This window comes from Janthinobacterium sp. CG_23.3, from assembly GCF_046115965.1.
In the GTDB taxonomy this organism is placed as follows: Bacteria; Pseudomonadota; Gammaproteobacteria; order Burkholderiales; family Burkholderiaceae_D; genus Janthinobacterium.
This window is the reverse complement of the sequence record NZ_JBJXIB010000043.1, coordinates 1-40978: the sequence shown is the minus strand read 5'-3', so window position 1 is coordinate 40978 and position 40978 is coordinate 1. Positions and strand designations below refer to the sequence as shown.

The following is a 40978-nucleotide window of genomic DNA, read 5'->3' as shown; positions in this document are numbered from 1 at the left end:
GCTACGCAAGCAAGGCCATGGCATGCTTGAGGTTCTGCTCCGGGCCTTCAACGGTAATCCTATCCCGCTTGCCGCATAGCGGCTGAACAGTCACCAAAAACAATGGATGGCGGATTAATTTTTCTCTATTTAACTATTTTAGTTTCCATTGTGGGTTTTTCCTATGTCGCCTTCAAATTTGGCCGCGACGAGTTTTTTTCCCTCAAACGCCGGCCCATCCGTTTCCACCGGAAAGAGCAAAAAATCCACACGATACGGCGCCGGCGCTTCTTCGCCAAGCCCGGCGAAGGTGACGCGACGTGGGAAGTGCCATGGAACGCGCAATCGATTTTTTGCATGCACCGGAGCGACAAGGCAACCGACGACTCGTATCACATCCGGCACTACTCGGTTGACGAGCAGGGCAACGTGGTGCGCGCCTTCGCCCTCGGCCGCCAGTGGGAGGCCAAGCGAAACCTGGAGGGGCTGCTGTCGCAATGGAATTACTGGTGCGAATACATGAACAAGGGGCCGGCCGACCTGCCGTCACCGCCACTGTTTTTCAGCGAGCGCGAGAACATGCGCGAGAGCCTCTTGTTCTGCATGTACGAGATGGGTTTTACCGCCGGCACCGTGTTTCGGCTGATCATGATGCCGCTGATCCTGTTTTCCACGAGCCACCGCTTGATGGCGTTGTGGACTTGCCGCGATCCGCTGTGGCCAAAGTCGGTAGGGGCGGTCAGCGCCATCGCGCCCGACGACGCCTACGACCAGCCGCGCGGCGACACGCCGGTTGGTTGGGCCGAGACGGCGATCGCGCGAGCTCGGCATGACTGGCCGTTCGACCCGAAACGGAAAGTGGAGAACTGGCGCGGCGAACCGGACGGCGCGAAAAACGCGCTGCTTTGGGCGCAGCACACGCCACCGCCAGTTTGAACTGACGGCGGGAGGGATGCCTCGCGTCGTGCCGGCGCATGCCAGGCAAGGCATGTTGCTTTGCCTGCCTTCTTGTAGACGGGGACGCGGCCGTTCCTGACTTGGAACAGTTGGTCGCCGCGCGCCGCCATGGCGCGGGCGCCGTTAAAAATGCATCGGCTCGCCGCGGAAGCTGCGGATGGCGGCGTCGACCATGCCCTCGGCGCTGCCCTGGCGGTCGTACTGGGTGCGCAGGTATTGCGCGTCGCTCCATAGCTTGGTGACGTCGGACAGGTGCTTCAGCGCCGCCGTGCTGCCCAGCGCCTCACCGTGCGGCTCCATCTTGCGCAGCGTCGTCATGATGTCTTCCCGCAGCGACATCGTTTCATAGGTTTTCGGGTGCGTGATGGCGCCGTCCAGGCCGAAGCGGCAAGCCTGGAAGCGGTTGTAGTTGTAGACCAGATAGTCGTCCTCGGCCGGCGCCGCCTCGCGCCGCTCCAGTAGGTGCCGGCATAGCGCCTGCAGGTAGGCCGCCAGCGCGGCGGCGCGCTCCACCGTCAGCGGCGTGTCGCACACGCGCAGTTCGATGGTGCCGAACTCCGGCTTGGGCCGGATGTCCCAGTAGAAATCCTTCATGCTTTTGATGATGCCGGTCTTTTCCATCTTGGCGAAGTACTGGTTGGCGAACTCGTCCCAGCTCAGCGTGAACGGCGCCCGTCCGCTCATCGGGAAGGCGAACACCGAGTTCAGGCGCGCCGAGTCGAACAGCGTGTCGCGCCCCTGCACGAACGGCGACGAGGCCGACAGCGCGATGAAGTGCGGAATGTAGCGGTTCAGCGAGTGCAGCAGGAACATCGCGTCGTCGCCCGAGGCGCAGCCGATGTGCACATGCTGGCCGAAGATGGTGAATTGCTTGGCTAGGTAGCCGTACAGTTCGGAAATCTCCTTGAAGCGCGGCTTGGAAAAAATCTTTTGCGCGGCCCACTGCTGGAACGGGTGGGTGCCGCCGCCGCTGATGCCGATGTTGAGCTTGTCGCCGGCGGCCACCAGCGTGTCGCGGATTTCCTGCAACTGCGCCAGCAGCGGCGCGTGCTCGGTATGCACGCTCGAATTGATCTCGATCATCGATTCGGTGATTTCCGGCGTGACGTTGCCGGGGAAGGGGTTCTTGCCCAGCAGATGCAGCAAGTCCGGGCTGGCGGCGGTCAGGTCGAAGTCCGACAGGTTCACCAGTTGCAATTCCAGTTCGACGCCGAAGGTCAGCGCGGCCGATTGGCTAAACGGTTCTAGCGACATGTTAGCGCTCCTGTTCGTTATGGGTTTCCTTGGCCCAGATCAGGGCGCGCTGGATGAGGATGGGGCCGAGCAGTTCGAGGATCAGGACGAAGGCGGCCAGCGAACTGAGTTCCTCGGCGAAACCGACGCCGCGGTGGCGCGCGTGTTCGACCAGCAGCACCACGGATACCGACACCGGCGTCAGCGCCATGCCGGTGAGCACGCCCTTGCGCCAGGAAATGCCGCTGACGTGCGAGAACGCGCCCACGCCGATGATCTTGGTGAACAGGCGCCCGGCGATCATCGCCAGCGCCAGGCCGGCGCCGGCCACCACCTTCGGCCATTCCAGCGTCGAGGCGGCGAACACGAACAGCAGCACCGTCAGCAGTTCGCCGAGGGCGCCGAAGTTGCGTTGGGCTTGGCTGAAGGCGACGCGGCGGTGGCGCGCCACCAGGCCGAACACCAGCGTCGCCAGCAGCGGCGACAGGCGGGTGCTGTAGGTGATGGCGACGAGCAGGATCACCGATAGCGCGAAGGCGACGGTGGCGTCCTGCGCCATGTTGCCGAGGCGGCGCAGCATGGCCGGCACGACGATGCCGAAGACGGCGCCGGCGCCGGCCGAGGCCAGTAGCATGGTGAAGCTGCTCATGCTGGCGTCGAGCAAGTCGCCGGAGTTGTGGAACATGCGGTAGCCAACGATGACGTTGAAGGTGAACACGGCCAGCACGCAGTTCAGCGCCGACATGTGCATGACGCGTTCGCTGACCTGGCCGGAACTGCGCTCCTCGTTGATGACGCGCATGATCGTCGCCGGCGAGGTCGACATCGACAGCGCCGCCAGCAGCAGCGCCGACACGGTTGCGACGTTGAATTCGACGGCGATCAGGTAGACCACGGCGAAGGTGCCGATCGACTCGACCAGGCCGGCCACGGCGATCCACGGGTTGTTCGACAGCCAGCGCAGGTTGATGCGGTAGCCCAGCTCGAACAGGATCAGGCCGAAGGCGACGTCGGCCAGCACCAGCATCGGGCCACTGCCGACGTGCGGCAACACGCCCAGCTGGGTTTGCGCCAGCGCGAAGCCGACCACGCCGTAAAAACTGATGCGCGGCAGACCGGTCCAGCGGTGGCCGAACTCGCCGGCGACCCAGGCCAGGGCGATGGCGAACGGCCAGGACAGATCGGATGCAATGGATAAGATGCTTTGCATAGACACTCCTCAATGATGAATTCTGTGCAGTCGGCGCGCGGCCCGCAGGGGCCGCCGCGGCTTGTTGCCGAGAGTGCATTGCCGATTCTACTTGATGGTAGGCGGCGCACGATACGATGGCCGTGTTGCCTATCGGGTAAGAAATTGCGGTCTTGCGAGGCGCCGTGGGCGCATGCAAACCAAGGGCTTCACCCCGGGGGACAGACCCCGAGGGCCCGGTCCCGGCACTTTGCCGTTGCTTTCAACCGCGCTTACTTGCTGAGCAGGCGCATGCCGCGCTCCAGCCCTTCTATCGACAGTGGGAACATGCGGTTGTTCATCAACTGCCTGACCACGGCAATCGACTGGCGGTATTGCCACAGCCCCTCCGGTTCCGGATTGAGCCAGATGAATTTCGGGAAGGCGCTGGTGAAGCGCGCCAGCCAGCTGGCGCCGGCCTCCTCGTTGTTGTACTCGACCGAGCCGCCGGGTTGCAGGATTTCGTAGGGACTCATGGTGGCGTCGCCGACGAAGATGAGCTTGGTGTCGGCCGGGTACTTGCGCAGGATGTCCCAGGTCGGGAAGCGCTCGGCGTTGCGGCGGCGGTTGTTCTTCCACAAGTAATCGTAGACGCAGTTGTGGAAGTAAAAGAACTCCATGTTCTTGAACTCGGTCTTGGCCGCCGAGAACAGTTCCTCGGTGCGCTCGATGTGGTCGTCCATGGTGCCGCCTACGTCGAGCAGCATCAGCACCTTGATGCGGTTCTTGCGCTCGGGCCGCATCTTGATGTCGAGGAAGCCGGCGTTGCTGGCGGTGGCGTGGATGGTCGCGTCCAGCGCCAACTCGTCCTCGGCGCCCTCGCGGGCGAACTTGCGCAGGCGCCGCAGCGCCACCTTGATGTTGCGCGTGCCCAGTTCGCGCTCGGTGTCGTAGTCCTTGTAGGCGCGCGCCTCCCACACCTTGACGGCGGTGCGGCTGCCGCCCTTGCCGCCGATGCGGATGCCTTCCGGGTTGGTGCCGCCGTTGCCGAACGGCGAGGTGCCGCCGCTGCCGATCCATTTGCTGCCGCCCTCGTGGCGCTCCTTCTGCTCCTTCAGCAGCTCGTTCAAGCGGTCCATCAGCTTGTCGTAGCCGAATTTTTCCAGCTGCGCCTTTTGCTCGTCGGACAGCTCGCGCTGCATGCGCTTGACCAGCCAGTCGAGCGGAATCGCGGCGTTGCTCTCGAAGGCCGCGTTGACGCCCTTGAAGTACTGGGCGAAGGCGCGGTCGAACTTGTCGTAATGGGCCTCGTCCTTGACCAGGGTCAGGCGCGACAGGTAATAGAAGTCGTCCATCGAGGCCTCGATGACGTTCTGTTGCAGCGCCTCCAGCAGCGTCAGGAACTCCTTGATTGACACCGGGATCTTGGCGTCTTTGAGCGTGAAGAAAAAATCGATCAACATGGTAATTAGTCCCGCTTCAGCTTGTATTCCAGGTGCGCCTTGATTTCCGGCCACTCGCCGCGCGTGATGCTGTAGAGGTGGGTGTCGCGCACGGTGTTGTCGCGGCGCAGCGCGTGGTGGCGCAGCACGCCGTCGAGCTTGGCGCCAAGGCGGGAGATCGCCGCCTGCGAGGCGAAATTGAAGTTGTCGGTGCGGAAACCGACCAGCGCGCAGCCGAGCGTCTCGAAGGCGTGCGTCAGCAGCATCAGCTTGCAGCTGGTGTTGACGTGGGTGCGCTGGTGGCGTTTGCCGTACCAGGTGTAGCCGATTTCGACCCGGTCCAGCTCGGGCACGATGTCGTGGTAGCTGGTGCTGCCGAGCACGACGCCGCTGGCCTGGTCGACGACGGCGAAGGCCAGGCGGGCAGGGCGCATTTCGGCGGCCTTGAAAATGTACTGGTCGACGTGCTCGGGTTCGGGCACCGAGGTGATGCGCAGCTTCCACAGCTCGCCGTCGCTGGCGGCCGCGCGCAGGCCGTCGGCGTGGTGCGGCGCCAGCGGCTCGAGCCGCACCCCGTTCAAGGCCAGCGTCAGTGGTGCGGGCGCGCGCATCAGCGGTTGGTCCGCGACATGAACACCAGGCGCTCGAACAGGTGCACGTCCTGCTCGTTTTTCAGCAGCGCGCCGTGCAGCGGCGGCACCACCGCCTTGGCGTCCTGGCTGCGCAGCGCCTCGGCCGGGATGTCTTCGGCCAGCAACAGTTTCAGCCAGTCGAGGAATTCCGACGTCGACGGTTTCTTCTTCAGGCCGGCGACGTCGCGCACCGCGTAAAAGGTTTGCAGCGCCTGCGCCAGCAAATCCTTCTTCAGGGTCGGGAAGTGCACGGCGACGATCTGCTCCATCGTGTCCTTGTCGGGGAACTTGATGTAGTGGAAGAAGCAGCGGCGCAGGAAGGCGTCCGGCAACTCTTTTTCATTGTTGGAGGTGATGATCACCAGCGGCCGGTGCCTGGCCACCACCATCTCGCGCGTTTCGTAGACGTAGAACTCCATGCGGTCTAGTTCGCGCAGCAAGTCGTTCGGGAACTCGATGTCGGCCTTGTCGATCTCGTCGATCAACAGCACCACCGGCTCGGGCGCCGTGAAGGCTTGCCACAGCACGCCCTTGACGATGTAGTTGTGGATGTCGCGCACGCGCTCGTCGCCCAGTTGCGAGTCGCGCAGGCGCGAGACGGCGTCGTACTCGTACAGGCCCTGCTGGGCCTTGGTGGTCGACTTGATGTGCCATTGCATCAGCGGCATGTTCAGCGCCGCCGCCACCTCCTCGGCCAGCATGGTCTTGCCGGTGCCCGGCTCGCCCTTGATCAGCAGCGGGCGCTGCAAGGTCAGCGCGGCGTTGACCGCCAGTTTCAGGTCGGCGGTGGCGACGTAGTTGTCGGAACCCTGGAAGCGGTGGCCTTGGCCTTGAGGTGCGTGCATGGACGTGTCGATCACAGTGTAAAGTGGAAGAATGTTGCGGTTACGCCGAGTATAAGACAGAACCGCGCAAAACGGCCATGGTGGCCCGCCCGGTCACCCCGCGGCGCCGGCGCGCGAGGGGGGAAGCGGCGGCGAGGTTGCGCTTCCACACGGCGCGCATTCAAAGTGGACTTGCGGGAACGTCTTGGGTTAGAATCGCAGGTTGTTAGTGTAAAGCTCAACGTTTGCACCCGCCTTATCCCCGATTACCACTGATTACCTTTGCCACCATGAAAAAAATCATCGCACTTCTCGTGCTCGCCGGCATGGCCACTGTCGCCGCAGCGGCGGACATCGTTGGAAACGCCAAGGCCGCCACCGCCAAGGTTGAAATGTGTATCGGTTGCCACGGCATCCCAGGATACAAAGCGACCTTCCCGGAAGTTTTCCAGGTGCCGATGATCGGTGGCCAGTCGGCCAAGTATATCGAAAGCGCGTTGAAAGCCTATCAAAAGGGCGATCGCAAGCACCCGAGCATGAAGGGCATTGCCGCCAGCCTGTCGGACCAGGACATCGCTGACGTTGCCGCATACTACTCGCAGCAAACCAAGACGAAATGAGGAACAAGAACATGAAAAAAATACTCACCGCCCTGATCTGCTCCGCCATCTCGTTGAGCGCCTTCGCTGGCGGCAACATCGACGCCGGCAAGGCGCTGGCCGAAAAATACAGCTGCGCCGCCTGCCACGGCAAGGACCTCGGATCGCCGATCGACCCTTCATACCCGAAACTGGCCGGCCAGCACAAGGACTACCTGGAACACGCGCTGACCGCCTACAAGCGCGGCGACGCCCCGAACGGGCGCAACAACGCCATCATGACCGGCCAAGTCAAACCGTTGACCAACCAGGACATCAAGGATTTGGCAGCTTACATGCACAGCCTGCCTACCGGCCTGGTGCTGCACCGCTAAGACGCGCGGCCCGGTTGGACAAGAAAAAAGCCACGTTCGTTTCGTGGCTTTTTTCTTTTCTAAGCAGAACTTGCCGTAAAAAATAGCCATGGACAAACGCATTAATGTGGCCGAACCGGTGGCGGCGATTGGCACTGTTCGATCGCTGCGGGTCCGATCGGCCCGGTCGGCGCCGCCCGGCGTCGTGTCCGCCGCCGTGGCGATCGCGGGCGTGGGGCTGGACGGCGATGTCCACGCGGACGCGCTCTCGCCCCGGCAGGTGTTGCTCGCCGGCGTACACGCCTACGATCAATACCGGCTTGAGGCCAACGCGCTGCGTGAAAACCTGTTATTGGATCTGGATAGTTCGGTCTTGCGGTCGGGCGCGTTGTTAAGGATAGGTCCGCAGGCGGTGCTTTGGCTGACGTTCCGATGCGAACCATGTGGCCACCTCGATGCCCACCAGCCAGGTCTGTCCAAACGGATCGGCGCCCACAGAGGTATGTTGGCGCGGGTGGTGCGCGGCGGCGAGGTCAGGCCCGGCGATGCCGTCGCCTGCCTGGAGCGTTCGCTGCCCGGTTGGTCGGACGACTGGCGTGAGCGCGTCGTGCGCATTTTGCAGTCCGTCCCCGACGATATGGTGCTGGAATACAAGCAGCTCGCGCGCCTTGCGGGCGTGTCGACCAGCTACTGCCGGGTTTTTCCGAGAATGGCGCGGGATCTGGGCCTATCGGAAAAGCTGGTGCCGATGCGCAGCCAGTCTGACAAAGCGCGCTGGGAAGGAAGCGAGTTGTTCGATGTGAAGCAGGGCCGGCGATGAGCTTTGCTCTTTGCCGACAAGCTCGGCTTGCATGTGCTCCAACGCGGCGACGAAGCAGCACTAACCAATCTGTTTTCGTAACTATTCAGCCGCTATGCGGCGAGGGGAATGGGATTGCCGTTGAAGGCACTGCGCAGCACCTCAAGCATGCCATGGCCTTGTTTGCGTAGCGTGTCCATGCATGAGCGGATGACGCAGAAATTGTCGGCACCGATGACGGTGCGGAAGCAGCCAGCTTTTTTTTGCTTCACCTTGGGCATGCGTACGGCGCGCTCCCCCAGATTGTTGGTAAAGGGAACGGCATGGTTGGCGATGAACAGCAGAACGGCGTCGGCATGCAGGCGGAAGCGCCTGAGCAAGTTGAAGGCAACGGATTGCTTGGCCGGTCCTCTCGCTCTGGCGCCCCTGACGGTTTCAGGATTGAGTTGCTCGCCTTCATTCACAATTGCATCGTACAGCGTACGGAAGGCGGCCACATCGGCGGCACTGAACAAGGCTTGTTTTTGTCGGGCCGCCTCGCATAATTTGTTGGCGTTCAGTAGCAAGTTCGTCATCGCATCCGGCCATGCCTGTCCGGTGATTTCTTTCACGTACACCAGTTCGCGCAACAGGTGGGCATTGCACAAGGCATGAATGGACTCGTCGAGTTTCCAATATGGCGCCCAGCAATCGTGCACAAGAACGCCTATGCGCTTGGGCAAGATGCCGTGCGCTTCGATCGCTTCCATGCCACGCTTGGCATGTACGCCGTACCAGGTCAGCGTGTCGTTGGCCGCGATATGAAGCCAATGGAGCTTGCCGGCAACGCGCAGACCCGATTCGTCGGCATTGACCAGCGACGCGTTGCGCAAGTTGCCGGCGATCTGGTTCGCGGTCACTTGCAGCGCGATACGCGCCTCGCCCACCCAAGCTACCAGCGTGCCGGGAGAAACCGACAGGCCATAGAGATCGTGAAGCAGTTCGGCGGTGCGTGCGAAAGGCAGCATTTGCCCTTGGCTCAGATGGACGCCGAGCGCTTTCACGTTCGGCCCGTACTGCACGACGTCCGTCACGCCGGCAGGAAAGGTGCTCACATGCACTTGCCCGCAACTGCACGTCACTTCCAGGGTGCAGTGTTCGACGATATCGAACGCGCGCGCGGGCACGTCGATTACCTGCCGGCGTTGCGCCACACGCGCCTCGTCGAGTGGCAACGAGCGATGGCAACGATCGCATTGCGTTGGCAAGGGATGGCGCACCGTGTCGGTCGGTTCGGCGATCCGCTTGAGCGTCGTCCCCTAGTGTCCCTCTTGTGCGCCCGCTTTCTTGTCCGACGACCCGCGCAACGATTGCGTCTTTTTCTTCTTGGCAAGGCCATCGGTCGATGGCGGCTTGCTCGAATTCTCGCTGTTCATTCCCAGTCTAGCTTCAACTGCGTCCAGGCGTGCGAACAGCGCGTCGATAAGCCGGTCCTTGTCCTGTTCGGACAGATGTGTGAGGTCGGGGCGTGGCGGCTTCGGTGGCATGCACGAATGATGCGTTATTCCAGTTCTGTTTACAACAATTTTCTACACCGCTCGCTCAGGCTGAATAGTTACCTGTTTTCTATTATGCACACCGGCTAGATTTGATGTTTAAGACTGCCTTGATATAAATCGATATCAATTTTTCGATAATAAAAATGGCAGGCCGGCGGTATATGTGGCTAAAATAGACGCTGGCCAAACAATGTCAGAGAAAATGAATCAAACCGAGCGCTTGTACCGGATTCAGCACCTCATCAGAGAATTTGCTGTGGTGCCACGAGCTAGGTTTTTGGACGAGTTGGAAATCTCGCTGGCGACATTTAAGCGCGATCTCGCCTATTTAAGAGACCGCCTTCACGCACCAATCGAATACGATTCCGAGCAAGGTGGTTATCGTTTTACGATTGCCCAGCTAGCGCCGCGTTATGAAGTCCCGGGGATGTGGTTTAACGCCGAGGAAATTTACGCCTTGTTGACGATGCAGCAACTACTTCAGCAAATGCAGCCGGGGCTATTGACGCCCCATATCCAGCCTATGTTAAGTCGTCTCAATCTGGTTCTGGCTGGGAAAACTTCTCCAGACTTTGAGTTGCAAAAGCGTATCCGCATTCATCGCATCAATGCACGCCCGGTACAGCCAAAAGCCTTCGATCCCGTTTGCGCGGCACTACTGAGCCGCCGTCAAATTGAGATTGAGTATTTTAGCCGTGGCCGGAATGTGTGTGAAACGCGCGCGCTGTCGCCCCAGCGGCTGACCTACTACCGTGACAACTGGTATCTCGACGCGTGGTGCCACCTGCGCCAAAGTTTTCGCTCGTTTTCGCTCGACGCAATAGTCGGCGCCAAATTGCTCGACGAAGGCGCATTTGAGATCCCTGATGCGGATTTGGATGCCGTCACAGGCCCCGGCTACGGCATCTTTAGCGGAGCCATGATTGAATGGGCCACGTTGAAATTTTCCTCGGAGCGTGCCCGATGGGTAGGTCGGGAAGTTTGGCACCCACAACAGGAAATGCTACTTCAGCCCGACGGGACATGCATTCTTCGCGTGCCATACAGTGATGACCGCGAGTTGGTGATGGATATTTTGCGGCATGTGCCTGAGGTGACGGTACTGGGCCCTAAACTGCTGCAACAACGGGTGCGCAGCTTGCTTGAGCAAGCGTTGCACTCATTTGGCCAACAAGAGTGAAAAAAGTTAGCCTGGCTCATTTCTTGCGCCTGGCACACGTTACAGTTGGCTCATCAACTTAATCCGAGAGAAAGCGATGAACCAAGCTGATTCCTATTTTTTGTACTGGGGTAAAGCCAAGCCGGCTGCGGATTGTGGTCCGCAATATCATCTATTGCCGTTTCATTCGCTCGATGTGGCGGCCGTTGGCGTTGCTTACTTAAGGCAGTCAGGCTCCTTGCTTCGCTCCTGCTGTCAATTTCTGCATTGTACCGAAGATGTTTTTTTATCATGGGCGGCTTTTTTTCTTGCGCTTCATGATTTGGGTAAGTTCAGCGAGGCATTTCAATCGCAGCGTCCGGATCTGATTCAGCATCTGCAAAACCGCGCGCCCAATCCCGCTAAACAATACGATGTGCGGCATGACTCCCTGGGTTATTGGTTGTGGAAAGATGATTTGGCGCGCCTAGTGTCGCCAAACATCGGATTGGATTGTTCGCACGATGGCAAGGCCGCAGTTGTTTGTTGGATGCGTGCCGTCACGGGACACCATGGCATGCCTCCAATAAGCAACGGAAGTGCCGAGCGATTTTTTCTGCGTGGCGATAAGCAGGCGGCGGCCGAATACACCATGGCAATGGCGCAGCTGCTGCTGAGTGACGAGGCGAAAAATATTGCCACTGGTTTGGATGGCAAGGCATTTCTTCAAGCCAGTGAAATACTGTCCTGGTGGTTTGCCGGCGTTACCGTTCTGGCAGATTGGCTGGGCTCCAACACCACATATTTCCCTTACCACGACGCGCCGCAAGAGTTGGCGCAATACTGGCCGCAGGCTTTGGGAAAGGCGGCCGACGCTTTAAGTGCCGCCGGCGTATTGCCGGCAAGTGTGCAGCCGGGACAGTCCCTCCAAGATTTTTTCCCCTATATCGAAAACCCCTCGCCGTTGCAGTACTGGGCCGCGACCGTGCCGATTCCGCCGGCGCCGCAAATTTATCTGCTTGAGGATGTCACCGGGGCGGGAAAAACCGAGGCGGCAATGATGCTTGCTTACCGCCTGATGGCGGAGGGTCTGGCGGAAGGATTTTTTATTGGCTTGCCGACGATGGCTACCGCCAATGCCATGTACAAACGCGTGGCGGGCGTTTATCAACGCCTGTTTGCCGGCGACGCCAATTTGGTTCTTGCTCACGGCCACAAAGGGTTAGTCGACGAATTTGCCCGATCGGTGTTGCCAGCGGACTCGGCCGAATCCGACCCCGCGCAGCTGGATGAAACCGCGTCGGCGCGCTGTAGTGCCTGGCTGGCGGACCACAGCAAACGCGCTTTGTTGGCGTCCGCCGGCGTCGGCACGATTGATCAGGCGCTGTTGGCGGTCTTGCACAGCAAACATCAGTCGCTACGATTGATAGGTCTGTTCAATAAGGTGCTTGTCGTTGATGAGGTGCATGCCTGTGATGCGTACATGCAGGGCCTGCTGGAGGTTTTGTTGGAATTTCACGCGCGCGCTGACGGCTCGGTGATTTTATTGTCGGCGACATTGCCTTCGAAAATGAAGCAGGCGTTGTTGAACGCGTTCGCGCGCGGGCGTAACCAGGCGCGCGCGCCGGCCCTGCAAGCGTCGGCCTATCCGCTGGCAACGCGCTGGCATGACGGCCAGCAGATGCTAATGGAAGAGCCGTTGGCGTCGCGTGCCAACGTGTCGCGCACGGTGCAGGTGCACTATGAAGCAGATCAGACCAAGGTCTTCGACTATGTGCGCGGAGCTCTGGCGCAAGGTAAATGCGTCGGCTGGATACGCAACACGGTTGCCGATGCGATGAGCGCCTACGCATGTCTGGCGCCGACGCTTGATGAAGGCCAAGTCATCCTGTTCCATGCCCGCTTTGCCATGTCGGACAGGCTCGCAAAGGAGGAGCAGGTACTGGAATGCTTCGGAGAAAAGAGCAACCATGACGTTCGGCGTGGCCGCCTGATGATTGCCACGCAAGTCGCCGAGCAATCCCTTGATGTCGATTTCGATATTTTACTGACGGACTTGGCGCCAATCGATCGGGTGTTGCAACGTGCCGGACGTTTGCACCGGCACATACGCGATGTGCACGGTAATCGGCTGCTCGCTGCTGGAGCGGTTGACGGCCGGCCAGCGCCATGCCTGTGGGTCGTCGGGCCGCAGTGGGTTGAGCATCCTCGCGCGGATTGGTATGGCGAATTGTTTCCGAAGGCTCAATATGTCTATCCGCATCATGGCCAATTGTGGCTGACCGCAAGGATCTTGTTGCAGGGCCGCTTTAGTATGCCTGCCGATGCCAGAAGCATGATCGAGGCGGTGTTTTCCGGTGATGAGGAAATTCCGCTGACATTGGAAAAAAGCGCGTTGGAAGCGGAGGGGCAGGTGATCGCCGATTTGAGTGTTGCGCAACAAAATACCCTAAAAGTTGACGGCGGCTATATCCGAGGTGATCAAGGCGATTGGTGGAGCGAGGCCAAGACGCCTTCGCGGCTTGGGGAGGAGACAAGGGAAGTCATGTTGGCGAAATGGATCGACGACGAGTTGTACCCGTGGGTGGATGGTGCCTGGGCCTACAGCATGGTGAAAATTGCTGCACGACAAATTAGCGAAGAGGCATTGCCCGTTGATGCAGGCAAGCAGGCGACATTGTTACGGTTGAAGCAGACCTTGCCAAGCCAGGGGAAGTGGTGCTTGCTTTTGCCCCTTTCGTTAGGGCCAGACGGGGTCTGGCGAGGGCAAGCTTGGGCTGCCGGCAACGCGCGCTCGGGGACAAAGCCAGCGCTGGTTACTTGGCTCTACGACGCTGATTTTGGCCTGCGGATGGAGGCGTCCGATGCGGTTGGCGCTGCATCGGACTAATCCCCGCAGAAGCGGGGAACATGGGGGCATCAGAACCACATACGGTTCATCCCTCCGCTTGAGGGAACGGTCTCACTGCTCACATTTTACAAGTTCCAAGTCGCCTTTGGCTTCACTGTACGGCTCCCGCGAACTTTGACAGTATCGATATTTGAGAATCACACAGCTAATGTAGAACTACATACTTAAAAAATACTCTCGCTGTCGTTTTTTTATGCTACGATGTGTTTAGTTTCAAGGGTTTTCTGGATTTGATGGGAGGAAATCTCTTCCCGAGGTGACTTTGTGCGAGGAAACAATGATTTCATTGATGTCGGAAAAATGGCTCCCTGTTCGGCGCTGTTCAGGCGCCCTGGACTGGATTCACCCAAGTCAAATAAGCGAGCCGGATATCGTTGCATTCGCTGCCAATCGGGCGGATTTCAATGGCGCGCTGGCGCAACTGATGATCGGATTGCTCCAGACTGCGGCAGCCGTTGACACCGAAAGTGACTGGGCCGGTCTGTGGGATGCGCCGCCGAGCGCCGCCGTTCTGGAGCAATGGTTTGGCGCGGACGCCGCCGCATTCGTGCTCGACGGCGACGGTGCGCGGTTTATGCAGGACTTCTCGCTGACAATGGCGGAAGGGGCCGAATGTGCCATTGACGCCTTGCTGATCGACGCTGCCGGCGGTTCGGCAATCGATAAGAACACCGACCACTTCGTAAAGCGCGACACGATCAGGGCCATGTGCCCGCACTGTGTGGCGACTGCCCTGTTCACGCTTCAAACGAACGCGCCGGCGGGGGGCGCCGGACATCGCACCAGTTTGCGGGGCGGCGGTCCGCTGACGACATTGCTTGTGGCGACTCCCGAGCCCGGCATGCCACCGGGCAGCCTATGGAAAACCTTATGGCTGAACGTCAAACCGAATCGAATCTTTTTACGCCAAGCAGGCGATGCGCAAAAAACGGAAAAACACTTTACGTTCCCATGGCTGCAAGGCATCCAGAAAATCCAAGCGCCGGGTGGCGAGACACAGCCATTGCACGTGCATCCGCATCACGTATTTTGGGCAATGCCGCGTCGAATTCGCCTCGATTTTTCCGGCGCTCACACCGGCCAGTGCGACATCTGCAAACGCGATTCGGCGCAGTTGGTGGAGCGGTACGTGACCAAACCACAGGGTTTGAACTACAAGGGCGTTTGGCGGCATCCATTTTCGCCGTATTACGAAAGCAAGGAAGGGTGGCTCCCTGTGCACCCGCAGCCGGGTGGTTTTAGTTATAGGAACTGGTTAGCTTGGGTATTGGATAGCGGTCAAAGCAAGAAAAACGTCCAGGCCGCGACCATGGTGAACTACGTTATCGGCGAACAAAGACAAGATTATGGGCAGTTGCGGCTTTGGGTTTTCGGTTTCGATATGGACAATATGAAACCGCGTTGCTGGTACGAGACGACCTTCCCATTGTATGACCTTCCGGGTGCTGAACCAGCGAGTCTGAAGAATATTCAAGGAATCGTCAAAGAATTAATTGAGGCCGCAGAGTTGGCGATCTTCTATTTGAGACAAGCGGTCAGGCAGGCTTGGTTTGGCGACAGCGACGTGCGCGGCGATCTGAGTTTTGTTGACAAGTCGTTTTGGGACGCCACGGAATATGGTTTCTATGAACAGTTAAAGGAACTAATTTTCCAGGCGCGTTCGGAGGCTGGCATCGACATGGATGATGCTGATTTCCTCATCGGCCTCGGCGAAGCGTGGTTAACGTTGCTGCACAACAAAGCGCTCAAGATATTCGATGCCGACATCGTAGGCGCGGGAGCGCTGTCGCAGCAAAACCCGAGACGTATCGCCGAGGCGTACAACGGCATGCGGCGTAATTTTCAGGGTAACGCCATCAGATCCGTCTTGCATTTACCCGTTGCCGAAAAAGGCGCCAAGCCTGGCAAAAAAAATCAAGAGCGCATGAGATAGATACGAAACGAGCGGCATCGATTGCAACTGCAAAAGGGAAAATGCGATGGAAGATCATAAATCAACACATGTAGGATTTCTTTTCGATAAACCGCTGCGGCATTGGTGGGGGACACTGGAGGAGGACCGTGCCAGCCGGGCCATTTTGCGGCGTTGCGCGACGCTCGACGCGGTTGCGCTGAGCGTCCCTTACCAGCGTTTTTATCGATATATGCTGGGGTGCGGCTGGCCCCCCAACGCGAGGCATGCGGAATTGGACAAGCTGGCCGCGATTGCGGGTTTGCTGGCGCACGTTAAAACAGACGCATCGGAACGCTTGTCCGCCACGATGTCGCCGCTCAACGCCGATCTCTTGGTGTCGGAATTGCGGTTTCGCGATCTGCTGAAAATTGAGACGACGGACGACTTGTTTGTCAGTTTGCGGCGCGCACTGCCGCTGGTAAAGCACACAGCCAACGTGGAGCAACTTGCGCGTGACGTCTACGGCTGGAATGATGAAGTGAAGAAGCAATGGGCCTATAGCTATCGCTGGCCTGCCAAGTAATCAAGCCGACATCTCCAAGCGCCTTACCAACCATTTATAAAGGAAGAATCATGTCCCGTTTCATTCAGTTGCATGTCTTGACCAGCTATCCGCCCTCGAATTTGAACCGCGACGATACAGGGCGCCCAAAAACGGCCGTGGTCGGCGACAGTACCCGTTTGCGCATCTCGTCGCAAAGCCTGAAGCGCGCGTGGCGCACATCGGACGTTTTTCAGGCGGCACTCAAAGGTCACATCGGTACCCGCACGAAGGAAATGGGAATTACCGTATTTGATGCGCTGATTAAAAGCGGCGTGGGTGAAAAGAATGCACGCGACTGGTCGCGATTGATTGCCAGCCAGTTCGGCAAACTGAAGTCGGACAAGAAAACGGCCAACAATGAGGATTTGCATGTCGAGCAATTGGTGCACTTTAACCCGGAGGAAGAAAAGGCCATCGCCGACCTGGTAGCGCGTTTAGGCTCGTCGAACACCGCTCCGAACGAGGACGACCTCAAACTACTGCGCGCGCAGGAGAGCGCAGTGGACATTGCGATGTTTGGCCGCATGCTGGCCAACACGCCAAAGTTTAATACTGAAGCGGCCGTGCAAGTGGCCCATGCGATCACGGTCAACAAGGCTGCGGTCGAGGATGATTACTATACCGCAGTTGACGATTTGAACAACGGCGACACCGATCGCGGCGCAGCGCATATCGGCGAGACCGGATTTGGCGCCGGGGTCTTTTATCTGTACGTGTGCATCAACCGCGAACTGCTGCAAAAAAATCTGGGAGGGGACGATGCGCTGACCCGCAAAAGCCTCGACGCCTTGATTCACGCCATCACGAAAGTGTCGCCGACGGGAAAACAGAACAGTTTTGCGTCGCGTGCCTATGCCGGCTTCGTGCTGGCCGAAAAGGGCGACCAACAGCCGCGCTCGCTGGCCCAGGCGTTCTTGCGGCCAGTCACACCGGACGCCAAGCAGGGCGAAAACACCTTGACCCGCGCGATTGGCGAATTGAGCAAGCGGCGCGACAACTTCGACAAAGTCTACGGCGCCTGCGCTGATCGGAAGTACGAGATCAATGTCGAAACCGGCGATGGCAACCTGCTTGGGTTGGCCGATTTTGCCGCCGGCTGAGTCAAGGAGAGACGCGCATGGACACCTTGATTTTTCAGCTGCAGGCGCCGTTGTCGTCTTGGGGGGACGTGGCGGTGGGCGAGTACCGGCCGACGGCGGACTATCCGAGCCAGTCCGCCATCCACGGCTTGCTTGGCGCGGCCCTGGGCATCGATCGTGACGACGACGAAGCGCAAAGCGCACTGCGAGCCGGTTTTCGGATCGCTGTTGGCGTATTGGATCAAGGTCGCCTGTTGCGCGACTACCATACGTCGCAAGTACCCAGCCGTACCGACCTGAAGAAAAGGCCGCATGCGACCCGCCGCGACGAGTTACTTGTTCCCAAGGAAGACCTCAACACCATTTTGTCCAGCCGCGACTACCGGCAAAATGCGGCGTCGCTGGTAGCCCTTCAACCATTGGGGCCGGCGCCGTATTCGCTGCACGAACTGGCCGCCGCGCTGGCCACGCCGCGGTTCGTCCTGTACCTGGGACGTAAGTCTTGTCCGCCTGCGGCGCCCTTGCACCCCCGCGTGGTAGGTGCGGAGTCGATCCGCGCGGCGTTCGCCACCTATCAAGAGCAGTTGTCGGCCCTGGTCCAACAACACGCGCCGGCATATACCAGCGCTAACGTTACCGCCATTCAGAAAATTGTTTGGGGCGACGACTTTGGCCAAGACGATATGGCGAACGTTGGAGTACCGCGCGACTTTAGCGTCAACCGCAAAGACCAGGTTATTTCGCGCAAGGGCTGGCAATTCGCGGACCGTCGCGAACATATCGCATTGCTTGTGAAGGAATAAAGACCATGTATTTCAGTGTGATTACCCCAGAAGACGACTTGCTGCGGCAGGCGGCCCATGAATTCGTGTTGGCGCCGACGGTGGCGAACAAGGTGACGCCTTATTCCGAGCACCAATGGATGTGGCGGTTTTTTCCCAGCGATGAAGGCCAGTGCCGCGACTTCATTTTTCGACGCGACGACCTCGGCGATACGCCGCGATACTACGTGGTGTCGAAACGACCTCCTGTCGAGTTCAGCTCCGCATGGGCTGTGCGCACGCGCCCGTATGCGCCCGCTTTGGTGGCAGGCCAGCGCCTTGCCTTTCAACTATGCGCGAACCCCGTTGTCAGTAAGAAAAATAGCGCGGGCAAGGTGCAACGGCATGATGTGGTCATGCAACTAAAAAAACAATTGCTGGCGGAGAAAGGATTGGGCAAGTGGTTGGAGTGGAAGCGCGAGGACGATAGACCGGCGCAGTATGAAATGGTCCAGAAAACTTGTTTGGACTGGTTACGCGCGCGAGCGGCTACACATGGTTACGAGGTGGTAAACGCCAGCGTGGAGGCGTATCTGCAACATAAGACTGTGGCTGGCGAGCGCGAGATTCGATTCAGTACCGTCGATTACTCCGGCGAACTTGTTGTGACTGATCCAGAACGCTTCCAGCAGATGCTCATGAGCGGCTTGGGCCACGCGAAGGCTTTCGGCTGCGGCTTGATGTTGGTGCGCAACGCGGAAAGCTAATATGGTGCTGCCGCCACTGAGGCCGATTCCGATTCGGGACAGGTTATCCGTTTTGTTCATTGAACGCTGCCAACTGGACGTGCTCGACGGCGCGTTTGTTTCGGTCGATTCTGGCGGCGTGCGAACCCACATTCCCGTCGGCGGCGTCGTTTGCCTGATGCTTGAGCCGGGCGTGCGCGTGTCGCACGCGGCCTGCGCCTTGGCGGCCAGGGTTGGCACTTTGCTAGTGTGGGTGGGCGAGGGGGGTGTCAGGGTGTATTCGTCCGGGCAACCAGGCGGGGCCAGGGCCGACCGCCTGCTATACCAAGCGCGGCTGGCGCTGGACGACGAGGCGCGGTTGAAGGTTGTGCGGGCCATGTACACCTATCGTTTTGGCGAGGAGCCGCCGTCGCGCCGGAGTGTCGAGCAATTGCGCGGCATTGAGGGCGCAAGGGTGCGCGCGCTGTATCAACACTTGGCAAAACAATACGGGGTGCAATGGATTTCCAGAAACTATGATCGGCAACAGTGGGATGCCGCCGACATTCCTAACCGCTGCCTGTCGGCGGCGACGTCGTGCCTGTACGGCGTAGCCGAGGCGGCGATTCTGGCCGCCGGCTATGCGCCTGCCATTGGCTTTATTCATACCGGTAAACCACTGTCGTTTGCCTACGATATTGCCGATTTGTATAAGTTCGACACGGTCGTCCCGATTGCGTTTCATGTCGCGTCGAAGCCGACGCAACAGCCTGAACGCGAAGTGCGCCATCGGTGCCGGGATGCTTTTCGTCAAAGCAAACTATTGGAGCGCATCATTCCCGATATCGAAACACTGTTGGCACATGGTGGCTTTACCGCACCGGAAGCGCCGGAAGAGTCGGTTGCGCCAGCTATTCCAAACGCGGAAAGTATTGGTGATGTTGGTCATCGTTCTTGAAAATGCGCCACCGCGCTTGCGTGGCCGGCTCGCGATCTGGCTGCTAGAAGTGCGCGCTGGCGTCTACGTCGGCAATTATTCGCGTAAAGTGCGGGAAAATATTTGGGCGCAGGTGGAGGCCGGTATCGAGGATGGCAATGCGGTCATCGCGTGGCGGGCCAGTACGGACGCGGGTTTTGATTTCCTGACGCTCGGAAGCAATCGGCGCATGCCGGTTGAACTTGATGGCGCTAAGTTGGTGTCGTTTTTGCCGTTAAATGTCGACGGGCAGGAGTGAAAATGTCGCGTGAATGGTTTCGTTTTAATGGTTTTGTAATTTTTATATAGATGTATTGATAATATTTCAAGATAATGGTTTCTTTAAGCCATTTAAGTTGCTTGTTATTTAACAATTTATTTTGGCATAAAATTCGGTGGAATTTAGGGGTGCTGTTTACTCTTTATGAATCAATGGTTTATAGTTGGTGTGTTCCCCGCGCTCGCGGGGATGAACCGGAAAAATCGAGTCGCTAGGAGTCGGCGCGCACGTGTTCCCCGCGCTCGCGGGGATGAACCGTCTTATAAATTCGTTTTAAAGAGCGATGTCGGGTGTTCCCCGCGCTCGCGGGGATGAACCGATCGGCTAGCGCTGACGACCCGTGATACACAAGTGTTCCCCGCGCTCGCGGGGATGAACCGTGGATTCGGGCGAGGGATTCAATAGCAGGCCAGTGTTCCCCGCGCTCGCGGGGATGAACCGATCGTAGCCTTTTTGCTTCCACGTCTGCTCAAGTGTTCCCCGCGCTCGCGGGGATGAACCGTTTCGCCGGCCTGTTCAACAACAGCTCCACCAGTGTTCCCCGCGCTCGCGGGGATGAACCGGTTTCGCCGGCCTGTTCAACAACAGCTCCACCGTGTTCCCCGCGCTCGCGGGGATGAACCGAAAATTATGTTCGCGGCGTCCTGCTCAATCGAGTGTTCCCCGCGCTCGCGGGGATGAACCGCGCCACCAGGCTGCGCCAGCGCCGCAGTAGTAGTGTTCCCCGCGCTCGCGGGGATGAACCGTTTTACATTAACGAGTCGCCGAATGATGGCCTGTGTTCCCCGCGCTCGCGGGGATGAACCGTCGGCGAGGGCTGATCGCGCTGAGACGAAGAAGTGTTCCCCGCGCTCGCGGGGATGAACCGTCCGATATGGACGCGGCCTACAATCGCGGGCTGTGTTCCCCGCGCTCGCGGGGATGAACCGGTCGTAGCCTTTTTGCTTCCACGTCTGCTCAAGTGTTCCCCGCGCTCGCGGGGATGAACCGAGGCTACCGTTGTCGGCGCGCTGTATTGGCTGGTGTTCCCCGCGCTCGCGGGGATGAACCGCAGGGGTCACAAAAGCGATCAACGATACCGCAGTGTTCCCCGCGCTCGCGGGGATGAACCGAAATACGTGCCGAAATACGTTTCGGTAAATCCGTGTTCCCCGCGCTCGCGGGGATGAACCGATCGCAGGATAGTGGCGTCCCGACCCTCCCCGGTGTTCCCCGCGCTCGCGGGGATGAACCGAACATTCGCCGGCGATTCGATTTTAGGCTGCTGTGTTCCCCGCGCTCGCGGGGATGAACCGGCCGTATGGGGAGGGCGCGGCTCGGGCAAATCGTGTTCCCCGCGCTCGCGGGGATGAACCGGTCACATTTGGTACATCCTGACATTCCCATCCGTGTTCCCCGCGCTCGCGGGGATGAACCGCTTACCGCTTCGTTCGTGCGGTTCCGTCAACGGTGTTCCCCGCGCTCGCGGGGATGAACCGATCAAGTGACGATCAAAGATGGTTCCGTGGCAGTGTTCCCCGCGCTCGCGGGGATGAACCGGTGTACATGGTTTTCCTATCGGTTATGGTTGGGTGTTCCCCGCGCTCGCGGGGATGAACCGCCAGGCCCAATCCGCCCCACAGGGTAACTACCGTGTTCCCCGCGCTCGCGGGGATGAACCGTAGGCATGCACAAATGCCCGGTATGCGGATTCGTGTTCCCCGCGCTCGCGGGGATGAACCGGCAGCATGAAGCCGCGCACAATCGAAGCGGCAGTGTTCCCCGCGCTCGCGGGGATGAACCGCAATGACTGAGAACCTAGCTAGTGCCGCGAGCAGTGTTCCCCGCGCTCGCGGGGATGAACCGCGCATGGACGGTCGCCTACGCTCCGTTATCGCGTGTTCCCCGCGCTCGCGGGGATGAACCGGAATCCGAGTTTTTCAGGGAAATCAACTTGCAGTGTTCCCCGCGCTCGCGGGGATGAACCGCCTTGCACTTGGCGCTCATGGCTCGCCTGCCCGTGTTCCCCGCGCTCGCGGGGATGAACCGGATCCTCGAAGCGACTTGTACGATGCCAGAAAGTGTTCCCCGCGCTCGCGGGGATGAACCGAGGTCCGCGATTACATGGACGCCCGCCAGCAGGTGTTCCCCGCGCTCGCGGGGATGAACCGATCGTCAGCGCCGCCGATGGCCAGCTTATCCCGTGTTCCCCGCGCTCGCGGGGATGAACCGGCGTGTGTGCCGTGGTAGTGAGGCTCACGGTTGTGTTCCCCGCGCTCGCGGGGATGAACCGCACTCCAACAAACAACGAAGGGAAGAAAAATGAGTGTTCCCCGCGCTCGCGGGGATGAACCGTGCTGGCAGATGGCATCAAGCGCCCAGCCCCAGTGTTCCCCGCGCTCGCGGGGATGAACCGCCACTGCCGGCTGTGAGGCGCGGCAGTTATCCGTGTTCCCCGCGCTCGCGGGGATGAACCGCGTTGGGCTGATAGGGAAGCCAGTCGGGTGCGGTGTTCCCCGCGCTCGCGGGGATGAACCGTTTCAATGGTGACAATTCGTCCTTCGGATTCCGTGTTCCCCGCGCTCGCGGGGATGAACCGCTCTCGAGGCGACATTTTCCAAGCTCGGCGACGTGTTCCCCGCGCTCGCGGGGATGAACCGATTGAAGCTAGGACTGTAGCGCCTTGAGTTTGGTGTTCCCCGCGCTCGCGGGGATGAACCGGCAACGTCATCGTTACGACATTGAACCCAGACGTGTTCCCCGCGCTCGCGGGGATGAACCGTTCGGCGCGTCCGGGATCACCCCGACATCGAACGTGTTCCCCGCGCTCGCGGGGATGAACCGTTTGTAGCGCTCACCTGCTGCATCGCAGTGCGGTGTTCCCCGCGCTCGCGGGGATGAACCGACCCAGGCGCTGATCGGACAGTCCAGCGGCAAGTGTTCCCCGCGCTCGCGGGGATGAACCGGGGGTTAAGTGGACGTATGCCTCCCTGGTCATGTGTTCCCCGCGCTCGCGGGGATGAACCGCTGGTCAATCGTCAGGAAAGAACGCGGCCTGGGTGTTCCCCGCGCTCGCGGGGATGAACCGGCGTTGCCGGTTTCGATGCGGCTGATGTCCTCGTGTTCCCCGCGCTCGCGGGGATGAACCAGCACCAGCCAGTCTCCCCCGGCCGTCGCGGCCGTGTTCCCCGCGCTCGCGGGGATGAACCGTGGCCGCCTGCTACGTGCGCGCCTGCTGGGCTGTGTTCCCCGCGCTCGCGGGGATGAACCCAGACGACCGGATCGGACAAGAAGATGGCAGAAGTGTTCCCCGCGCTCGCGGGGATGAACCGCGCTCTTGGCGTTTTCCACCGACTCGCGGGCAGTGTTCCCCGCGCTCGCGGGGATGAACCGCACTCCGCGGCTTCGTCAAAAGTGAGTTCTTCGTGTTCCCCGCGCTCGCGGGGATGAACCGGTGGCGGGCAACCTGAGCTGTAATCCATGCATGTGTTCCCCGCGCTCGCGGGGATGAACCGAATCGGGTGATCTTTCATGCCGCCCACCAAAGGTGTTCCCCGCGCTCGCGGGGATGAACCGGGGCGCGTGCGCAAGTGCACAATCTGCCGGGCGTGTTCCCCGCGCTCGCGGGGATGAACCGACGCGTGACCTGTTGCAATCGGCAATTCTCGGGTGTTCCCCGCGCTCGCGGGGATGAACCGCCGCAGCCCTTGCCGCTGTAACTGGTGTTAACGTGTTCCCCGCGCTCGCGGGGATGAACCGCATCAGCCGGCCTCGTGCGACACTGCCAGCCAGTGTTCCCCGCGCTCGCGGGGATGAACCGTCTGAGGCGCTGGTGCCGGCGCGCACGCCGTTGTGTTCCCCGCGCTCGCGGGGATGAACCGACTGGCGCCACAGTTCCAGCCCTCCAGTTGTAGTGTTCCCCGCGCTCGCGGGGATGAACCGGCATCCACGGCGCTTGGCGACGGCGTTGCGCAGTGTTCCCCGCGCTCGCGGGGATGAACCGTCCCTTGGACTTGCCCGCAACACTTCTGGGAGGTGTTCCCCGCGCTCGCGGGGATGAACCGGCTGCGATTTCAAACGCACACGACAAGCTGTCGTGTTCCCCGCGCTCGCGGGGATGAACCGGTCCGGGTGTATGCACATAGTCGGCAACTGGAGTGTTCCCCGCGCTCGCGGGGATGAACCGTTGCGCATGCAAAGCGCACCGCCTCAGCAACCGTGTTCCCCGCGCTCGCGGGGATGAACCGTTTGCGACTGCTTCGGCGCTTTCGCAGCCTGGGTGTTCCCCGCGCTCGCGGGGATGAACCGTCCGTGAATCACGTATGGCGGCGTCAGACGGAGTGTTCCCCGCGCTCGCGGGGATGAACCGATACTTGTGGACCTTGGTGCGCATCACGCGCTGTGTTCCCCGCGCTCGCGGGGATGAACCGTCATGGCCGAGGCCAAGAACGAGGACGGCAGCGTGTTCCCCGCGCTCGCGGGGATGAACCGGCGCGATGCTGTCGCTATGGGTGGCGCGGGCGGTGTTCCCCGCGCTCGCGGGGATGAACCGCGACAAAAGACGAGCCGAACCCGCTAAACCTGGTGTTCCCCGCGCTCGCGGGGATGAACCGACGGCTATCCGTACGACTCAGCAACGCCGGCTGTGTTCCCCGCGCTCGCGGGGATGAACCGCCGTTGCAAATCAACTAGTTGCGGCAGAATCGGTGTTCCCCGCGCTCGCGGGGATGAACCGCAAAAAGGCTACGACCTTGAGGTAGGCAAGGCGTGTTCCCCGCGCTCGCGGGGATGAACCGGCCGACGTGATCCTGAAAGCGGCGCGCGCCGGGTGTTCCCCGCGCTCGCGGGGATGAACCGCAGCGCGAACAGGGATTGCGTGGCCTGCTTGCGTGTTCCCCGCGCTCGCGGGGATGAACCGTGCCAAAGGATATGCTGGAAGCGATAAGGGAAGTGTTCCCCGCGCTCGCGGGGATGAACCGGCTGCACCATAGGTGGTTGCCAGCATATAGGTGTGTTCCCCGCGCTCGCGGGGATGAACCGCTAGCGGGCTAACCCAAAAAGCCGCAGCTGAGGTGTGCCCCGCGCTCGCGGGGATGAACCGACGCACCGAACCGTGTTCGGCAGGTACTTCGAGTGTTCCCCGCGCTCGCGGGGATGAACCGGCTTTGTTAAGGCTGCGTCTGATGGTGGTGGGGTGTTCCCCGCGCTCGCGGGGATGAACCGACGCAGCCCAGAAGGCCGCCGACGCGCCAACCGTGTTCCCCGCGCTCGCGGGGATGAACCGGCGACCGGCAAGACGGCCGAGCCGCACCAGGCGTGTTCCCCGCGCTCGCGGGGATGAACCGGTAGTTGCACGGAGGCGCAAGATTGGAGCGCCGTGTTCCCCGCGCTCGCGGGGAAGAACCGATGGACCGGATGGGCTTGACGCCCGTCGAGTAGTGTTCCCCGCGCTCGCGGGGATGAACCGCGCGGGCAAGCGCCTGCTGTGCTGTGCAACACGTGTTCCCCGCGCTCGCGGGGATGAACCGTCCTCAGATATGGTGCCAGGCAATTAGGATTCGTGTTCCCCGCGCTCGCGGGGATGAACCGTTGGTCCTCCTGGCAGCCAGCGCGCCGATTTTGTGTTCCCCGCGCTCGCGGGGATGAACCGGAATTGCACATGGTCAGCCACATCGATCCAGCGTGTTCCCCGCGCTCGCGGGGATGAACCGGCCAATGGTTTCTTGAACATCAAGCTGTTCGAGTGTTCCCCGCGCTCGCGGGGATGAACCGGCGCAATGGGCAGACACGGCCACGTTCACCCGGTGTTCCCCGCGCTCGCGGGGATGAACCGACAGCCACATGATTTAGTGGCTCCGCGAGATAGTGTTCCCCGCGCTCGCGGGGATGAACCGACCGCAAAGGGGCGCGTGCGCCGTTGCCAAATGTGTTCCCCGCGCTCGCGGGGATGAACCGCGATAGCGTACAACCGCGCCTTGGTCGTGACTGTGTTCCCCGCGCTCGCGGGGATGAACCGATGCAGATGCCCCGTGCTGATCGGCTTAATCAGTGTTCCCCGCGCTCGCGGGGATGAACCGTCCCAGTTCGATTGCGTCCAGACGCTGACATAGTGTTCCCCGCGCTCGCGGGGATGAACCGCCATTCAACGCGCTCAATCCCAATGCGCCGGAGTGTTCCCCGCGCTCGCGGGGATGAACCGGCGGCACAGCAGCCGGATTAGCTATCCATGTAGTGTTCCCCGCGCTCGCGGGGATGAACCGACCAGCTTATCCAGTTGGGTGACGAAACGTTGGTGTTCCCCGCGCTCGCGGGGATGAACCGTGTTCCGTGCGCCCATTCTGCGTCCAGTTCTTGTGTTCCCCGCGCTCGCGGGGATGAACCGTGTAAGGCTTGCGGCGACACGGGAAGCAGCTCGTGTTCCCCGCGCTCGCGGGGATGAACCGCTGTGTCCATGACCGCGCCGGCACTCGCGGCAGTGTTCCCCGCGCTCGCGGGGATGAACCTATTTGATCGTCGCTGCAACTGGCTCGACCGGGGTGTTCCCCGCGCTCGCGGGGATGAACCGAGGGCGGCAAGATGGAATTCATGTTCGGGAAAGTGTTCCCCGCGCTCGCGGGGATGAACCGCGCGAAGGCGTAGTCTATCTGGCCAAGGACGGGTGTTCCCCGCGCTCGCGGGGATGAACCGTGGCGCACATGAGCGGGGCCATCAACGATATCGTGTTCCCCGCGCTCGCGGGGATGAACCGGAATGGGACGCTCGCCGCGCCTGCTACGCCTGGTGTTCCCCGCGCTCGCGGGGATGAACCGGCGCGTGCGGGTGCTGCTATATCCACAATATCGTGTTCCCCGCGCTCGCGGGGATGAACCGCAAGGCAACCGTGTCCGAACGATTTTCCAAACGTGTTCCCCGCGCTCGCGGGGATGAACCGCCGGTCAGCTTGTACATCGTCACCACACCAACGTGTTCCCCGCCGTTTGGTTTTGGGGCGAACGGCGCGCATAAGCTGTGTTCCCCGCGCTCGCCGGGATGAGCCGACTTTGTTGCCCCCGGCCCAGCGTCGTCGGCGGTGTTCCCCGCGCTCGTGGGGATGAACCGGTCCGCATACGGGGCGTATTCCCGAGCGTGTCGTATTCCCCGCAGATTGGCGCCGCTGGTTCTAACTGGGCCGCCGGCAACTGGGCGGCGCGGACTTTGCGCTTAGCGTGCGTTTTCCGCGCCAAACTGGACTTAGCGCCGGCGCACGCATTCGAGGTAGGCGGCGCCGTCCGGCGGCAGGCCGGCGCGCTGCGAGTTCCAGATCATCTGGCCCAGGCATTCCATCATCTGGTGGTGCGCCGCGTGTTCGGAGTCGAGCCGCTGCGTCAGGCTTTGGCTGGCCGCGCGGACGCCGCTCGGGCGGTCCACCGCGATTTGCTCGGCGATGGTCAGGTGCATCGACAAGTGCAGGAAGGGGTTGGCTTGGCCGCCGTCGACCGAGTAGTCGCGCGCCAACGCCGCGTCGACGTCGCCCAGATCGCTTTCGTATTCGGGGTGCTGGACGATCCAGTCGAGCGCGATTGCTTCGAGCGGACTGAGAATTTCCTTGGCGTGGTGCTTGCGGTAGATGTCGCAGAAGAAACGGCGCACATCGTCGGAGGAGGGAGTAAACATCGTTGGGTCATTGGGCTAATTGGAGCAGCCGACATTGTACCCCCGTGTCGATTATGTGTACTCTGTACAGGAATAAATGTAAAAAACGGGCATCCTTGGATGCCCGTTTTGTTTTGCCGCCGGCCGGCGCCTACTCCTTGTGCTCCGGCGCCAGCAGCGCCGGTTCCGGGGTGGGCTCGGCGGCCGGCTCGGCCACCGCCACCGCCGCCGCCGCCGCCTCGCAGTGCTGCGCTTCGCAGTGCTGCGCCTCGTGCGTGCGCGGCGCGTGCGGCTGGCGCAGGTAGCGCGAGGTGTGCCGGTGCGGCGGCGGGTTGCCGTGCACCGGCCACGTCAGGAAGCGCGACAGTTCTTGCAGCGCCCTCTGGTAGACGTCGCGCTTGAACTCGATGACGACGTCCAGCGGCACCCAGTACTCGTGCCAACGCCAGGCGTCGAACTCCGGGTGGTCGGTCAGGCGCAGGTTGACGTCGTTGTCGCGGGCGCACATACGCAGCAGGAACCAAATCTGCTTTTGCCCCCGGTAGTGGCCGCGGATTTCGCGTTTGATGAAATGGTCCGGCACTTCGTAGCGCAACCAGTCGCGCGTGCGGCCGACAATCTTGACGTGTTCTTGCCTTAGTCCTATCTCCTCTTCCAGTTCACGAAACATGGCCTGTTCGGGGGTTTCCCCGTACTTGATGCCGCCTTGCGGAAACTGCCACGAGTGCTCGCGCACCCGTTTTCCCCACCACACCTCATTTTGGGCGTTTAGCAGGATGATGCCGACGTTGGGCCGGAACCCTTCACGATCGAGCATAGTGCACCTCAAACTTTCTGCGGCCGAGCGTCTTTTTTACATTTTTGCCCACAACTCCGCACGCCGGCAGCGTTTTCGGGGTACGAAAACGGTCGGAGTGGCACCAATTGCACGCATTTGTATAAAGTATGGACGCATCAGCCAGCTAATCCTTTAAAATTAGGTTGATTATAACCCTCTCTTTTTAAAAAGAATTCACCGTTATGCGCGCCTCCCGTTTTTTTATCTCAACGCTCAAAGAAGCCCCATCTGACGCCGAAATCGTCAGCCACCAATTGATGATGCGCGCCGGCATGATCAAGCGCATCGGTTCGGGCATTTACACCTACATGCCGATGGGCCTGCGCGTCATCCGCAAGGTCGAAGCCATCATTCGCGAGGAGATGAACGAGGCCGCCGGCATCGAGCTGCTGATGCCTTTGGTCCAGCCGGCCGAGCTGTGGCAGGAGACCGGGCGCTGGGACAAGATGGGCGCCGAATTGCTGCGCGTGAAAGACCGCCACGGCCGCGACTACGCGATCCAGCCGACGTCGGAAGAGGTTATCACCGACGTGGTGCGCTCCGAGATCAAGTCCTACCGCCAGCTGCCGCTGAATTTTTACCATATCCAGACCAAGTTCCGCGACGAGCGCCGGCCGCGTTTCGGCCTGATGCGCGGGCGCGAATTCACCATGAAGGACGCCTACTCGTTCGACCGCGACGTCGCCGGCCTGCAAGCGTCGTACAAGGTGATGTTCGACGCCTACGTCAAGATCTTCACCCGCTTCGGCCTGAAGTTCCGCGCGGTGGCGGCCGACAACGGCGCCATCGGCGGCTCCGGCTCGCATGAGTTCCACGTCATCGCCAGCACCGGCGAAGACGCCATCGTCTACTGCCCGAGCTCCGACTACGCCGCCAACATGGAGGCGGCCGAGGCGCTGCCGCTGGCCGCCGCGCGCGCCGCGCCGGCGCAGCAGCTGGTCAAGACCTCGACGCCGGGCACGGTCAAGTGCGAAACCGTGGCGGCCCTGCTCGGCCTGAAGCTGGAGCAGACGCTGAAAACCATCGCGCTGACGGTCGACGGCGAGAAGGACGGCAAGGTCGCGAAACAATACTGGATGCTGCTGCTGCGCGGCGACCATGAACTCAACGAAGTCAAGGTCGGCAAGATCGCCGGCCTGGCCGGCCACCGCTTCTCCACCGAGGCCGAGCTGCTGGAAGTGTACGGCACCGTGCCGGGCTACCTGGGGCCGATCGGCACCAAGGCGCCGGTCACCGTGGTTGCCGACCGCACCGTCGCCAACATGAGCGACTTCTGCTGCGGCGCCAACGACGCCGACTTCCACTACACCGGCGCCAACTGGGGCCGCGACATGGCCGAGCCGGCCATTGTCGCCGACTTGCGCAACGTCGTCGAAGGCGACGCCTCGCCGGACGGCCAGGGCGTGCTGGCGATCGAGCGCGGCATCGAAGTGGGCCACGTGTTCCAGCTCGGCACCTCGTATTCGCAGAGCATGAAGGCCACCTTCCTCGACGAAAACGGCAAGCCGGCGCCGCTGCAGATGGGGTGCTACGGCATCGGCGTGACGCGCATCCTGGGCGCGGCGATCGAGCAGAACTTCGACGACAAGGGCATCATCTGGCCGACCGCGATCGCGCCGTTCGAGCTGGTGCTGTGCCCGATGAACTACGACCGCAGCGAACTGGTCAAGGCCGAAACCGACCAGCTGTACGCGGCCCTGCAAGCGGTGGGCGTCGACGTCATCGTCGACGACCGCGGCCTGCGCCCGGGCGCGATGTTCGCCGACTGGGAGTTGATCGGCGTGCCGCACCGCGTCGTCATCGGCGAGCGCGGCCTCAAGGAAGGCAACCTGGAATACCAGGGCCGCCGCGATACCGAGGCCACCGCCGTGGCGCTGGCCGACATCGTCGGCTTCGTCCAGGGCCAGATGCGGAAGTGAGAGCGCTCTCGCTTAGCGGGCGCGGCGCGCCGTGGCGCTGGAGCGGCGCGCTGCTGCTGGCCGCCGGCCTGATGGGCGGCGGCGGCGCGCGCGCCGGCAACCAGAAGGAGGAGGCGCTGGCCGACTCGGTCCGGCTGGCGCTGTCGCACGCGATCAAGGACGACCGCCCGCCGCGGCAGACGTTCAGCGCCGACAAGGACCGCCTGCATTACGAAAACTGGCTGGCGCAGATGTCGCAGCGGCTGGCGCGCAAGCTGCCGGACGCGCAGGTGCGCACCGAGTTCCTGGAGGCGGCCTGGTACGAGGCGCGCCGCGCCGGCCTCGACCCGGCCCTGGTGCTGGGCCTGATCCAGGTTGAATCGGCCTACCGCAAGTACGCGGTGTCGATGGCGGGGGCGCGCGGCTATATGCAGGTGATGCCGTTCTGGACCGGCGTGATCGGCGACAGCGACCGGCGCAAGCTGTTCCACATGCAAACCAATCTGCGCTACGGCTGCGCCATCCTGCGCATGTACGTCGACATGGAGGGCGGCAACCTGTACCTGGCGCTGGGGCGCTATAACGGCAGCCGCGGCCGGCCGGAATACCCGAACGCCGTGCTGACGGCGTGGAAGCGCTGGGAGCTGACGGCGATGTAATGGCGGCGCCGCCAAGAAAACCAGCGGCGCTCTTCGCCGTGGGTCCTAAGTCGGCAAGCGGGGTGTTGGCCGGGCAAAAAAAATGCCCCGATCGCGCTGGCGACAGGGGCACTCCGATCGGCCACCGGAGCCGACCGCGTTCTATTATTTCAAATGATCGGAGATGAGCTTGGTCATTTCAAACATGGACACTTGGGCTTTGCCGCCGAACACAGCTTTGAGCTTGTCGTCGGCATTGATCATGCGGCGGTTCGCCGGATCTTGCAGGTCGAGCTTTTTGATGTAGTCCCACACTTTTTTGGTCACTTCGGTACGCGGCAATGGGTCCGCGCCAACGACGGCGGCCAAGACTGTGGACGGTGTCATCGCTTTCATGAACGCTGCGTTCGGCTTGCGTGGAACTGCCGGTGCCGCCGCTTTTTTCACTGCTGGCTTTGCTGCCGCTTTTGCTGGTGCTGCTTTTTTAACTGCTGCAGGTTTGGCTGCCGCAGCTTCTTTAGCTGGCGCTGCTACTGGGGTTTTTTTGGCTGTTGCCATCTTCGAGCCTCCTTAACGAACACATGGGAAATTGCGCAATTGATCGCACGGCTAATATTGGTGGGGTTTTACCGAGTACGCAAGTGTTTTTCACGTTTTCCCCCGGAAAACATGCCTAAATAGCCTCCCCGGCGCGGCGCCGCACCGCTTCGGGGCGCGGCACCGGCGTTTTGCCCGTAAACACCGGCATTCCCGGGGCTGGCCGACGCCGCGGCGGGCGCGCCGCGGCCGGCGCCGCCCCCCCGTCGAAGCGGGCCTTAGCGCATGCCCGGCATCATGCCCTTCATGCTGCGCATCATTTTCATCATGCCGCCGCCGGACAGCTTCTTCATCATCGACTGCATCTGCTCGAACTGGGTCAGCATGCGGTTCACTTCCTGCACCTGGACGCCGGCGCCGGCGGCGATGCGGCGTTTGCGGGTGGCCTTGATCAGTTCCGGCTTGGCGCGCTCCTGCGGCGTCATCGAATCGATGATGCCGACCATGCGCCGCACCTGCTTGTCGGCCTGGTCCATGTTCTTGCCGCCGGCGGCTTGCTGGAACTGCGCCGGCAGCTTGTCGACCAGGCTGGCCATGCCGCCCATTTTCTTCATCTGCCCCAGTTGCGACTTGAAGTCGTTCATGTCGAACTTGCCGCCGACCTTGATTTTCTGCGCCAGGTCGGCCGCCGCCTTGACGTCGACGCCCTTGCGCGCCTCTTCCACCAGCGCCAGGATGTCGCCCATGCCGAGGATGCGGTTGGCCATGCGGGTGGCGTCGAACGCCTCCAGGCCGTCGAGCTTCTCGGACACGCCGGCGAACTTGATCGGCTTGCCGGTGATGTGGCGCACCGACAGCGCGGCGCCGCCGCGGGCGTCGCCGTCCAACTTGGTGAGCACGATGCCGGTCAGCGGCAGCGCGTCGTTAAAGGCCTTGGCGGTGTTGATGGCGTCCTGGCCCAGCATGGCGTCGACCACGAACAGGGTCTCGATCGGCTTGACGGCGGCGTGCACGGCGGCGATCTCGCGCATCATCTCCTCGTCGATACCGAGGCGGCCGGCGGTGTCGATGATCAGCACGTCGTGGTAGTGCTTCTTGGCCCAGTCCAGCGCGGCCAGCGCGATGTCGACCGGCTTGTCGTCGCTCGACGACGGGAAGAAGTCGGCGCCCACTTGCGCGGTCACCGATTGCAGCTGGGCGATCGCGGCCGGGCGGTAGACGTCGGCCGAGACGGTCAGGACCTTTTTCTTTTTCTCTTCGCGCAGGTACTTCGCCAGTTTGCCGACGGTGGTGGTTTTACCCACGCCCTGCAAACCGGCCATCAGGATGATCGCCGGCGGCTGGCAGGCAAAGCTCAGCTGCGAGGCGTCGGGGCCGAGGTCGGCGCCCATGATGGCGGCCAGCTCGCGCTGCACCACGCCGACCAGGGCCTGGCCCGGCGTGAGCGAACCGACGACGTCCTCGCCCATCGATTTTTCCTTGACCTTGGCGATGAATTCGCGCACGGCGGGCAGGGCGACGTCGGCCTCGAGCAGCGCCAGGCGCACTTCGCGCAGCATCTCGGCGGTGTTGGCTTCGGTCAGGCGCGCCTCGCCGCGCATGGTCTTGACGACCTTGGCGAGCCGCTGGGTAAGATTATCTAGCATGATGAACCTGCAATGTGGAGCTGGGAAGGGCGGCACGGGGCCGGACGTTGGGCGCCATTTTACCCCATCGGGGGCGGCCGCGGCCGCCGGCCCGCGCGCCCCCGCCAGGGCGGCGGCCGGCATTTTTGGCGCCCGCGCCGGCGCGCCGCTCCGACTCCTGCTACCATGGCCGGGCCGGCCCCCGCCGGCGCGTCCCCTACACGAGGCCCAGGACACGCATGAAACCGTTGATTTTTTCCTTGATGCTGGCCTTGGCCGGCGCCGTCCACGGCGCCCCCGTGAGCATGGCGTTCGGCGACAACCTGCCGCCGTATATCATGGCCGAGAGTCATTCGGGCATCGAACTCGACGTCGTGCGCGAGGCGCTGGCCTTGCGCGGCCACGAGCTGCGCCCCCAGTACGGGCCGATGGGCCGCATTCCGTTCAGTTTTATCGAAGGCAAGGTCGACGCGATCATGATGGACGTCGGCGAGGACATGGCGGCGCACGGCGGCCACTACGGCGAGGCGCCGGTGCTGTACGACAACGTCTTGTATACGCTGAAGCGGCGCCAGTTGCGCCTGCGCAAGCCTGCCGACCTGAAGGGGCTGAGCATCATGGCCTTCGTCGGCGCCGCCAAGCGCTACCCCGAATGGCTGCTGCCGCTCAGCCGCACCCCCGAGTACGTCGAGCGCAACAACCAGGCGGTGCAGCCGCTGTTGCTGTCGCTGGGGCGCTACGACGTGGTGCTCAGCGACCGCACCATTTTCCAGTATTTCAGCGCCCTGCAACGGCGCGCCGATCCGCATTTCGTGCTGCCGGCGGTCGAGGAGCATGCGCTGCCGCCGCCCGATCCGCGCGATTACCGTCCGGTGTTCCGCGACGCGGCCGTGCGCGACGACTACAACGCCGGCCTCGAGCAATTGCGCAAGAGCGGTCGCTACAAGGCGATTTACGGCAAATACCTGGAAAAATGAGCGGTGTTGGAAAGCGGCGGCGCCGGCTTGCGCCGCGGCTTTCCATTTGCATAACGCCGAGTCGGCCGAATTGCACGGCATCCGGCCCCGACCTCACCGTTTCATGCGGTTGCGCAATAAAAAAATGTTTCTGACGCGCCAACGCTTGGTATCATCTGCTGGCAATTGCCGTTTATCGCGGGCCGCAACAACACCCTATTCAGGAGAAGTGGATGAGCAAGCATTGGAAGCGGGCCGGCGCGATCGCCGCCGCCGTCGTGGGCATTACGGGCGGGTTGCTGGCGGCCGGCGCCGCGCAGGCCCAGGAAGTGGTACGCCTGGGCAACCTGAAGTTCGCCCACTTCGGCGCCATCTCGTATATCAAGGAAATCGCGCCGAAGTGCGGCATCAAGGTCGAGGAGCACATTTTCGCCAAGGGACTCGACGTGATGCAGGCGATCATCGCCGGTGAACTCGACGTTGGCGCCACCGCGTCCGAGGCGGCCATCTCCGGGCGCGCCGGCGGCGCCGCGATCTTCGTCGTGGCCGGTTTCGCCAAGGGCGGCGCGCGCCTGGTCGGGCGCAGCGACCTGAAAATGCAGTCGGTGAAGGACTTGAAGGGCAAGAAGGTCGGCGTCACCCGCGGCGGCATCCAGGAAGTGCTGCTGCTGGCCGAGCTGGCCCAGCACGGCCTGACGGTGTCGGACCAGCCGGGCAAGGACGTGCAACTGGTGTTTCTCGCCTATGCCGACCTGAACCAGGCGCTGATGGGCAAGAACATCGACGCCATGATGCAGTCCGAGCCGCAATCGTCGCAGGCGCTCAACAAGGGCTTCGGCAAGGAGATGCTGAAGCCCTACGACACGCCGATCGGCGAGCCGGTGCGCACCTTGGTGATGACCGAGAAGTTCTACAGGGAGCGCCGGCCGGCCGCCGAGAAGTTCATGCGCTGCTTCGTCGAGGCCACCAAGGCCTTCATCGACACCCCGGCCGTGGCCGAGAAATACGTGCGCGAGGTGATTTTCAAGGGCCAGATCAGCAAGGACGACTTCGACGACGCCATCAGCAACTCGCCGTACACCTACGACATCACGCCCGAGCACATCCAGACCACCACCGACGTCATGCACAAGACCGGCGTCGGCAAGATGAGCAAGCCGCCGCTGGCGAAGGACTGGGTCAAGACCGACCTGCTGGTTCAGGCCAAGAAAAGCCTGAACGTCAAATAAACCACACGGCGACGGAGGCGGCATGGCTACAAGGGGCGTGGGCGCGCGGCAGTGGCGCGAAATCGGCATCGGCATGGTCGTGCCGGCGGCGGTAATTGGGCTGTGGCAGGTGGTGGCGATGCTGGGCTGGGTCAACCCGCAGGTGCTGCCGTCGCCGCTGGCGGTGCTGCAGCGCTGGATCGCCTACCTGCTGCCGGTGGCGCCATTCGCCGACTACGCCTACACCGGCGCCGGCGCCTGGTTGGGCTGGGCCGTCTCGGGCGAGCTGATCGTCGATTCGCTCGGCAGCCTGTACCGGGTCGCCGCCGGCTTCGTCATCGGCGCCGGCCTGGCCCTGCCGCTCGGGCTGGCGATGGGCGCCAAGCCGCGCGTCTACGCCTGGCTCAATCCGCTGGTGCAGGTGCTGCGGCCGATTCCGCCGATCGCCTACATCCCGCTGTCTATCCTCTGGTTCGGCCTGGGCAACCCGCCGGCGGTGTTCCTGATCGCCCTGGGCGCCTTCTTTCCGGTGCTGATGAACACCGTCGCCGGGGTGCGCCAGGTCGACGGCATCTACCTGCGCGCGGCGCGCAACCTGGGCGCCTCCGGCACCACGCTGTTCGTGCGGGTGATCCTGCCGGCGGCGGTGCCCTACATCCTCTCGGGCGTGCGCATCGGCATCGGCACCGCCTTTATCGTCGTCATCGTCTCCGAGATGATCGCCGTGAACAACGGCCTGGGCTTCCGCATCCTGGAGGCGCGCGAATATTTTTGGTCCGACAAGATCATGGCCGGCATGATCAGCATCGGCCTGCTCGGCCTGGCCATCGACGTCGCCATGAACAAACTGAACAATCATCTGCTGCGCTGGCACCGCGGCATGGAGAACTGATATGAGCGCAGCGCACATCGTCATCAGCCAGGTCAGCAAGGTGTTCCGCACCGACGAACGCGAGCTGGTGGCCCTGAAGGACATCAACCTGGAAATCCCGCGCGGCCAGTTCGTCTGCCTGCTGGGGCCTTCCGGCTGCGGCAAGTCGACGCTGCTCAACGCGGTGGCCGGCTTCGCGCCGCCCAGCGCCGGCGGCATCAGCGCCGACGGCCGCGTGGTCACCGGGCCGGGGCCGGAGCGCGGCATCGTGTTCCAGGAGTACGCGCTGTTCCCCTGGATGACGGTGGCCGAGAACATCGCCTTCGGCCTGGAGATCCAGGGCGCGCCCAAGGCCGAGATCGCCGCCACCGTGGCCAAGCTGCTGCAGATGCTCTCGCTGGGCGACTTCGGCGCGCGCTTCCCGAAGGACCTGTCGGGCGGCATGCGCCAGCGCGTCGCCATCGCCCGCGTGCTGGCGCTGGACTCGCCGATCATGCTGATGGACGAACCCTTCGGCGCGCTGGACGCGCTGACCCGGCGCAACCTGCAGGACGAGCTGCTGCGCATCTGGGCCGAGCTGAAAAAAACCATCCTCTTCGTCACTCACAGCATCGAGGAGGCGCTCTACCTGGCCGACCGCATCGTCGTCATGACCTACCGGCCGGGCACGGTCAAGCGCGACCTGCTGGTCGAGCTGCCGCGCCTGCGCGACCCGGCCTCGGCCGAGTTCAACGCCCTCAAGCGCGAACTGGGCCACCTGGTGATGGAGGAGCAGCAGCGCCACCACAACGACGAACTGCGCCTGGCCACCGTCGATTGAGGTCGGCGGCGCCCTGAACCGGCGCGTTCCCGCCCGCCCCGAACCCCGCGGGCGGCCTATGGTGTAAACTTAAACTTATGCAGACATTCTTTTTTATCGCCGCCGCCTTGTCCTACGCCGTGTGCGCCGTCCTCCCGTCCCGCCAGGGTGCCTGGATTACCGCCGCCACCGGCGTGGCCTGGCTGCTGCACGGCGTCACGCTGGGTGTCGATTTGATCGCGCCGGGCAGCGTGCGCATCGGCTTCTCGGCGATGCTGTCGTCGGCGCTGTGGGTCTCGGTGGGCGCCTACTGGCTGGAGAACCGCAACTTCGCCCTCGACGGCCTGCGCCGCCTGGTCATGCCGAGCGCCGCCGCCGTGCTGCTGCTGGCCTGGGCCTTCCCGGGCAGCCAGGTGCTGTTGGAGGGCAAGTCGTCGATGTTCGGCTGGCATATCGCCGTCGCCATCCTGGCCTACAGCACCTTGACCATCGCCGCCTTCCACGCCGTGCTGATGGCGCTGCAAGAGTCGCGCCTGCACACCCGCGGCGAGCGCATGGGCTTTCTCGGCGCCGCGCTGGACCAGTTGCCGGCCCTGCTGACGATGGAAAAATTGTTGTTCCGCATGATAGGTTTCGGTTTCGGCCTGCTCAGTTTGACCGTGCTGTCGGGCATCGTATTCTCGGAGCAGTTGTTCGGCAAGGCGCTGAACTGGGACCATAAATCGGTGTTCACCCTGTTGTCGTGGCTGCTGTTCGCCGCGCTGCTGGCCGGGCGCCGCTTCCGCGGCTGGCGCGGCAAGACCGCGCTGAGCTTCACCCTGGCCGGTTTCGCCACGCTGGCGCTGGCCTACGTCGGCAGTCGTTTTGTACTGGAAGTGGTTTTGCATCGGGGATTGGCATGACACGTATTCTATTTTGGCTGGCGCTGGCCTTTCTGGTGCTGATGGCGGTGCGCAGCAAGTTGCGCGGCATGCGCCAGCAGGGCGAGCGGGCGCGGCCGCCGGCGGCGCCGGCGCGCGCCGAGGCGCTGGCCGACCCCGAGGCGATGCTGTGCTGCGCCCAGTGCGGCGTGTATTACCCGTCGTCGGAGACGGTGCAGGCCAAGGGGCGCGATTTCTGCAGTCAGGCGCACGCCACCTTTCCCTAGGGCCGGGCCGTGACGACGCGCCTGCGCGGGTGGACGGCGGAGTCGGGCGACACCTTCTGGCGCTCGCTGCAGACGCTGAGCCTGACGCGGATGATGATCGCCAGCGTGCTGCTGGTGTACCTGCTCGTCGGCGGCATCGGCTGGCACGGCGGCGGCCAGTTGGCCTATGGCGAGCTGTGCGCCGCCTACCTGCTGCTGGCGGCCGCCTTCGCGCTGCTGACGCTCTACCGGCGCCAGCGCTTCCTGCTGCAACTGCTGGTGCAACTGGCCGTCGACGTCGGCGTCATTTCGCTGATCTACATGGACGCCGGCGGCGTGCGCAGCGGCCTGGCCATCCTTTACCTGTTCCCGCTGGCCGGCGCGGCGATCCTGGCGCCGTTGCTGCTGGCGCTGTTCAGCGCGGCGCTGGTGACGCTGTTCATGCTGTCCGAAAGCATTTACCAAGTCCTGGCGCTGGAGGGCGAGCGCGGCGTGCTGCAGGCCGGCCTGTACGGCGCCTCCTTCTTCGCCGTGGTACTGCTGGTGAGCCGCCTGGCCGCCAAGCTGATCGGCCAAGAGGCGCTGGCGGCCCAGCGCGGCAACGCGCTGGCGATCCAGCTGGCGATCAACCGCCTGGTCATCGCCGACATGGGCGACGGCGTACTGGTGGTCGGGCGCGACGGCCAAGTCTTCACCGGCAACCCGGCGGCCCTGCAGATGCTGGGCCTGGCCGGGCTGGAGCTGAATTTCCGCCTGGCCGACAGCGCCAGCCTGGGGCCGATCGCCGTGGCCTACGACGACTGGCTGGCCGACGCCGGGCGCAGCACCGTGTACCTCACCGTCAAACCTTATACCGACGCCGCGCTGCAGGGCGTGACGGCGGCCTGGAGCGGGCGGCGCGAGCTGGCCACCCACTTGAAGGCGCGCTTCGCCACCGTCGACACGGCCGGCCTGGCGGCCGAGCGCAGCGTCATCTTCCTGCAGGACGTGACGGCCATCGAAAACCAGGCGCAGCAACTGAAGCTGGCGTCGATGGGCCGCCTTACCGCCAGCATCGCGCACGAGGTGCGCAACCCGCTGTCGGCGATTGGCCACGCCACTGCGCTGCTCAGCGACGACCTGGTCGAGCCGGTCCACCTGCGCCTGCTGCGCATCGTCGGCGACAACGTGGCGCGGGTCAACCGCATGGTCGAGGACATCCTGCAACTGTCGCGTAAGGTCCAGGTGCAGGAGGAGGCGCTGGCGCTGGCGCCCCTGCTGGCCGAACTCATGGCCGAGTTCCAGCAAACCCACGCGCTGGCCGACGCGGTGGTGCGGCTGGACGGCTGCGGCGCCGCCGAGGTGCGCTTCGACCCGCTGCACCTGCGCGAAATCCTGCTCAACCTGCTCAACAACGCGGTACGCTACGCCAGCGGCGGCCCGGGCAGCATCGAACTGTTCGTCGTGCGCGACAAGGCCCGGCGCCTGGAACTGCACGTGCAGGACGACGGCCCGGGCATTTCGCCGGAGGTGCGGGCGCACCTGTTCGAGCCGTTTTACACCACCTCCAGCAAGGGCACCGGCCTGGGCTTGTATCTGGCGCGCGAACTGTGTTTGAATAACGGCGCGCTGCTCGATTACGAGTACCATTTCGCCAGCGGCGGCCGGCGCGCCAGCGGCCGCTTCGTGATCACCTTCGCGGCGCCCCTATGAACCTTGCAGAAAAGGCCGCACCATGAGTTCTCCCCGTATCCTGGTGGTCGACGACGAAGCCGATTTGCGCGAGCTGCTGGAAATCACGCTCGTCAAGATGGGACTCGACGTCGACAGCGCCGATTCGCTGGGGCAGGCGCGCGCCTTCCTGGCGCGCAGCGAGTACGCGCTGGTGCTGACCGACATGCGCCTGCCCGACGGCCTCGGCCTGGAGCTGGTGCGCGAAGTGGCCGGCGCGTATAAGAACACGCCGATCGCCGTGGTGACGGCCTTCGGCAGTACCGACAACGCCGTCGTCGCGCTCAAGGCCGGCGCCTTCGACTACGTCTGCAAGCCGGTGGCGCTGGACCAGCTGCGCCTGCTGGTGCAGTCGGCGCTGGGCTTGAGCGCGCCGGCGCGGCGCCAGGCCGCCAGCGCGGCGGCGCCGGCCTCGCGCCTGAAGGGCGAATCGGCCCAGGTGCAGGCGCTGCGCGCGCAGATCGCCCGGCTGGCGCGCTCGATGGCGCCGATCGCCATCAGCGGCGAGTCCGGCAGCGGCAAGGAGTTGGCGGCGCGCGAGATCCACGCGCAAAGCGCGCGCGCCGAGCAAGCCTTCATCGCCGTCAACTGCGGCGCCATCCCGGAGGCGCTGATGGAGGCCGAGTTCTTCGGCTACCGCAAGGGCGCCTTCACCGGCGCCGTCGACGAGCGCGACGGCTTTTTCCAGGCCGCCCACGGCGGCACGCTGATGCTCGACGAGGTGGCCGACCTGCCGCTGGCGATGCAGGTGAAACTGCTGCGGGCGATCCAGGAACGGCGCGTGCGCAAGATCGGCGCCACCGCCGAGGAGGCGGTCGACGTGCGCATCATCAGCGCGACCCACCAGGACCTGTCCGCGTGCGTGGCGGCGGGGCGCTTCCGGCAAGACCTGTTCTACCGCCTTAACGTGATCGAACTGTGCCTGCCGCCGCTGCGCGAGCGGCTCGACGACCTGGAGGTGCTGACCGAGGCGATCCTGGCGCGCCTGGCCGGCCCCGGCCAGCCGGCGGCGCTGGCGCCGGCGGTGCTGGCGGCGCTGCGCGCCTATTCCTTCCCGGGCAACGTGCGCGAGCTGGAGAACATCCTCGAGCGCGCGCTGGCCTACGCCGACGACGGCGTCATCGGCGTCGGCGACCTGGCGCTGAAGGGCGCCGGCGTACCCGCGCCGGCGCCGGGGGCGGGGAGAGGGTGGTGGGGGGGAGGGGGGTAAGACGAGGGGGGGAGGGGGGTGGGCCTTTTGGGGGGGTAGGGTGGAAAGAGCCGTCCCCT

General features: G+C 62.8%; 33 protein-coding genes, 1 pseudogene and 1 CRISPR repeat array. Of the genes and pseudogenes, 23 read left to right on the top strand and 11 right to left on the bottom strand.

Annotated elements, in window-relative coordinates; genetic code table 11:
- The first annotated feature begins 102 nt into the window (after positions 1-102).
- A complete protein-coding gene (locus ACFDR9_RS12360) occupies positions 103-915 on the top strand; it encodes a DUF6708 domain-containing protein (RefSeq protein ID WP_409031178.1) in 813 nt (270 codons plus the stop codon).
- A gap of 144 nt (positions 916-1059) precedes the next feature.
- On the opposite strand, the gene ACFDR9_RS12355 is transcribed toward ACFDR9_RS12360, so the two are convergent.
- The 5 genes from ACFDR9_RS12355 to ACFDR9_RS12335 form a co-directional block, all read right to left on the bottom strand.
- Positions 1060-2190: a YbdK family carboxylate-amine ligase gene (locus ACFDR9_RS12355; RefSeq protein WP_017877365.1), complete on the bottom strand. Its 1131-nt coding sequence runs from the start codon at positions 2188-2190 to the stop codon at positions 1060-1062.
- Between the two features lies 1 nt (position 2191).
- Positions 2192-3379, bottom strand: coding sequence for a cation:proton antiporter (locus ACFDR9_RS12350; RefSeq protein WP_017877364.1), 1188 nt, complete (start codon positions 3377-3379; stop codon positions 2192-2194).
- A 251-nt stretch (positions 3380-3630) separates the two neighbouring features.
- Positions 3631-4800, bottom strand: coding sequence for a VWA domain-containing protein (locus tag ACFDR9_RS12345; RefSeq protein ID WP_017877362.1), 1170 nt, complete (start codon positions 4798-4800; stop codon positions 3631-3633).
- A 5-nt stretch (positions 4801-4805) separates the two neighbouring features.
- Positions 4806-5390 (bottom strand): GNAT family N-acetyltransferase, encoded by a 585-nt coding sequence (locus ACFDR9_RS12340; RefSeq protein WP_017877361.1) that lies wholly within the window; start codon positions 5388-5390, stop codon positions 4806-4808.
- Complete coding sequence (locus ACFDR9_RS12335) at positions 5390-6256, bottom strand: MoxR family ATPase (RefSeq protein WP_026133022.1); 867 nt, start codon at positions 6254-6256, stop codon at positions 5390-5392. The genes ACFDR9_RS12340 and ACFDR9_RS12335 overlap by 1 nt, the downstream gene beginning before the upstream one ends.
- Positions 6257-6525: 269 nt before the next feature.
- Between ACFDR9_RS12335 and ACFDR9_RS12330 the strand changes: the two genes are divergently transcribed.
- The 3 genes from ACFDR9_RS12330 to ACFDR9_RS12320 all read left to right on the top strand — a co-directional run bounded on the left by ACFDR9_RS12330 (position 6526) and on the right by ACFDR9_RS12320 (position 8007).
- Positions 6526-6855 (top strand): cytochrome c, encoded by a 330-nt coding sequence (locus ACFDR9_RS12330; RefSeq protein WP_017877359.1) that lies wholly within the window; start codon positions 6526-6528, stop codon positions 6853-6855.
- An 11-nt stretch (positions 6856-6866) separates the two neighbouring features.
- Positions 6867-7208, top strand: a complete 342-nt coding sequence (locus ACFDR9_RS12325) for a cytochrome c (protein WP_017877358.1) — start codon at positions 6867-6869, stop codon at positions 7206-7208.
- Positions 7209-7296: 88 nt separating this feature from the next.
- A complete protein-coding gene (locus ACFDR9_RS12320; RefSeq protein ID WP_409031177.1) occupies positions 7297-8007 on the top strand; it encodes an MOSC domain-containing protein in 711 nt (236 codons plus the stop codon).
- Positions 8008-8099: 92 nt separating this feature from the next.
- Here the strand turns inward: ACFDR9_RS12320 and tnpC are convergent, their stop codons facing one another.
- Together tnpC and ACFDR9_RS12310 are read right to left on the bottom strand one after the other, a co-directional pair.
- The gene (gene tnpC / locus ACFDR9_RS12315; RefSeq protein ID WP_409031180.1) at positions 8100-9266 is read right to left on the bottom strand and encodes an IS66 family transposase; all 1167 of its coding nucleotides are present in this window, start codon (positions 9264-9266) and stop codon (positions 8100-8102) included.
- A gap of 18 nt (positions 9267-9284) precedes the next feature.
- Positions 9285-9512, bottom strand: a complete 228-nt coding sequence (locus tag ACFDR9_RS12310; RefSeq protein WP_409031176.1) for a DUF6444 domain-containing protein — start codon at positions 9510-9512, stop codon at positions 9285-9287.
- A gap of 214 nt (positions 9513-9726) precedes the next feature.
- Here ACFDR9_RS12310 and ACFDR9_RS12305 point away from each other — a divergent pair, with 214 nt between their 5' ends.
- From ACFDR9_RS12305 to cas2e, 9 genes are all read left to right on the top strand, one after another.
- Positions 9727-10704 carry a helix-turn-helix transcriptional regulator gene (locus tag ACFDR9_RS12305; RefSeq protein ID WP_409031175.1) on the top strand — a complete coding sequence of 326 codons (978 nt, stop codon included), beginning with the start codon at positions 9727-9729 and terminating at the stop codon, positions 10702-10704.
- Positions 10705-10780: 76 nt separating this feature from the next.
- Positions 10781-13552: a CRISPR-associated helicase Cas3' gene (cas3, locus tag ACFDR9_RS12300; protein ID WP_409031174.1), complete on the top strand. Its 2772-nt coding sequence runs from the start codon at positions 10781-10783 to the stop codon at positions 13550-13552.
- A 298-nt stretch (positions 13553-13850) separates the two neighbouring features.
- On the top strand, positions 13851-15506 hold the full coding sequence (casA, locus tag ACFDR9_RS12295) for a type I-E CRISPR-associated protein Cse1/CasA (protein ID WP_409031173.1): 1656 nt from the start codon (positions 13851-13853) through the stop codon (positions 15504-15506).
- A 46-nt stretch (positions 15507-15552) separates the two neighbouring features.
- Positions 15553-16050 carry a type I-E CRISPR-associated protein Cse2/CasB gene (gene casB / locus ACFDR9_RS12290; protein WP_409031172.1) on the top strand — a complete coding sequence of 166 codons (498 nt, stop codon included), beginning with the start codon at positions 15553-15555 and terminating at the stop codon, positions 16048-16050.
- Positions 16051-16100: 50 nt separating this feature from the next.
- On the top strand, positions 16101-17171 hold the full coding sequence (cas7e, locus tag ACFDR9_RS12285; protein ID WP_409031171.1) for a type I-E CRISPR-associated protein Cas7/Cse4/CasC: 1071 nt from the start codon (positions 16101-16103) through the stop codon (positions 17169-17171).
- 17 nt (positions 17172-17188) lie between these two features.
- Positions 17189-17953: a type I-E CRISPR-associated protein Cas5/CasD gene (cas5e, locus tag ACFDR9_RS12280; RefSeq protein ID WP_409031170.1), complete on the top strand. Its 765-nt coding sequence runs from the start codon at positions 17189-17191 to the stop codon at positions 17951-17953.
- 5 nt (positions 17954-17958) lie between these two features.
- A complete protein-coding gene (cas6e, locus tag ACFDR9_RS12275; protein ID WP_409031169.1) occupies positions 17959-18678 on the top strand; it encodes a type I-E CRISPR-associated protein Cas6/Cse3/CasE in 720 nt (239 codons plus the stop codon).
- Position 18679: 1 nt separating this feature from the next.
- A complete protein-coding gene (gene cas1e / locus ACFDR9_RS12270) occupies positions 18680-19594 on the top strand; it encodes a type I-E CRISPR-associated endonuclease Cas1e (protein WP_409031168.1) in 915 nt (304 codons plus the stop codon).
- A complete protein-coding gene (gene cas2e / locus ACFDR9_RS12265; protein ID WP_409031179.1) occupies positions 19575-19871 on the top strand; it encodes a type I-E CRISPR-associated endoribonuclease Cas2e in 297 nt (98 codons plus the stop codon). The genes cas1e and cas2e overlap by 20 nt, the downstream gene beginning before the upstream one ends.
- 189 nt (positions 19872-20060) lie before the next feature.
- A CRISPR array of direct repeats spans positions 20061-26802; the repeat unit is 29 nt; unit sequence GTGTTCCCCGCGCTCGCGGGGATGAACCG.
- A 299-nt stretch (positions 26803-27101) separates the two neighbouring features.
- Here cas2e and ACFDR9_RS12260 read toward each other — a convergent pair.
- Positions 27102-27524, bottom strand: a complete 423-nt coding sequence (locus ACFDR9_RS12260; protein WP_409031167.1) for a DUF1841 family protein — start codon at positions 27522-27524, stop codon at positions 27102-27104.
- Between the two features lie 130 nt (positions 27525-27654).
- Complete coding sequence (locus tag ACFDR9_RS12255) at positions 27655-28320, bottom strand: RNA pyrophosphohydrolase (RefSeq protein WP_409031166.1); 666 nt, start codon at positions 28318-28320, stop codon at positions 27655-27657.
- Between the two features lie 203 nt (positions 28321-28523).
- Between ACFDR9_RS12255 and ACFDR9_RS12250 the strand changes: the two genes are divergently transcribed.
- A complete protein-coding gene (locus ACFDR9_RS12250; protein ID WP_409031165.1) occupies positions 28524-30260 on the top strand; it encodes a proline--tRNA ligase in 1737 nt (578 codons plus the stop codon).
- A gap of 71 nt (positions 30261-30331) precedes the next feature.
- Positions 30332-30898, top strand: a complete 567-nt coding sequence (locus ACFDR9_RS12245; RefSeq protein ID WP_051068381.1) for a lytic transglycosylase domain-containing protein — start codon at positions 30332-30334, stop codon at positions 30896-30898.
- A gap of 144 nt (positions 30899-31042) precedes the next feature.
- Here the strand turns inward: ACFDR9_RS12245 and ACFDR9_RS12240 are convergent, their stop codons facing one another.
- On the bottom strand, positions 31043-31435 hold the full coding sequence (locus ACFDR9_RS12240) for an SWIB/MDM2 domain-containing protein (RefSeq protein WP_026133020.1): 393 nt from the start codon (positions 31433-31435) through the stop codon (positions 31043-31045).
- Between the two features lie 257 nt (positions 31436-31692).
- Positions 31693-33060 (bottom strand): signal recognition particle protein, encoded by a 1368-nt coding sequence (gene ffh, locus ACFDR9_RS12235; protein ID WP_409031164.1) that lies wholly within the window; start codon positions 33058-33060, stop codon positions 31693-31695.
- Between the two features lie 218 nt (positions 33061-33278).
- Here ffh and ACFDR9_RS12230 point away from each other — a divergent pair, with 218 nt between their 5' ends.
- The 8 genes and pseudogenes from ACFDR9_RS12230 to ACFDR9_RS12195 all read left to right on the top strand — a co-directional run.
- Positions 33279-34016 (top strand): ABC transporter substrate-binding protein, encoded by a 738-nt coding sequence (locus ACFDR9_RS12230; protein WP_232429711.1) that lies wholly within the window; start codon positions 33279-33281, stop codon positions 34014-34016.
- Between the two features lie 212 nt (positions 34017-34228).
- Positions 34229-35224, top strand: a complete 996-nt coding sequence (locus ACFDR9_RS12225; protein WP_017877349.1) for an ABC transporter substrate-binding protein — start codon at positions 34229-34231, stop codon at positions 35222-35224.
- 22 nt (positions 35225-35246) lie between these two features.
- Positions 35247-36095, top strand: a complete 849-nt coding sequence (locus tag ACFDR9_RS12220) for an ABC transporter permease (RefSeq protein ID WP_409031163.1) — start codon at positions 35247-35249, stop codon at positions 36093-36095.
- Between the two features lies 1 nt (position 36096).
- Positions 36097-36894 carry an ABC transporter ATP-binding protein gene (locus tag ACFDR9_RS12215; protein ID WP_409031162.1) on the top strand — a complete coding sequence of 266 codons (798 nt, stop codon included), beginning with the start codon at positions 36097-36099 and terminating at the stop codon, positions 36892-36894.
- A 77-nt stretch (positions 36895-36971) separates the two neighbouring features.
- Entirely contained in the window at positions 36972-37775 is an 804-nt protein-coding gene (locus ACFDR9_RS12210) for an inner membrane protein YpjD (protein ID WP_409031161.1), read from the top strand.
- Positions 37772-38020 carry a PP0621 family protein gene (locus tag ACFDR9_RS12205; RefSeq protein WP_017877345.1) on the top strand — a complete coding sequence of 83 codons (249 nt, stop codon included), beginning with the start codon at positions 37772-37774 and terminating at the stop codon, positions 38018-38020. The genes ACFDR9_RS12210 and ACFDR9_RS12205 overlap by 4 nt, the downstream gene beginning before the upstream one ends.
- Positions 38021-38029: 9 nt before the next feature.
- Positions 38030-39691 carry a sensor histidine kinase gene (locus ACFDR9_RS12200; RefSeq protein ID WP_409031160.1) on the top strand — a complete coding sequence of 554 codons (1662 nt, stop codon included), beginning with the start codon at positions 38030-38032 and terminating at the stop codon, positions 39689-39691.
- A gap of 22 nt (positions 39692-39713) precedes the next feature.
- Positions 39714-40883, top strand: a pseudogene (locus tag ACFDR9_RS12195) (sigma-54-dependent transcriptional regulator); the annotation flags it as partial.
- Between the last annotated feature and the right edge of the window lie 95 nt (positions 40884-40978).

Coding starts and splice junctions, on each gene's coding strand:
- ACFDR9_RS12220 (WP_409031163.1), top strand. CDS start 35,247: ATGGCTACAAGGGGCGTGGGCGCGCGGCAGTGGCGCGAAATCGGCATC.
- ACFDR9_RS12340 (WP_017877361.1), bottom strand. CDS start 5,390: ATGCGCGCGCCCGCACCACTGACGCTGGCCTTGAACGGGGTGCGGCTC.
- ACFDR9_RS12240 (WP_026133020.1), bottom strand. CDS start 31,435: ATGGCAACAGCCAAAAAAACCCCAGTAGCAGCGCCAGCTAAAGAAGCT.
- ACFDR9_RS12210 (WP_409031161.1), top strand. CDS start 36,972: ATGCAGACATTCTTTTTTATCGCCGCCGCCTTGTCCTACGCCGTGTGC.
- cas3 (WP_409031174.1), top strand. CDS start 10,781: ATGAACCAAGCTGATTCCTATTTTTTGTACTGGGGTAAAGCCAAGCCG.
- ACFDR9_RS12325 (WP_017877358.1), top strand. CDS start 6,867: ATGAAAAAAATACTCACCGCCCTGATCTGCTCCGCCATCTCGTTGAGC.
- ACFDR9_RS12355 (WP_017877365.1), bottom strand. CDS start 2,190: ATGTCGCTAGAACCGTTTAGCCAATCGGCCGCGCTGACCTTCGGCGTC.
- cas7e (WP_409031171.1), top strand. CDS start 16,101: ATGTCCCGTTTCATTCAGTTGCATGTCTTGACCAGCTATCCGCCCTCG.
- ACFDR9_RS12205 (WP_017877345.1), top strand. CDS start 37,772: ATGACACGTATTCTATTTTGGCTGGCGCTGGCCTTTCTGGTGCTGATG.
- ACFDR9_RS12345 (WP_017877362.1), bottom strand. CDS start 4,800: ATGTTGATCGATTTTTTCTTCACGCTCAAAGACGCCAAGATCCCGGTG.
- ffh (WP_409031164.1), bottom strand. CDS start 33,060: ATGCTAGATAATCTTACCCAGCGGCTCGCCAAGGTCGTCAAGACCATG.
- cas6e (WP_409031169.1), top strand. CDS start 17,959: ATGTATTTCAGTGTGATTACCCCAGAAGACGACTTGCTGCGGCAGGCG.
- cas5e (WP_409031170.1), top strand. CDS start 17,189: ATGGACACCTTGATTTTTCAGCTGCAGGCGCCGTTGTCGTCTTGGGGG.
- ACFDR9_RS12245 (WP_051068381.1), top strand. CDS start 30,332: ATGGGCGGCGGCGGCGCGCGCGCCGGCAACCAGAAGGAGGAGGCGCTG.
- ACFDR9_RS12360 (WP_409031178.1), top strand. CDS start 103: ATGGATGGCGGATTAATTTTTCTCTATTTAACTATTTTAGTTTCCATT.
- ACFDR9_RS12230 (WP_232429711.1), top strand. CDS start 33,279: ATGAAACCGTTGATTTTTTCCTTGATGCTGGCCTTGGCCGGCGCCGTC.
- ACFDR9_RS12255 (WP_409031166.1), bottom strand. CDS start 28,320: ATGCTCGATCGTGAAGGGTTCCGGCCCAACGTCGGCATCATCCTGCTA.
- ACFDR9_RS12335 (WP_026133022.1), bottom strand. CDS start 6,256: ATGCACGCACCTCAAGGCCAAGGCCACCGCTTCCAGGGTTCCGACAAC.
- ACFDR9_RS12225 (WP_017877349.1), top strand. CDS start 34,229: ATGAGCAAGCATTGGAAGCGGGCCGGCGCGATCGCCGCCGCCGTCGTG.
- ACFDR9_RS12320 (WP_409031177.1), top strand. CDS start 7,297: ATGGACAAACGCATTAATGTGGCCGAACCGGTGGCGGCGATTGGCACT.
- ACFDR9_RS12330 (WP_017877359.1), top strand. CDS start 6,526: ATGAAAAAAATCATCGCACTTCTCGTGCTCGCCGGCATGGCCACTGTC.
- ACFDR9_RS12350 (WP_017877364.1), bottom strand. CDS start 3,379: ATGCAAAGCATCTTATCCATTGCATCCGATCTGTCCTGGCCGTTCGCC.
- ACFDR9_RS12305 (WP_409031175.1), top strand. CDS start 9,727: ATGAATCAAACCGAGCGCTTGTACCGGATTCAGCACCTCATCAGAGAA.
- ACFDR9_RS12250 (WP_409031165.1), top strand. CDS start 28,524: ATGCGCGCCTCCCGTTTTTTTATCTCAACGCTCAAAGAAGCCCCATCT.
- ACFDR9_RS12260 (WP_409031167.1), bottom strand. CDS start 27,524: ATGTTTACTCCCTCCTCCGACGATGTGCGCCGTTTCTTCTGCGACATC.
- ACFDR9_RS12310 (WP_409031176.1), bottom strand. CDS start 9,512: ATGCCACCGAAGCCGCCACGCCCCGACCTCACACATCTGTCCGAACAG.
- cas2e (WP_409031179.1), top strand. CDS start 19,575: ATGTTGGTCATCGTTCTTGAAAATGCGCCACCGCGCTTGCGTGGCCGG.
- casB (WP_409031172.1), top strand. CDS start 15,553: ATGGAAGATCATAAATCAACACATGTAGGATTTCTTTTCGATAAACCG.
- casA (WP_409031173.1), top strand. CDS start 13,851: ATGATTTCATTGATGTCGGAAAAATGGCTCCCTGTTCGGCGCTGTTCA.
- ACFDR9_RS12215 (WP_409031162.1), top strand. CDS start 36,097: ATGAGCGCAGCGCACATCGTCATCAGCCAGGTCAGCAAGGTGTTCCGC.
- cas1e (WP_409031168.1), top strand. CDS start 18,680: ATGGTGCTGCCGCCACTGAGGCCGATTCCGATTCGGGACAGGTTATCC.